Origin of the sequence: Mycoplasmopsis gallinarum DSM 19816, assembly GCF_000621085.1 — a bacterium.
Taxonomy (GTDB): domain Bacteria; phylum Bacillota_I; class Bacilli_A; order Mycoplasmatales; family Metamycoplasmataceae; genus Mycoplasmopsis; species Mycoplasmopsis gallinarum.
This window is the reverse complement of record NZ_KK211211.1, coordinates 126,375-184,045: the sequence shown is the minus strand read 5'-3', so window position 1 is coordinate 184,045 and position 57,671 is coordinate 126,375. Positions and strand designations below refer to the sequence as shown.

General features: G+C 25.9%; 30 protein-coding genes (1 of these 30 only partly in view). 25 read left to right on the top strand and 5 right to left on the bottom strand.

The annotated features are described in order from the left end of the window. Window positions 1-131 precede the first annotated feature (131 nt). From Q346_RS0103590 to Q346_RS0103580, 3 genes are all read left to right on the top strand, one after another. The gene (locus Q346_RS0103590; protein ID WP_027333100.1) at window positions 132-1,535 is read left to right on the top strand and encodes a DUF2179 domain-containing protein; all 1,404 of its coding nucleotides are present in this window, start codon (window positions 132-134) and stop codon (window positions 1,533-1,535) included. 125 nt (window positions 1,536-1,660) lie between these two features. Then, window positions 1,661-3,580: a DNA topoisomerase (ATP-hydrolyzing) subunit B gene (gene gyrB / locus Q346_RS0103585; protein ID WP_027333099.1), complete on the top strand. Its 1,920-nt coding sequence runs from the start codon at window positions 1,661-1,663 to the stop codon at window positions 3,578-3,580. Between the two features lie 81 nt (window positions 3,581-3,661). Next, window positions 3,662-3,976, top strand: a complete 315-nt coding sequence (locus Q346_RS0103580) for a thioredoxin family protein (RefSeq protein ID WP_036438111.1) — start codon at window positions 3,662-3,664, stop codon at window positions 3,974-3,976. Window positions 3,977-4,216: 240 nt separating this feature from the next. Here Q346_RS0103580 and Q346_RS0103575 read toward each other — a convergent pair whose 3' ends face one another. Both Q346_RS0103575 and Q346_RS0103570 read right to left on the bottom strand, forming a co-directional pair. Next, window positions 4,217-5,584 carry a dihydrolipoyl dehydrogenase family protein gene (locus Q346_RS0103575; protein WP_027333097.1) on the bottom strand — a complete coding sequence of 456 codons (1,368 nt, stop codon included), beginning with the start codon at window positions 5,582-5,584 and terminating at the stop codon, window positions 4,217-4,219. 129 nt (window positions 5,585-5,713) lie between these two features. Further along, window positions 5,714-17,593 (bottom strand): lipoprotein 17-related variable surface protein, encoded by an 11,880-nt coding sequence (locus tag Q346_RS0103570; RefSeq protein ID WP_027333096.1) that lies wholly within the window; start codon window positions 17,591-17,593, stop codon window positions 5,714-5,716. Between the two features lie 293 nt (window positions 17,594-17,886). On the opposite strand from Q346_RS0103570, the gene Q346_RS0103565 reads away from it, so the two are divergent. Next, window positions 17,887-29,814, top strand: coding sequence for a lipoprotein 17-related variable surface protein (locus Q346_RS0103565; RefSeq protein ID WP_027333095.1), 11,928 nt, complete (start codon window positions 17,887-17,889; stop codon window positions 29,812-29,814). Between the two features lie 35 nt (window positions 29,815-29,849). Here the strand turns inward: Q346_RS0103565 and smpB are convergent, their stop codons facing one another. Beyond that, window positions 29,850-30,293 (bottom strand): SsrA-binding protein, encoded by a 444-nt coding sequence (gene smpB, locus Q346_RS0103560; protein WP_027333094.1) that lies wholly within the window; start codon window positions 30,291-30,293, stop codon window positions 29,850-29,852. Window positions 30,294-30,404: 111 nt separating this feature from the next. Here smpB and Q346_RS0103555 point away from each other — a divergent pair, with 111 nt between their 5' ends. From Q346_RS0103555 to Q346_RS0103460, 19 genes are all read left to right on the top strand, one after another. Continuing rightward, window positions 30,405-31,394, top strand: coding sequence for an Eco57I restriction-modification methylase domain-containing protein (locus tag Q346_RS0103555; RefSeq protein WP_027333093.1), 990 nt, complete (start codon window positions 30,405-30,407; stop codon window positions 31,392-31,394). Further along, entirely contained in the window at window positions 31,395-31,721 is a 327-nt protein-coding gene (locus Q346_RS0103550; RefSeq protein ID WP_027333092.1) for a hypothetical protein, read from the top strand. It abuts the gene before it with no gap. Then, window positions 31,708-32,466, top strand: coding sequence for an MAGa4850 family ICE element protein (locus tag Q346_RS0103545; RefSeq protein WP_027333091.1), 759 nt, complete (start codon window positions 31,708-31,710; stop codon window positions 32,464-32,466). The genes Q346_RS0103550 and Q346_RS0103545 overlap by 14 nt, the downstream gene beginning before the upstream one ends. A 698-nt stretch (window positions 32,467-33,164) precedes the next feature. After that, window positions 33,165-33,881, top strand: coding sequence for a hypothetical protein (locus tag Q346_RS0103540; RefSeq protein ID WP_027333090.1), 717 nt, complete (start codon window positions 33,165-33,167; stop codon window positions 33,879-33,881). A 17-nt stretch (window positions 33,882-33,898) separates the two neighbouring features. Further along, entirely contained in the window at window positions 33,899-34,549 is a 651-nt protein-coding gene (locus tag Q346_RS0103535; RefSeq protein WP_027333089.1) for a hypothetical protein, read from the top strand. Window positions 34,550-34,558: 9 nt separating this feature from the next. Beyond that, the gene (locus Q346_RS0103530; protein ID WP_027333088.1) at window positions 34,559-35,128 is read left to right on the top strand and encodes a hypothetical protein; all 570 of its coding nucleotides are present in this window, start codon (window positions 34,559-34,561) and stop codon (window positions 35,126-35,128) included. A 78-nt stretch (window positions 35,129-35,206) separates the two neighbouring features. Beyond that, complete coding sequence (locus Q346_RS03985) at window positions 35,207-35,932, top strand: hypothetical protein (RefSeq protein ID WP_036438108.1); 726 nt, start codon at window positions 35,207-35,209, stop codon at window positions 35,930-35,932. Then, on the top strand, window positions 35,916-37,166 hold the full coding sequence (locus Q346_RS0103520) for a hypothetical protein (RefSeq protein ID WP_027333087.1): 1,251 nt from the start codon (window positions 35,916-35,918) through the stop codon (window positions 37,164-37,166). Before Q346_RS03985 ends, Q346_RS0103520 begins: the two co-directional genes overlap by 17 nt. Before the next feature lie 7 nt (window positions 37,167-37,173). Beyond that, window positions 37,174-38,796, top strand: coding sequence for a hypothetical protein (locus Q346_RS0103515; RefSeq protein ID WP_027333086.1), 1,623 nt, complete (start codon window positions 37,174-37,176; stop codon window positions 38,794-38,796). Further along, window positions 38,765-39,397: a hypothetical protein gene (locus tag Q346_RS03980; protein ID WP_051521814.1), complete on the top strand. Its 633-nt coding sequence runs from the start codon at window positions 38,765-38,767 to the stop codon at window positions 39,395-39,397. The genes Q346_RS0103515 and Q346_RS03980 overlap by 32 nt, the downstream gene beginning before the upstream one ends. Beyond that, window positions 39,381-39,758: a DUF6037 family protein gene (locus tag Q346_RS0103505; RefSeq protein ID WP_027333085.1), complete on the top strand. Its 378-nt coding sequence runs from the start codon at window positions 39,381-39,383 to the stop codon at window positions 39,756-39,758. The genes Q346_RS03980 and Q346_RS0103505 overlap by 17 nt, the downstream gene beginning before the upstream one ends. 2 nt (window positions 39,759-39,760) lie before the next feature. Continuing rightward, the gene (locus tag Q346_RS03975) at window positions 39,761-41,872 is read left to right on the top strand and encodes a type IV secretory system conjugative DNA transfer family protein (protein WP_051521813.1); all 2,112 of its coding nucleotides are present in this window, start codon (window positions 39,761-39,763) and stop codon (window positions 41,870-41,872) included. Window positions 41,873-42,460: 588 nt separating this feature from the next. Further along, the gene (locus Q346_RS0103490; RefSeq protein WP_027333083.1) at window positions 42,461-44,125 is read left to right on the top strand and encodes a CDS14 family ICE transfer lipoprotein; all 1,665 of its coding nucleotides are present in this window, start codon (window positions 42,461-42,463) and stop codon (window positions 44,123-44,125) included. Window positions 44,126-44,162: 37 nt separating this feature from the next. Next, window positions 44,163-44,444: an Mbov_0395 family pilin-like conjugal transfer protein gene (locus Q346_RS0103485; protein WP_027333082.1), complete on the top strand. Its 282-nt coding sequence runs from the start codon at window positions 44,163-44,165 to the stop codon at window positions 44,442-44,444. A gap of 10 nt (window positions 44,445-44,454) precedes the next feature. Beyond that, window positions 44,455-45,786 carry an Mbov_0396 family ICE element transmembrane protein gene (locus Q346_RS0103480; protein ID WP_027333081.1) on the top strand — a complete coding sequence of 444 codons (1,332 nt, stop codon included), beginning with the start codon at window positions 44,455-44,457 and terminating at the stop codon, window positions 45,784-45,786. Window positions 45,787-45,798: 12 nt separating this feature from the next. Next, the gene (locus tag Q346_RS0103475) at window positions 45,799-48,564 is read left to right on the top strand and encodes an Mbov_0397 family ICE element conjugal transfer ATPase (protein ID WP_027333080.1); all 2,766 of its coding nucleotides are present in this window, start codon (window positions 45,799-45,801) and stop codon (window positions 48,562-48,564) included. 2 nt (window positions 48,565-48,566) lie between these two features. Further along, the gene (locus tag Q346_RS0103470; RefSeq protein ID WP_027333079.1) at window positions 48,567-49,205 is read left to right on the top strand and encodes an Mbov_0398 family ICE element protein; all 639 of its coding nucleotides are present in this window, start codon (window positions 48,567-48,569) and stop codon (window positions 49,203-49,205) included. Further along, a complete protein-coding gene (locus Q346_RS03970; RefSeq protein ID WP_036438105.1) occupies window positions 49,205-49,609 on the top strand; it encodes a single-stranded DNA-binding protein in 405 nt (134 codons plus the stop codon). Before Q346_RS0103470 ends, Q346_RS03970 begins: the two co-directional genes overlap by 1 nt. A 21-nt stretch (window positions 49,610-49,630) precedes the next feature. Then, complete coding sequence (locus Q346_RS0103460; protein WP_027333078.1) at window positions 49,631-53,887, top strand: Mbov_0399 family ICE element protein; 4,257 nt, start codon at window positions 49,631-49,633, stop codon at window positions 53,885-53,887. A gap of 22 nt (window positions 53,888-53,909) precedes the next feature. Here the strand turns inward: Q346_RS0103460 and Q346_RS0103455 are convergent, their stop codons facing one another. Continuing rightward, a complete protein-coding gene (locus Q346_RS0103455) occupies window positions 53,910-54,776 on the bottom strand; it encodes an Mbov_0400 family ICE element protein (RefSeq protein WP_027333077.1) in 867 nt (288 codons plus the stop codon). A gap of 335 nt (window positions 54,777-55,111) precedes the next feature. Between Q346_RS0103455 and Q346_RS0103450 the strand changes: the two genes are divergently transcribed. Together Q346_RS0103450 and Q346_RS0103445 are read left to right on the top strand one after the other, a co-directional pair. Further along, a complete protein-coding gene (locus Q346_RS0103450) occupies window positions 55,112-56,290 on the top strand; it encodes an Mbov_0401 family ICE element transposase-like protein (protein WP_027333076.1) in 1,179 nt (392 codons plus the stop codon). 585 nt (window positions 56,291-56,875) lie between these two features. Further along, window positions 56,876-57,478 carry a hypothetical protein gene (locus Q346_RS0103445; RefSeq protein ID WP_027333075.1) on the top strand — a complete coding sequence of 201 codons (603 nt, stop codon included), beginning with the start codon at window positions 56,876-56,878 and terminating at the stop codon, window positions 57,476-57,478. Between the two features lie 37 nt (window positions 57,479-57,515). On the opposite strand, the gene Q346_RS0103440 is transcribed toward Q346_RS0103445, so the two are convergent. Next, window positions 57,516-57,671, bottom strand: the 3' portion of a protein-coding gene (locus Q346_RS0103440) for a hypothetical protein (RefSeq protein WP_027333074.1). Its footprint extends 1,581 nt past the window's final position; only the last 156 of its 1,737 coding nucleotides appear in the window; its start codon lies beyond the right edge, outside the window; the stop codon is at window positions 57,516-57,518.

Sequence of the window (57,671 nt, the reverse complement as noted above, 5' to 3'; positions counted from 1 at the left end):
AAAATTAAGTAATAATATATTATATAAATAATTAATTTTTATTTTCATTTTTTAATAATAATCATTTAATAAAAACCATTTCACTACTTTGAAATGTTTTTTATTTTGATTTATTAAAAGAAGGAGGTTCAATGAAAAACGAAGATTTAGAAACAAAAGTTTCAAATCAAAAAGAAGAAAAACCAAAAACTTCCAAAAAAGAAGAATATTATGATGCTTCAATTGATATTTTTACCAAAGAAAACGATCAACCTTTTCAAGAAATAGTTACTAAAAAAAATACTCATTACAAGTACACAAAATTATCTAATTTTGTTTTAAAATTTTCAAGATTTTATGCACCAATGGAATTATGAAAAATTGTAACTATTACAGGAGGTTTAGCTGTAATCTTTGGTGTAATAGGTGTCTTTTTTGTTAAAAATCCTGGGATTTATAATTTTGGTTTAGCTGCATTAGGACAAGCCATTTCAAAATTAACAAACACTTTATTAAGACACAATGAGGCAATTACGCCTGCAATTTATAATGCGATTGACCATGCTTTATTCTGAATTGCTTATTTGATTTTGTCAATTCCAATTTTTATTTTAGGTTGAAAAAAAGTTGGAAAACAATTTACTTTATTAACTTTAGAATTTTTAGTTATTAGTAGTTTGGTTTCATTCTTAATTGGACAAATTCCAGCTGCTAACCAAATTTATATTATTGGTAATTTTGATCATGCTAACATTAGTGAAAATACAAGAAATGCAATAGCTGAAACTCTTTGATATAGCAAAAGAGATATTTGAAACTTAATTCCAATTCAATGAAATGATGGTGGTAACATTATTGCCCAAATTATTTTCTCTTGTGCTTATGGATGAATGCTTGCTTTCTTTTTTGCTGTAATTGCAATTATTGGTGGTTCAGCGGGAGTTACAGGAATTATTGGCGAGTATTATTCAACAGTTAAACACAAAAACTTTGGAACAATTAACGGTTATATTAATTTAATTATTATTGTGTTTTCAGTGGTAATTGGAACTTATTTAGCCGGAAGTTTATTATTAACTGACATTAATAATTTATTAAATAATCCATCTAATTTGAAATTAAATAATATGCCTTATGAATTACCAGCAGAAGATGTGGCAGTTTTAAGTCAATTAATTAAAATTAGATGAAATACCGCGCTTTATTTTTCACCTAACTTAATTTCAACTTTTATTTGTAATTTTGTCTTTATTATTGTGCTTAATCAACTATTTCCTAAATATAAAATTGTGCAATGTAAAATTCACTCTCCACATATGTCAGAAATTAAAAAAGCAATTATTAAAGATAAAAAAACCATTAATAGTTTTACCATTACCGAAGGAATCGGTGGTTATTCAGGAGCAAAAACCAAAGTTTTATCATCAATTACTTTGTATAAACAAGTGCCACGTTTAATTAAAAAAGTTAGAGAAGTGGACAAAAATGCTCTAATTACAATTAGTAGTGTTGATTCAATTGATGGTAATCTATATTTACCTGAAAACAAATTCTAATTTAAATCACGTGCAAGCGTGATTTTTATTATCTCGAGAAGTGTCACAAGGACTAAAAAACAAATTTTGCTGTATAATTAGTATATTTATATACTAATTATAAGTTTATTAAATAAGGAGGCAAAATGTCAAATTATAATGCTTCAAATATTAGAGTTTTAGAAGGATTAGAAGCGGTTAGAGTTAGACCTGGTATGTATATTGGAACTACCGGTATTAAGGGTCTTCATCACTTAATTTGAGAAATTGTTGATAATTCAGTTGATGAGGCAATGGCTGGTTATGCTAATAAAGTTGAAATTGAAATAACAAAAGACAATTACATTGTAATTTCTGATAATGGTCGTGGTATTCCAACTGACATTCACCCACAAACAGGTTTATCAACAGTAGAAACAGTTTTCACAGTTTTACATGCTGGAGGAAAATTCGATTCAGAAAGCTATAAAGTTTCTGGTGGATTACACGGAGTTGGAGCTAGTGTTGTAAATGCTTTGAGTGATGATTTAGAAGTTTGAGTTAAAAGAAATAATAAGCTTTACTACACACATTTCCAAAATGGAGGTAATGTAGTAAGCAAGCTCGAAGTGATAGAAAATTTAACTTCTAATGAAACTGGTACAAAAGTTAAATTTCATCCTGATTTCAGTGTAATGGAAAAAAATGATTTTGACAAAGATGTAATTGTTGATCATGCTAAACAAATTGCCTACTTAAATAAAGGTTTAAGAATTAGTGTTAAAGATGAAAGAGACAATTCATTCAATGAATTTTATTTTGAAGGTGGAATTGTTGATTACGTCGCTGAATTAAATAAAGGTCAAAAAATAATTAATCACGATATTATTTATGCTGATGGTGAATATTCTTATCATGATGAACCTGCGGTTCAAGTTGAAGTTGCCGTTCAATATAATGAAAAAATTACCGGTAATGTTGTTTCTTATGCAAACAACATTATTACAATTGAAGGTGGAACTCACGAAAGTGGCTTTTATGATGCATTGGTAAGATTAATTAATAATTATGCTTTAGAAGCTAATTTAATTAAAACTGATGATGATAAAGTAACAAGAGAAGATGTCAAAGAAGGTATTGTTGCAATTATCTCAGTTAAACATACGAACCCTATTTTTGAAGGACAAACCAAAGGTAAATTAGGAAACAAAGATGCAAGAATTGCAGTGAATAAAGTCTTTTCAGAAGCTTTAGAAAGATATTTACAAGAAAATCCTAATGAAGCCAAATTGATTGTACAAAAAGCTTTAGCTGCTAAACGTTCAAGATTAGCAGGTTTAGCTGCAAGAGATGCAGCTAGAAGAAAAACAGTTTTTGATACAGGATCTATGCCAGGAAAATTGGCAGATTGTACTTCAAAAAATGCTGAAATTAGTGAATTATATATTGTCGAAGGTAATTCAGCTGGTGGATCAGCAAAAATGGGGCGGGACAGAGTTACTCAAGCAATTTTGCCTTTGAGAGGTAAAGTAATTAATGTGGAAAAAAATCAAGCAAAGAAAATTTTTGCTAATGCTGAAATTCAATCATTGATTACAGCTTTAGGTACAGGAGTTGGCGAAGATTTTAATATTAATAAGTTAAGATATCATAAAGTTATTATTATGACTGATGCGGATGTTGACGGAGCGCATATTAGAACTTTATTATTAACTTTCTTCTACCGTTATTTTAGGCCTTTAATTGAATATGGTTTCATTTTTATTGCTCAACCTCCATTATATAAAATACAACAAAATAAAGTTGTGCACTATGCATATAATGACGAGCAAAAAGAAGAGATTATGCAATCTCTAAATCCAAATATCAAAATTAATATTCAACGTTATAAAGGACTAGGGGAAATGGATCCAGAACAATTGTGAGAAACCACAATGGATCCAAATTCAAGACAAATGTTGCAAGTTCAAGTGGAAGATGCAGCGCAAGCAGATTGAATTTTTACTACTTTAATGGGAGAAGATGTTTTACCAAGAAGAGAATTTATTGAAGCAAACGCTAAATATGTAAAAAATATCGATATTTAATAAAAAAGTGCAATTTTTAATTAATTTTTATTAAAAATTGCACTTTTTAGTTTTATAATTAGAAAAATAAAGGAGAGAAAAATGCTTCATGAAATTAATGCAACAGAATATTTAGAAACTGTCGTGCCAAAAAAAGATGACCATGTTTTAGTATTTCATGCAACTTGATGTGGTCCATGTAAAATGTTTAAACACACTTTGGATGAATTAAGTGAAAAAGATAATGTTAATGTTTATAGAATTGACATTGATAAAAATATTGAATTAGCAAAAGAATATAAAGTTAATTCAATTCCACACTGATTTATCATTAAAAACGGAGAAATTGTTAAACAAGGTTTAGGATATGAACCATACCCTGTTTTCAGCCAAAAATTTAAAGAATATTTAAAATAAAACATGAAAAATTTTCATGTTTTTTTATTAATTTCCGAGTTTGCAATTTTAACATTCAAAAGAGCGTTAAATTTGCGAACACGGGTAAAAAAATTTGAGATTAATTAAAGAAATATTTATAAGAAAATATAAAAATAAACTTGGTTACAAAAAATTGATTTACCAATTTTTCGCAACCAAGTTTAAATTTGAAGATTTTCAATTTCTTAAATTTTGTTTGTTTTTTTCAGTTTTAAATATTTACAAAATTTCATTTAGTGACTCTGTCATTGTTGGATGAGTGTAAATAAAATTTTTTAATTCTTTAGATTTAATTTTATTTTTGATTGCGACCGCAATTAAATTAATTACTTCTTCTGCATTAGGCATAAATAAAGAAGCCCCTATAATATAATCATTTTCATCGATTAAAATCTTAACAAAACCTTCAGTTTCTCTAATTACTCTTGCTTTTGGAATCGAAGCAACATTAGAAAATTTCTTTTTGTAAGGAATGTTTTTATTTATTATTTCCTTTTCAGTTAATCCAACTCTTGCATAAGTTGGCGAAATAAAAGTAGCTATAGGGATTAAATTTCTTTCTTTCAAAGAATAAGATAAATCATTATTTAAATGATTAAAAACAATTCTACTATCATCAAGTGAAATATAAGTAAATTGTGGGCCACCTTTAACATCTCCAATTGCATAAATATTTGGATTAGAAGTTTGTAAGTAGTCATTAACTTTAATTTCTTTTCTTTCATTGAGTTCAACATTGGCAGCTGCTAAATTTAAATCTTCAACATTAGCAATTCTTCCAATTGAAATTAAAATTTTGTCAAAAATCTCAGTGATAACTTCATCACCATTTGTGTAAGTGACTTTAGTTTGTTCATTAAATTCACTTAAATCTAAAATTTGTGAATTAAAATTAATTGAAATATTTTGATCGCTTAAAGTTTTTAAAATTTCATGTGCATTGTCTTCATCTTCTGATGGTAAAAATAAATTATTATTTTGCAAAATAGCTACTTCAGAACCGAAATTAGCATAAAAAGAAGCAAATTCAAGGCCAATGAATCCAGCTCCTACAATTAATAACTTTTTAGGTAATTCATTTAAATTAAGCGCTTCTTCACTATAAATAATGTTTCTGGTGTCTCAACTTGAATCAAAATTTAGTTTTCTGGTTTTTGCTCCTGTATTAATAATAATTTTAGACGCAAAAATATTTAAAATCTTTCCGCTTAATTCTTTAATTTGAATTTGATTTTCATTTATAAAGGAAGCATTTCCAACGTAGATATCAACATTACTTTTAAAAGCAAGTTTTTCATAATTTTTTTGATTTAGAAACGAAACCAAATCATTTTTATGTTGAATTGCTTGTTTAAAAAAATTATTGTTGATTTCATAATTTCTTTCAATATGAAAATCATTCATTTTTGCAATTAAATGTGCGTCATTCACTAAACTTTTTGAAGGTAAACAACCAATGTTAATACATGTTCCTCCGAACATTTTTGGATCTTTTTCAATTAAAGCAATTTTTCAAGTTTCTGGCAATTGAGAAGCTAAAGTTTTACCGCCTTTTCCTCAACCAATAATAATTAAATCATAATTCATTATTTCACCTCTTTTACAAAAAGTTAATTTTTTAGTGTTTTTTTAGCCAAAAATCAACTTTTTAGAAGTATATAGCATAATTTAATTTTAAAAACAAAAAAGTATGAACTAAATTCATACTTTTAATTTTTATTTTTTGTTTCTTTTGATTAAAATGCTGAGCATTAAGGCTGAACCTATAACTCCAGTTGCTAAAATTAATCATCATAATCATTTTAGATTATCTTGTACATTAGTTTGATTTTTAATAATTTCTTTAAATGTACTTTGGTCAATTTTATCAATGTTAACTAATGGAATATTTAATAATGACTTAGCATTTTCAATATTAACTTTGTTATCTTTATCACGCTCAAAGAATTTAGCATTAACTAAATTATTTAAGAAGTTTTGATATTGACTTAAACCATAATTAACCAATTTATTTGCTGATTGTTCAGCTTGTTCTAAATTATTTGCTTCTAAAGCTAAAGTAAAACTAAGTTTAGATTTAATAAAATCGAGATTATTGATAGTTTTATTTTTTAATTCATTAATAGCATTTTTTAAAACTTCATTTTGCACATTATTTAAATATTGTTCAAGAATATTTTCAACTTGATTAATGTTTTGATTTAAATCATCATATGCTTTTTGAGTATTTTGTTTGTCAATTTGACTGCTTTGTCTTCACTGATCGCTTAATCATTTGAGAAGATTATTTAGTGTAACCATTTTGGTTGCTAATTCACTATCATGAGTATCTATATCAAGATCATTTAATTCATTAATAATTTTGTTAATTTCTTCATTCAATGATGGATTTGGATTTTGATCTAATTCTTTAAGTTTTTGAGCTAATTCTTCTTGTAAATCAGTTACTTTTTGAACTTTTTCACCTGCAATTTCATTTTCAGCAAATTTAAGTTTATCAATTAATTTTTGCACTTCTGCTTCATTAAGATTTGCGGTGTCATAAGTTTCAGGATTTTCATTATTAACTAATTTTTTAGCATCATTTAAAGCATTTTCGTAGTTATTACGTTTTTCTTCTGACGCTTTATTATAGTAGCTTAAACCTTTAATTTTGTTTTCTTTTGCAATTTCATCTTTTAACTCTTTCATCTTATTATCAAGATTTTGAGCTTCGTCTAAAATTGCTGGATTATCAACCAAGTCATTATTTTTAATTCTGTTAATTAAATCATCTTTTTGACTTTGATTTAGATTTTCAAGATTTTGAATAGTTTGAATATTATTGTTTTTATCAGCAATTAATTTATTAAGTTTATCTTGCAATGTAGCTACTTGACCTGCTTCATCATTATGTTTATCAATGTTATTTACTTCAGTTATTAAAGTAGCTTTTTCATTTGGTGATAAAACTTCTGAATTATTGATTTGTTCAATTAAATCATTTTCTAAACCATTTAACTCTTCATATGAGTGTTGTAATGATTTGTCATTATTTGATAATAAATCTTCCAATAATTTATTATCAACACCATTATCTGAATCTGATGTTAATAATTTTTTAGCTTCAGCTAATTTATTATCAAATTGTTCTTTATTATCAGCTTTATTGTATTTTGTGTTGTTTGGATTAGCGATTGATTTTTCATAGTTTTTGACTAATTCATCTAAAGCTGCCATTTTTTTACTTAATTTAATTGCATCATCATAAGCTTTTTGTGCTTCTGCTAAATCAGTCGCATTATTAATTGCTTCTTTAGCTTCGGCTAATTGTTTTGGATTAAGAATATTTGGTAAATTAGGTTGATTTACATTATTTTCTAATTTATTAATTAAACCTTCTTTTTGCGCATCAAAAACAATTTTGCTAAAGTCTTCTGGATTAGTAATTACATTATTTTCATCCAATGTCATTGGTTTATTAATGATTTGATTAATGTATTTATCCTTATCACTTTGATCTAAATCATTATTGTCAATTGCTTTAATTTGATCTACATAAACTTTTTTAGCATCATTAATAATTTGTGCTTGCTCTTTTAATTTAGCAATAGTTTCATCTGTGATTGGATTTTTGTTAAGTTGTTCTTTGAATTTTGCTTTTTCCTCTGCACTTAAATATGGCGCATTATCAACATATTTAAGAGCTTCATCACGATTAATATTGGTATTAGCTAATTTAAGATCATCAATTGCTTTTTGTACTTCACCTAAGTTTGCATTGTAATTAAATGTATCACTTGGATCAGTGTTTTCTTTACCATTTTTAATTTTGTTTGCAACATTTAATGCGTTATCAAAAGCAACTTTATTGTTTTGATCTGCATTTTGATATGCGTTTGAATTAGGTACATCTTTAACATTTTCAATTGCTTGTTTTAACTCAAGCATTTTGTTATCTAAAGCAATTGCATTATTCTCAATGGTTTCTAATTGATCATTGTCGCTTGATTTAATTTGATTAATATATGCATCTTTTTGTTGTGGATTAAAGTTTTCATATGCTTTAATCCGATTAATTGCTTCTTTTTTAAGAGCTTCAATTTTAGCAATTTCATCTTTAATATCATTTAAAGTTAATTTAGTACCATCATCATTAGTTTTATCTAAAGTATTAGAATCTAATGAATTAAGTTTATTAATTAAATCTGCTTTTTGTTTTGGAGATAAGTATTCATTATTAGTTACTTCTTGAATAGCTTTTTGAATATCACCATCTAAGGCTTCATATTTAGTTTGAATTTCACCTTTAGTATTAGTTTCTTCAATACCAATTCAATTATCTAAATTATCTGCACCTAAATCGGTAGCATTAGTTTTATCTAATAATTTTTTAGCATCTTCAATTACTTTATCAAAAGCATTTTTAGGTGTTTCTGAAGCATAGGTATATTTATCTAATGATTTTTTAGCTTCATAGTTTTTAACTATTTCATCTAATTTAGCCATTTTATCATCTAATGTTTGACCATTGTTTTTAGCTTCATTTGCCTTATCTAAGTTTTCAGCAGTTTTAATATTATTAATTACATCAGTTAATTGTGCTTTGTTTAAGTGAGTAAATTCTTTTTCAGCTTCATTAACTAAAACTTGTTTATCTGCTTCTAATTCGATTTTGTTAACTTTATCAATAGAATCAGTATCTGTACTATCAATTTTATCTTTAAGTGCTTGTGCTTGTTCGCTAGTTAATTTATTATTTTGTACTAATTCATCAATTTTAGCTTTTAAATTATTTTTAGCTTCTTGTAAATTAGTCAAGAAACCAGAAATTGCAATTGTGCCTTGAGTAGATGAATCAATATTATTTAATCCATCTTTGGTTGACTGCAATACATATGTAACAGTTAATTGACCTGTTTCATCATCAGCAGTAATATCTTTAATAATAATTTTCGCTTTTGAAGTAGCTGGATTTTGAATTAAGGTTGTAAAGTATGAATTATCATTATTTGCAAGTACTTCGTCTTTTTTAGCAACTAATGAACTTGCTTTAATTTCGGCTTTATCATTTGGTACATAATTAATTGTTTTAGTTACTTGATTATTCTCAACTAAAGCATTTAATCTTTGTAATTCAGTTTGTAAACCAGTTATTTGTGCAGTTTTATTAACTACATGAATATCAGTTAAATCAGTACGTTTTGAATAGATATTGTATTGAATATCCAATGTACCATTTCTATCATCAGAACCAGTAATTGTTATCTCTTTTGCTTGATCGTTATCAGTTGCATAAGGTGTGATGTTATTTAAAATAACATCAGATGGACTAATATTAGCTTTATTTGCAATTGTATTTGCTCAATCATAATTTAAAGCTTGTAATCTTTGTAATTCAGTTTTAAAGCCTTTAATAGTATTAGCATTTTTACTTCTGGTTTGATTAATTACAATTTCAACATTGTTTCTTGATTGAGATACTAAAGTATAGCTAACAGTGATTTCACCTTTTCTATCATCACGACTAAGGATTTGCATTGAACCAGATTTAAGTTCTATTTGGGCTTCATTTAATTCACGATTATCGCTTAATTTGACTTGAACATTGTTTGCTATAACATCACTTATATTAAAATCAGGTAAATAATTTTGCTTGTTTGGATAATCAATTACCAAGTTTGGAATTAATCTTTCAATTCTATTTTCTTCTTCCTCATCATTAGTTACATAACCTGTAAAACTTAATAATGGATTTGAAGTGTTAGATTTAATTACAGGTGCTTTTGATGGTGCATCATCTCAAGTTCCTGAAATTAAACCATTTGTACCAGTTAATGGACGAGTTGAAATTAATTTATATCCTAATTCAATTGTTCCGGTTTCATCATTAGCATTTTGTGTATCCAAAATAGTTTCTACTTGTACATTTTGCCCTTGACCATATTGAGTTAATTCAACATTAAAGTCATCTGAAGTTAATTGTGAAGCTTTTTTCTCGTTAGTTCCTTCATTTTTTCTATCTTCTTTGGCAGCAATTGAAACTGGTTGATTTTGTTGAGCTACTAAATCGTTTAATCTATCTAATTCAGTTTTAAAACCTGTTAAAGTTACATATTTGTAATCAGATTTAACATCTGTTAAACCTTCTTTATTTGATTGCAATTTATATCTAACTCTTAATTTACCAGTAATATCATCATAAGCAATGATTTCTTGGTTGCTAAAAGTATGATCAGTAGCCGGAGAAATTTCTCAAGTTCAATTAGAATCATTAATTTTAACTTTTGAAGCTAAAATTTGATCTTTATCAGAATAATTTATTGTATGAGTATAACCATCATTTTTATCATCAGGATTGATATTATTTAATCTTTCTTTTTCAGCTTGTGCTAAAGTTTTGAAACCTGTTAATGAGCCTGTTTTAGTTTCTGTTGATGTAACGTTATTTAAATTATGACCACTAACCACTCCTCTAGTTGAAACTAAACGATATGTATAATCAATGCTATTAGTTTGATTATTGGCCACTTTAGAAACAATTTCTACTCTGGCATTTTCTAAGTTATTCAATGTTAAAGTTAAATGTTCTAATGCTTCTTGTGGTAAATATTTAGAATAATCAGTGCTATCAATTCCAGTTAATGAAGCAGATGCTTGATTATTAGCAAATAAAGCATCCAATCTTTGTTGCTCAGTTTTAAAGTTGTTTAAAACAACAGTTTGTGCATCAGTGTTTACATTTTCGTAAATTCCACCTTTAGTACTATGAATTACATAAGCTACTGTAATTGCGCCATTTAAATCATTTTGATCAGTAATGTTTTGAATAATAATTTCTGCGTTATTATCTGTTGAATTGATTACAGCATTAATTCCTGAAATTTCTGAACTTGAAGCTAAAATTTGATCACTATCTGGATAAGTAATTTGTGCATTAGCAATTAACTTAGTTAATCTTGCTTTTTCAGCAGCTTGATCAATTTTGTTTTGTTCAGCTTGTGTTCTGAAACCAGTGATTACTAAATCTTTGTTTTGGCTTTCTGGGGCTTCATAATTAGTTACATTTCAATTTGAAATTAATTGATCTTGAGTTTTAGTTGTCACTAATTTTAAGTTTAAAGTATTTTGACCAGTTGAATTATCAGGTGTAATTGAATTAATAAATGCACTAGCTTTATTTGTAGTTTGTTTAGTTGCATCATATGAATAATTAGATTTATCATTAGCCGGACTAACTGAAGGTAATTGATTATTTTTAGTTCCGTTAAAAGTAATATCACCTTCAACTAAGTTATTTAAAAGTGCATTTAATCTTTGTGCTTCAGTTTTAAGTCCAGTAATAATAATTTCTTTTGGTTCAGAATAAACATCTTGCCCATTTTTATTACTTTTTAGTTTATAAGTAAGTTTAATTGCTCCAATTACATCGTTGTAACCTGTAATTGTTTTATTAACAACACTTATAGTGTCATCTTTAGGATTTAATTGAATTTGATCTGGACTGAAACTTGAAGCCATTTTAGTTTTATCAATAACTACATCTAAATCAGCATCAGTTTTGGCATCTAAATCAGCTTTTTCACAGCTTATATTGCTTTGGAAACCACTCATTGAAGCACTTAAAGTTTTAGAAACCACAGTATTATTGGCAATATCAGTTCTAGTTGATTTTAAGTGATAAGTAAATTTAACGCTACCATCAGGGTTTGTTTCTGAAATTGAATCAATTACTAATTCAACATTGTTTTGATTATTAATATTAGTTAATTGCCCATTTAATTGTTCTGCTAAATATCCTGAAATATTTTCTTTAGCTACTTCATTAACTGTTGTTTTATCTTTAGTTTTTGTTCCACTAAAGTTAAATTCTTTTTGTTTATTATCAATTAAATTATTTAATCTCTGTTCTTCAGTTAAATAACCAGTAATAGTAATTTCTTTATCTGTAGAAGTTAAGACTTCACCGTGTTTATTGCTTTTAACTACAAAAACAGCAGTTAATGAACCATTAACATCATCTCATGTTTTAATTGATTTAATTTCGATTGTTTCATTTGTGTGATTTGCATTATCATTATCTGCAAAAGTAATATTTACTTTTTTTGGTGTCTGTCCAAATGATGAAGCTAATTTTGTGCTATCTGGTGTACCTACAAAATTAGCATCATCATAGCCATTAATGGTATTTTGTTCTTTTTCTTTATTGCTCATAAAGCCAGTTATTTTAGTTTGAGCAGTTTTTGAAACAATAGTTTGATTGCCTAAATTATCTTTAGTTGATTGTAATTTGTAAGTTACAATTACAGCATGCTCATCAGTTGGATCAGGTGCAATAGAATCAATTACGATTTGAGCTTTATTGTTTTCACTATTAGCTAATGTACCATTAAATTGTGCTTTAGTTAAGTCTTCAATAGCATTTTGATTTTTAGTTCCATTAAAATCAATAGTTTTTGCAATATTATTATCATCTATTAATTGATTCAATCTTGCTTCTTCTGTTAAAGTACTTAAAGCATTATTTCCGCTTAATGTATAAGTGGTATTAGATTGAAGAGTTTCCAGATTTTCTTTAGTTGATTGATATTTATAGCTTAAGTCTAATTTACCTGTTACTTCATTTTGATTTGAAATATCTAAATTAACTGGTTTTACATCTGTAGGAATTGTAGATTTGTCAAATTCAATATCGTCTTTAGTAATTTCGCTGGCAGTTTTAGAATTTTTAGAAGCATCTTTAACTTTAGCCGTTGCAGCTTGTAATGAATTTAATCTAGTTAATTCATCATTATACCTTTGTTCACCGTTTAAATTATTAATTGCTTTTTGAATTTCAGTATTTATTGAATCAACATTAGTTTTATTCATTAAATTATCATTATTGTCAGTATTTAAAGCAGCTAATAAATCTTCTGCTTTTTTAATTGCTCCACCTTTTTGGTTACCATCTTTAGTTGGATTACCATCATAGGCTTCTCTTAAAGCATTAGTAGTATAAGTATAATTATTGCCTGCTGTTACAGTATTTTGATTTGTAATGAAATCACGCAAGGTTTTCATTGATGAATTTAATGCATTATTAGATTCATCTTGAGTAGTAACATCCGTAATGGTATTTTTAGCATTAATTAAATCAATTGCTTTTTCTTTTTGTTTGTCAGTTAATGATGAATAATCAGACTTAATTTTTTTTATTGCGTCATCTTTAGCTTTTTGTAATCTTTCTTCACCGTTCAAATCAGTAATTGCATCTTGAATTGTTTTAGTTCTATTTTTTACTTCGGTTAATGATAAATTAGAGCCTTGAGTCTTATTAACATCAGTTTTTTGTTGAGTTACCGCATCATCTAATCCACTTTGATTATCTGCTTGAGTGTAATCAATTCCCTGTTTAATTGTTTCAATATTATTAGTTGCCTCAATGTAAGTTTTCATTGCATTATTTAAATTATTTGCATCAGCAACTTTTTGGCCTAATTGATCAATTGGAGAATTTTGAATACTATTTTTTATAGCTTCTTTTTGTGCATTATTTAAATATTGATAATTATCAATTTCTCTTTTTTTAGCATCTCTTTGATTTTGTTCATATTGTGCTTGGGTTAAGAAACCAGTTCTAGTTTGAGAAGCTGAAGCATTACTTTTAATATCTACAGATGAAGGAATTTCATCAGCAATAGTAACTAAATCATTTGCTTCCCTTGTAGTTTTTAATTTGTAAGTATATGAAATTGATCCATTAGTGTCATTATTTGTGGGATTAGATAAATCAGTTAATGCGACATTATTATCATTACCAAAATTATTAATAAGTGAAATTGTATAGTCAGTATTCAAAGTTGAATCTGAAGCACGTTTGATTGGATTAGCTGTAATCTTAAGAATTGTTTTTTGAGTATCATTAGTATCTTGAGTAATTAGACCATTTAATCTATCTTCTTCAGTTTGGAATCCAGTAATTTCAGCGGTTTTTTCAGCTGAAATAGCAGTATTATCAATAGTTGATTGCAATTTATATGCAACTTTGATTTTACCTGTAATGTCATTGTAACCAAGATATCTAACGCTACCAGGGTAAATTTGAGTATTAGCAGGTAAAGTTCATTTAATATCATTACTGTTATTATTTGCTATTACAACGGTTGAAGCCTGAATTGTTGATTTTTCAGCAACATTTTTATATTCTGGTGTTGCACTAGCATTATTGATTCTGTTTCTTTCATCACTAAAACCAGTAATTGTATAAGTTTTGTTTTGTGTATAAACATTATCTTTATCAGTGCTTTTAACAATTTTATAAGTGATTGTTAAAGTTCCTTGACTATCATCAGCACTGACATTAACAATTTCGGCTTCCACATCATTTGAATTAGGACTAATGCTATCTGTTGTAATTGAATCTCTATTATATGTAGAAGGTTTAATGTTTTTGTCTGGATAACCAAAAGTTGCAGTATAGTCTTTAATTTTTTCTCTTTCAGTATTAATATCAGTTCATTTTTGAACAATTGTTTGAATATTTTTATCTGAACCAATTAATACTTTATTTGAGTAGTCTTGATTTGCTACATATGTATCTTTATATAGTTCTGCTTGATCAATTAAACTTTTAACACTGGTTTTTTCAGACTGGCTTAAATATGTAAGATTATCAATTTTGCTTTTAGCATTGGTTTTAGCAGTAGAAAAAGCTGAATTCATTGCTTTATTAATTTCACTGTAATAAGTTTCATTGATTGCTAACGTTTTGGTTTTAGTGTCATAAGTAAATGGCCCATTTCAACCTAAATTGGCTAATAAATTATTAACAATTTCAAATTTTTCACCTGATGTTTCAGTACCACTTAAGTTTTGAAAATTATTAATTTCTTTTTTAAACTCTACATAAGCTCCATCAATTTCCGCACCAGTTAATTTATTAATTCAATTTTGTTGTAAAGTAGTTTTACCATTATTGTAAAAACTTGTCAACGTGCTAGTTGATTCAAAAATGTTTGGAATTGTCTTATTATTTGCATCTTTTAAATTTGCATCAAAAGTATCAAAAGAATTTAAATCAATAGAATTGGTTGATTTTGTAAAAACAGCATAATTTTTAAAATCATTTTGAGGTTTTTGTTGCTCTAAAATTTGAGTTTTTAAATTATTTTTTTCTGTTACAAGAGAATTTAAATTTGCAATAGTATCTAAAACATTCTTAATATTAGATTCGTACGGAATTGATGTTGTTGAGTCAAAAGTTTTAACTTCTTCTGCAGTTGTTAACTTATTAATAACATTTTGAATAAGATTATTAGTTAACAAATTAGTTGCTCTTGTATTATTGGTTGAATAAGTTTGAGAATTAGCTTTTGTAATTTCATAATCATTCAATTTACTATATAGAGAATTTAAATTATTTTTACCTGAAGTTAGAATTGCATCAAATCTATCAGTTACAGTTTTTTTAACTACTTGAAGAAGTTCATTTAAATCATCATAACCTGGAGTCCTGTTATACTGAGTAGAAGTATTTCTATCTTGTGCACCTGCATCATCATTATATTCAGTAGATTTAAGTTTAATAACGCTAGAATTGTCGTTAATATACTTTTCTAAACTATTTTTAACTGAGATATCAGCTAAAGCATAAAGCATTTTATTGGTAGCAACTGTATTTCAATTACTATCATAAATTTGAGTATTAAGTGGAAATTCACGGACTTCCTTATATTTTTCTTCAATACTTTTTTGTAACTCATCAATTGTATCAATTTTGGTTTCTCATCTATTTTTAGCATTTGTATCTGTAAATTGGTTATCTATGTTAAAAGAAGTATCATTTTCTATAAATCTAGTCAAAGCATCTTTTTCACCTTTAGTTAGTCATTTTTTAGATTGAATATATCTTTTAAGATATTCCAAGTCAGTAAAAGTGTATTCAATTGGTGCAAAATCTAGATATTCTCTTCCAAAAATTGTTGAGGCAGAAGCAGTCGAGGTTTTAGTAATCATTCTTCATTTTTTAACATCTGTACCTGAAGCGAAAGAAGCAGTAAGACGTAAATTATCCAAGTTATTGTATTTTTTATAATCTTGATAAATATTTCTGGTTCTAATGCTATTTTTATTGCTGTTTGAAATACCATTTTTGTCAACATTGTATGTAAAAGCACTATTTCCGATTTCAGAAATAATTAAATTAGCTTGTGGAATTCCATCAGTTGCTTGATTGTAAAATTTAAGGTTATCTTGAATTTTTTCTTCAGTATTAAATTTCTTTAAATATGACTGTTTCCGATCAGCCATTTTAATAAATCCACCAATAACCTTGTAATCATCTCTGCTATTTAAATTTCTATATTCTGAAACTCCAAAATATGTTTTACTTCCAGCGGTAGAACCAGCATTACCAGCATATAATTGATTAAAAGGTTCAGTTGAATTATTAAATGGTTTCATTTCTAATTCAACTACAGCCCCTGCAACAATTTCATTATGTGATGTACTTGTATTAACTCTAAAAACGAATAATCCCCCTTGATTTTGAGTTATATTATCTTTAGTAATAACAGGAGTACCACTTCTAATTATTGAGTGTTGAAATAAACCAAAAGCAACTTGATTAAATTTATTGGTTGTGAAAGTAAAATTAGAATTTCTTACTGCTTGTGGAGTATAACCTCTAATTAAAACATCATAAAGTTCATTACTTCCATTTCGTCTAGTGTTTTGTCATCAGTTTCTTTGATTTCTATTTGCTTCTGACATATTATTTTCGTACTCATCAGGAATATGGTCATAATATGGTAAATAGGCATAGTCACTAATGTAAGCCATTTTTGACTTACCGTTTATAGTTGTGTTAACTGATTTACCTGTTCCAGTTACTTGTTGCGTTTTACCTATTCATGGGCTTATTTCCATTGTGTCAATATTAGCTTTTGGATCATCATTGATATTTATAGTATATGTAGTTAATTTACCCTCACTTTGATCAATGTTAACACTGCTACTATCTTGTTTAACAAATAAGTGAATTTTGATATCACCAACTAACCTAATATCGTCTGAAAAATAAATTCCAGCAGTAAAAAAGTCATTATTTGTGTCAGCATTAGTTAAGTTAATACCAACTTTAATTTTTTTACTATTAGTTAATGGATTAAATCCATTTCCATTTCATCAAGAACCAGTGTTAGCAGGTAATGAAGATGAGGCACCATCTCTTTCTCAAGAATACATATTACCAATTTCATTAGCAAAACCTTCACCATTTCAATTGGTTTGATTAATATTTGTTGGTAAACCTGGGGTTGAAGCATCGAATAATCTATATCATGCATCACCAGTTGCACTTCATTTAAGCTTATTATTTCCAGTTTGACTTAAATTAGTTACTCCTTTTGAATCTAAAGAGTTGTATCACCTATGAAGTGTGCCATTACCATAATTATCATAACCAGTTCAAATATCATCTGAAATATTAGAATTAACTTTATCAAACACATAATTCACATCATTAATTGCAATATTCACATTCTGTTTTGAATAATTTGCTGAAATAGGCAAAATTAAACTTGAAACAGATAATGAAGACGCTAAAAGCAAAATCAATTTTTTATTTTTCTTCATATTTATATCTCCAAATTGAAAAATTTATAAGTAAATTTTGCTTTATTATATATATATATATATATGCGAGAACTTTTTTGTAAAAAAGTTCAATTAAAATATGAAAAAATAGCATCTAAAAACTACAAGTTCTTATTTTGAAATGAAATTTATTCTAAATTTGGCTAAATAAGGCAAAAAATTTAAATAAATTTCATTTTTTCGTTATTTTTATTTCTTTTTTCTATTCTTTATCTTAAAATTAAAAATGTTTATTTTAATATATATATATATATATAGAATAGGAGAGATGTATGAAAAATAAAGCATTAAAAAGGAGTCTTTTAATTGTACCCGCATCAGTACCATTAATAGGACTCGTTTTGCCTCTTTCATTAACTACGAGTTCAAACAATGTGTCAAGTAAAACTACTTCAGGTGCTAGTTGAACTTTTGATCAAGTTAATACTAATGTGCAAGATAATCTTTGAAAGAACTATAATTCACTTCCAACTTCAAATCATAATAATAGATATGCACCATATAGATATATAAATGTTTTTAATTCATCAGGTAATCGAAATTTTTATGACATGTCAGCGGAAGGAATAAGTGATGGAAATGATAAATGACAATATGATTATGTCGGTGATTCATGATTTAGATTGTTTGATGCCTCAAATCCAGGTTTTCCAAACAATGTAAATGTTTCCGATTGAACAGGTAGTAATTATAGAACAGAAAGCGGAACACTTTATTCTTGACAAGTAGATGGTTTTAGTAATAAAGGTGTAGATTATGGACCGTGATGAAATGGAAATGGATATAATCCAGGAACAGGTACTAAAAGATTTAAAATAGGTTACAACTTAATTAACAAACCCGTTAAGAATCCTACATATCAATGAGCGCAATCAACGTTCTATACAGGAGCATTTTATTTTTCAAATGATATGAAATTAGCAAGTGATATTAAAATTCACTTGTATATTAAAGTTGATGATAGAAATGATTCAACTGTTTTAAAACAAAAAACTTATACTATCAAATTAAAAGAAGACAAAAAAGCTACTTTATCTGACTATGATATTTCACCTTGAATTGGAAAAGTGCAAAGAGTAAATAAAGATTCTCTTCAAGCTTCTAAAAGTGGAGATACTTTAGAAGCATGATTAACTAATTATGCATACTTACCTTATTACCAAAATATTCCAACAGCATATACAAATGGATTAAGTACTGATTTACAAAATAAAAAAAGAGCTTGAGATAATTACAAAACATCAGACAAACGTAATGGAATGTATGATATTTTGGTATCTACTCCAACCAATATGTCAAGTGTTAGGTCAAATGGTTTTCAATTATCAAATAACAGTGGTTCATGAGTAAATTTTGGTTTATATCAAAAAAACCTTATTGATACTGCGAGACCAGCAGAGATTATATATAACAATCAAGGTGGTTTATTTGTTTTCAATATTGAAATGAATAAAAAGCTTGATTATTTAGTTGCCGGAGCAGTAGTAGAAGCAGAATTTGAACCATATAATGATGTGGCTAATCCAAGCAATACAACATTTTTTGGTAATACTGGTTCATCAACAGCTAAAAAATCTTTCTTCGGATCAGCAGAATATCGTGAAAAAAATAATGATACTAATCAAAGAATTGTTTCTGGATTTTGAAAAATAGCTGATAGATCTCAATCTGAACTCAAGAAGTTTTACACTTTAGAATCAATAGATACAACTTTAGGCAATCTTTATGACCCTAATACTGATTTATTTCCAGTCACAACATTAAGAGTTACTGAAGATAGTAATTCAAACATTAGCTATGACATAGTAAAAGATCGTGTAGAAATAAGTAGAAATAAAAAAGTTATTAGTACTAAGAACATTTTCCAAGACACCAAAGCGGTAAAAAATGTAAGTAATTTAAGATTAACTAGCACAATTTCAACAGCAGATGAGAAAAAATGAAAAATCAAAAATGCGAATTCTTATGTAAGACCTACTTCTAGCAAAATTTTTGATAACACTGGAATTGAATTTGAAAAATTTATTTATACATATACCGATTTAGAAAAAGCAAAAAGATATGTTGATACAAAACAATGATTAAATAAAGGTCAAAAAGATTTTTTAAAATTAGCAATTGATAGTGATTCTAGATTTACTCAAGCAGAAAAATATTCTAACAAAGGAATTTATGATGATTGAATTGCCAAAATTGATGCGCTTGATACTAAGCAAAAAGATATTGAAGCAAAATACAAAACAATTCGTGAATTTCCACTAAGCAACAGCATTTATGATTCAAATTTTGATGCAAACATAACCAATAAAATCATTTATGCATTAGCTTCACAAACTTCTAAAAAATCATTAGATGATTTTATTAATAGAAATATTAATAAAATTAATTTCCGTTCAAATGACTACAATACTGAATCTGGAACTATTGATAGAACAACTTCAAATGAATATGCACCTTCTAGTACATCATATGCTTCATATAATAGTTTAAAAGGTTCAATGGATGCAATTTATGATGGATTCACTACTTATTTAAATGGTGTAATTAACAGTGGTAAAGCAGAACTAGAAAAATATTTTGCAAAATTAAATCAATATGCTATTACTACTGCTAATTCAAGTACTTATCCTCAAAATTACGATAAGGCCAAAGAACTAATGATTAATACCATTAAGGCTCAAGTTCAAGACCTTAATTCAAAAAGTCAATTAAATCCATTTGTTAATTTATCAACTACAGATAGTCAAATTCAAGGAATTGTTGATTTAATTGCCAAAATTAATAAATTAAACAATGATAAAAATTCAGTTAAAACTCAAATTGAAACTTACAAACAACCTCAAAATGATTTTAATAATTTAGGTTCTTTTGAATTTGCTACTCAAGCAAATAAAATTGATTTAAATGCTCTTGATACTTTTGATAAAAACTTGACTAATGCTACAGATAAGACCATTCAAAATATTTTTGTGTCAACAACTATTCTTACTAACTTCTACAACAGTAACAATGACATTTTTGCTCAGCAATGAATTGAAAAAGCTAAAGCTCTTGATGGTGCAACAAATGAATTTAATACAGAAATAGATAAATTTACTTATTTAAGTTTAGAACAAAAAGCAGCTGCTAAAAATGCTTTACAAACAGCTTTAAGCCGAAATAATATTTTTACTTATACTGAAAAAACAGCAACTTTAAGTGTAGATAGTGAATACCTTAAAATAATTAATGATCAAATGGCTAGCGCTTTTGCTACTGCAAAAACAACAGCTAAAAATCAAATTTCAGGTTTGAATGAATTAACCGACGCAGAAAAAACTCAAGTTAAACAACAAGTAGATAGTGCTGCTCTTTACAAAGATAGTTATGATGAAACTCAACCATTTACTGACAAAATTTTAATTGGTTCAGATAAAAATATTAAAACAATTGTTGATAAATGAACTGATATCAATAATGAAAGAGCAAGAATTAAAGACTATACCGCTACTTTTGATTATCCAGATAAAAATATTGAACCTACAGCTGCTCAACAAAAATTAGTTTCTCAAGAAAGCATTTCTCCTGATGCAAACGGTTTAGAAACTGAAATTATTTTTATTAAGGGTAATAATGACACTGGAACTTTAACTGTTACTTATAGAGTAGTAAAATCAAGCGATAAAACTAATGTTTATACTCAGAATAAAACCTATGATATCACTGTTTTTGCTAATGAACAAAATATAGTTAATAATCTAAATGCTACTCCAGATTATAAAGATGCGAGTCAAAAACCAAATATTCAAGCGTCAACTGTTGTAAAAAGAAATGATAATGCTGAAGATATTACTTGAGTATTGCCAGAAAGAACACAAATTTATCAAGGTAGTGTTAGATATCTCGGTTATAACGATATAACTGGCAAAATTAAAATTGCATATAAATTGCAATCAACTACTGATGCAAGTGCTATTTCTAATGAAAAAACCGCAGAAATTACTGGTTTTCAAACAGAATCAACTAGATTAAATAATTTGGTCAAACAAGATACAGATACTAACCAAAATACAATTCTTAACATCTCTGCAAATCCTATTAAACGTGCTTCAGATTCAACTTTAAATACTGATTACACAATCACTTTAGCAAATAATTATGGAACTACTAATCAAGTTGAATTAACTGATTTATCCTCTCCTACAGCTAATGATACTGATGGTTCAGTTTCATATACATATAAATTAAAAACTACAAGAACTAAAGAAGATTTAGTAACAATTACTGATGAAGCAGTCGATAACAATAATATTTATAGTAATGTTTCAGCATCACAAACTAGAACTGGCTTTTTAACTCAAGCCCAATATGAGAAAAATCAAAAAGATGCAGCGGAAAAAGCGATTGATGATTATAAATATTTAAATGATGCACAAAAAACAGCGCTTAAAAATCAAGTTGATCAAGTTAATCTAGATGAATTAGATCAAATTGCACAAAATGCAAGTGATTTAAATGATGCAATGAAAGCTTATAATGATGCAACTAATAATATTGAAACAATTAAACAAAGTACAGATTATACTCAAGCAAATAATCAAAGTGCATTAGATGATGCTGTAACTCAACAAAAAACTGATGTTAATAAAACTCAAGGAACTAATTTATCATTAGAAGAGGTTAAAAATAGAACCAAAGCAATTCAAGATGCAATTAATGATTTAAACGGTGATGAAAGATTACAAAAAGCTAAAGAAGACGCAATAGCAAAAATTAATTCTGATTACTCATCATTAACTCCAAAACAAAAAGAAAAAGCAATTGCTTTAATCAATGAACAAACAACAATTGCTGGCGTTACTAGTCAAGATGCAACTAATAGTGCATTAAATTCATCAATGAAAACCTTGCGCGATTATATAACAAATCAAAATACTGTAACAGCAGGCAATAATTATACTTATACTACTAACGCTTTAAGAGAAGCCTATGATGGTAATCCAACTAAAGATGGAAACCAAAAAGGCGGAGTAATTAAAGAAGCTGAAGATTTATTAGATGCTTTAAATACTGACAATAATGATGATTTAATGAATAAATCTAATGTTGATTCATTAAATAACAAAATTCAAACTGCAATTAATAATTTAAATGGTCAACAACGTTATGATGAAGAATTAGCAAGATTAAATGCTTTATCTCTTGCTTTAGCTAAAGTTAAAGATGCAAAACAAGCGACAGATACAGCAAGTGAAGTTGACACTAATGAAGTTGAATTCAATTCTTCAACTATGCCTGAAAATGTAACTCCTGTTGATTTAGTTATTTCAAATCCAAATGAAGTAACAGGTAAATTAGATTTAAGTTATAAATATCAATCAACTAAAGAAAATCTTGAAACTGTTAAATCAACTAAAGTTTATACATTAGATAACAATAATGCTTTAAGCACTTTAACAGAGGAACAAAGATTAAATAATTTAATCGATAATGATAGTGTTGCAAAAACTATTGCATTTAATGGTAATAATCAAAATCAAGTGGCCGTTGAAGAAGTAAATACTTCTAGTTTTACAGGAACAATCGATGCTGCAAATAAAGCACAAATTATTATTGAATCTGTTACACCAGATCCAAATGATGAACATGCTGTACTTGTAACTTACAAATTACAATCAACTAAAGATAATTTAGGTAATCAAACAGTTGTGTCAAAAACTAAACAAGTTAAAATTGACGGCTTTATGAGCAACAAAGAAAAAGAACAACAAACAATTAATGCTTATACAACTGCTAACTTTGTAGGAACTCCAGATAGTACTAAATTAGCTTCTTCATTTGTTGCATCACCACGTAATGTTAATATTACTTTTGCAACAAATGATAATGCAAATCATGCAAATGAAACTATTGAAATTAAATCAGTTAAATCATGAGATGATGTTAATGGTACATTAACTGCTGTTTTTGTAGTTAAAAGCAATAAACATGGTGAAGTATTAACTTCAACAGAAAAAGAAATTACTATTGCTGGTTATTTAACAGAAGAACAAAGATTAAATAATTTAATTGACAATAAAGACAAAGAATTTAACTTTAGTGGCACAAAAGCTAAAGATAAAACTACTGTTGATGAAGTTACTAAAGATAACCTTTCAGGTTATTTAGCAGAACAATTAAATGGTCAATTAACTAATATTAATAATCAAAATAATGTTGAATTAGTAATTGATGAAATTACTAATAGAAATCCGGATGGAACTATTACTTTTAACTATCACTTAAAATCAACTAGAAGTGATATTCAAAACAACACTGTAGTTTCTAAAACTTTAAGTTCTTCAATGAATGGATTCCAAAGTAATTTAGATCGTGAAAAACAAGAATTAGATGCCAAAACTAATGATGATCTTAATGTAGTTATTGATAAAACTAAAATGGCTTCGAGTTTCAATCCAGATCAAATTCAATTAAATCCTAAAGATAATACTATTAGTGTTGTTGAAAAAACAATTACAGGTTACAATGATGTAATTGGAGCAATTAAACTTACTTATAAACTAAAAAGTAATAAAAATGGCCAAGATGTTTATTCTGAACCAAAAGAAATTATTATTACTGGACTTAAAACTGAAGCACAAAGATTAAATACACTTTTAAATAACTTGGTTGAAGCTGATATTACTTTCAACGGAACTAAAAATAATCAATTACCTTCAGTTAGTCCGGCTAATGATACAGCTAACTATTCATATGATGCAACTAAACAAACTGCAAATAAAGCTAGTGCATTTATTAACTCAATTACACCAGATGATTCAAATGGTCAAAATACTTTAAACTTAAAATTAGTGACAACTAAAACTCAAGATGAATTAATTTCAAATTGAAATGTAACTAATTATGAAGCACCAGAAAGCCAAAATAAAGATTTAGTAATTACTGGTTTCAGAACACAAGCTGAACAAAACAAAATTGATCAAGATGCTGAAAAAGCAAGATTAACTGATTTGATTGCTAATGCACAAATTACTTATCCAGATAGTGATCAAATTTTAGCTTCAAGTTCACAAATTTCAGGAATTAATGCTGTAATCAATTCAACCGATAATAATGCAGAAATTATTATTCAAAATATTACTGATAAAAATGATTTAAATGGTTCAATTACAGTAGCTTATGTAATTCATAGTACTAAAGGTGGAATTTACGAAAATGTAAACACTGATGTACAAACTGTTGTTTTAAACAACTTTAAAACTGAACAACAAAGATTGGATGATTTATTCTTAAATAAAGTTGCTACAGCTTCATTAACTGGTATTGATAGTACAAACTACAGACAATATTTACCTGAAGAAGTTTTAGATCATTTAACTTTAGCTGTTGCTGATTTAGAAAATGCTAGGGTAGAAATTGTTTCAAAAACACCAAATAATCAAACTAATAGCATTGATTATAAATATCGTTTAGTTTCAACTAGAGGAGTGGTTAGTGGCCACGATCTAAATACTGTTACATCAACAGCAACTAAATTAGGATCATTAGCTGGCTTCAAAACTGTGGCAGAAGCCGAAAAAGAAAGATTAGACAATCTTAATCCAAATGCAACTGATAATGGTTATACTCACACAATTGATTACTCAAATAGAAATCAAATTCTTGCTTCAAAAGTGCAAATTAGCGATCAAAATTGAACTTGAAGTGTAGAACCAAATACCGATCATACTTTTAGCGACCAAGAAATCATTGCTTATGATGATATTACTGGTAAATTAAGAGTAAGATATAAATTACAGTCAACTAAAACAGGTTTAAGCGATGTTAAATCAGAATATAAATATGCAACCTTAACAGGTTATAAAACTGAATTAGGCAGATTGAATGATTTAGTAAAACAAGCTAATCAACCAGTTGCTATAACTGCTAAAGATGAAGCTAAAAAAGATGGAACAAATCAGAAAAAAGCTTCACAATTAACTTCTAATGACTTTAATGCAGCTTTAACAGAATACGGGCAAAATGAAAATGTTAAAATTGAAACAATTTTAGACACTCAAAATGCTAATAATGAAACAGGAACAATTCAATTAGGATATAAATTAATTTCTACACGTCCATTAACTGGTACAGATGGATTAATTTCAGGTACTTGAGATGATGCGCCTGAACAAGCACCTACAATTAAATCTGAAACTTCAAATCCATTATTAAGTTTTGATGGTTATGTAACTAATGATGACGAAGAAGAGAATAGAATTGAAAGATTAATTGCTGATTTAGTAATTGATTATCCTGGTAAAGAACAATACTTACCTCTTTATAATGAAACCAATGTTATTCCTTCTGGAGTACAAGTAAAATTAAGTGATAATCGTGAATTAAGTGCCGAAAATATTTCAATCAAAGAAAATTCAATGAAAATTGTTACTCGTGATGATAGAAAAGGTGAAATTACTGTTAGCTATACTTTAGTTTCAAATTCAAGACAAGCTGTTGAAGTTGAAATTAATCAAACTAGAAGTAAAAATGCTAATACTATTACAGGTTTCAAAACCGAGTTACAAAGATTGGATGAATTAACTTATAGTTGAGAAAATGCAATTCAAAATAAATCAACTATAAGCCCATCTGATGTTATTTTAAGTAATATTACTCCAGTTTCAACTAATGATGATCAAGCAAAAGATGTTGTAATTACAACTTTTGATGATAGAACAGGAACTTTAAACGTTCAATACAACATTTATTCAAAACGTGCTGATTTAACTGATATTCATGTAGTTAATAAAACTGCACAAATAACTGGTTTACAAACTGAATTACAAAGATTAAATGCTTTAATTGTTAATGATCAAGTATCTAAAACAATTAATTATGTTCCAAACGATAAAGCTGAAATCAAAGCAAGTTCATTAGTTGCCAAAAAAGACGAAGTACTTGCAAATAATGGCGATTCATACTTTACAACCTTAATTCAAAATCCGGCCACTTCAAAAGCAAAAATTATTATTAAAGATATTAGTGCCGATGATGAAAAAGGTCAATTAAGTGTTAAATATGTATTGCAATCAACCAAAGATAATTTAACTGATATTAATTCAGATACTGAAAATACAGTGGTAATTTCTGGTTTCTTAACTAATTTACAAGAAGCTAAAAATAATTTAAAAGCTAAAATTGATGAATTAGTACAAAATAATAAATTAACTAGCGAACAAGCACAAGCACTAAAAAATAAAATTGATAGTAATGAAACTGATTCTATCGATAAAGTTAGCAAAATCGGATTAGAAGCAGATAAACAAGTTTTAGTTAATGAAGCAGAAAAAGAATTTACTCACTTAAACAAAGCACAGTTAACTGATGTAATTAATAATATTAAAACTGCTGAAAACTTAGATAAGGCAAATGAAGCTAAAAACAATGGTCAAACCTTAGATTATAAAATGGCAAAATTAGATGAAATAGTTAAAAACTATGAAGCTAAAAAACCATTAGATAAATATACTTATGCTTCAGAAGAACCTAAAAATGCTTTTGATAAAGTAATTGAAGATGCTAAAAAATTATTAGATAAAACTAATGCTACCGATTTAGGTACAGATAATTTAGATAATTGAATTGGTGATGAAGAAACTAATACTAAAGGTGAAATTCAAACTAAATATGAAGCCTTAGATGGCGATATTCAAAAAGCTATTCAAGAAGTAACTAATAATGAATACTTATCTCCAAAACAAAAAGCAGATTTAATTAAAAAACTTAATTCATTAGATCCTAATACTTTAGATAAAACTAATGATGATGGTACCAAATTAACTTTAAATGATATTAAAGATGAAATTGCGCAAATTGAAGCTCTTAAAAAAGAAGCAATTAATCGGATTAAAGCATATGAAAACTTGAATCCACAACAAAAAGATGAATATATTAATCAAATTAAATCAAGCGACAATGATCAATTAGAAACCATTGAAAATAATGCGACTACTTTAGATAACAAAATGCTTGAGTTAAAACAAGCAATTGAAAATGTTAAAGATGTACCTAATTCAAGTGCCTATCAAAATGCAGATCAAAATAATAAAGATGCTTTTGATAATGCATTAAATGTTGCAAACAAAATTAAAAATGGTAAAGAAAACACTGATCCAAGTGATACATTTAATTACAATGCAAACTTAGATGAAGTACAAAAAGCAATTGATGATCTTAAATTAGCTAATACTAATATTAATCGTGATGAAGCCCTTAAATATGTTGATAATGCACCATATTTAAGTGCAGATGAAAAAACAAAATTCAAAGAACAACTTAATAAAAATCCAATCACAGATGAAACTATTGCTAAATTAAAAGAGCAAGCACAAATTATTAATGATGCTAAAAAAGTTTATGTAGATCAAATTAAAGCAATTGACAATAATGATTTAGATCAAAGTAATAAAGATAAATACATTAATCAAATCATTAATAAACCAATGTCATTAGATGAAAATAATGTAATCACTAATCCAGAGGAATTTAGCAAAATTGTTTTTGATGCCCAAAAAGAAGCTCTAATTAATAAATTAGAAAATAATGTAAATCAACCTGATTTACCAAATATTCTTAATCCAAAACAGTTAGCTGAAGCTAAAGAAGCAATTAATAATGCCACTGATTTAGCAGAAGCACAAAAAGCTTATGATGATGCTATTAATTTAAGTAAAAAAATGGCAGCTTTAGATGAATTAGTCAAAAACTATGAAAAATCAATTGCTGATCCAAATAACACAAAATACAATAAAGCTGATAATAAAGAACAATTTGATAATAAATTAGCTGAAGCTAAAAAATTGTTAACATCAGATTCAGATAATGGCGTTGATAATAAATTATTAGAAGATTTATTATCAAATAATGACAAATCATTACAACACTCATATGAAGAGTTAAATGGTTTAGAAAATGATTTAATTGAACAAATTAATAATTCAGAAGTTTTATCACCAAATGAAAAATCTACTTTAATTGCTGAAGTAAATAACATTGATAAACACAATGATGAAGCAGGTCAAGTAGAAACATTGCAAGATAAACTTAATAAATTAATTGCTGATAAAAACAATAATATTAAAGCTATTCAAAATCTTGAAAATCTGAACCAAAGTCAAAAAGATGATTTAATTAACAGAATTAAGAATAATGACTTGGTCGATAATCCAGCAATTTTAGACGAAGCTCAAAATCTTGATAATAAGATGAAAGAGTTAAAAGATGAAATTGCAAAAGAAAACAAAATTAAAGGTTTAAGTTACTATAATAAAGCGTCTGAAGAAAAACGTAATAACTATGAAAATGCTTTAAATGGTGCTAAAAAATTAGTTAATAATGAAAATCCTGAAACTTATGACACCGCAAATCTTACTGAAGCAGAAGTGCAAAAATTAATTGATAAACTTAAATTTGCTGAAAATGAAATTGCAGGTGAAAAAGTTCAAAAAGTAACTGATTTACAAGAAGAATTAGCTCAAAAACTTAAAGAATTAGATCAAAATCCAAATCCATCATTGAATGAAGAAATTAACAAAATTATTAATGAATTGAATGATCTTGATACAAATACACATGATGCTAAATTAGCTCAAAAAATCATTGAATTAGATAACTTATTAAAATGATTAGTCGATCAATGAAGATCAAGTGAAAAATTAAACAAAGTTAATACTCAAAATTCAAATGAAGATTTAGCTAATAACATTAATAATATTGAAAATCAATTAAATGAATATTTAAATAATGTTCCAAATGCGATTTTACAAGATACTATTAATCAACTTAAAAATAAAACTCTTGAACAAATTAATTTTGCACGTACTAAATTAGACTTTACTATTGCGTTAGAAACAGGTAATTTAGAACAAGCTCAAGAAGCAGCATCAAAATTAGTTGACTATGGTTTAAATCAATATCAAAACTTCTTAAATAATTTAACTAATGCTAAATTCTTTGAACGTGATAAAAATAACAAAGTTAATATTCAAAATGCTAAAGCATTATTAAATATTCCATTAACTAACATTGATAAAATTGATCAAAGTGTCTTCAAGGAAATTATTAGAAAACAAACTAATGTCCAAGATAATCTAAAATGATTATGATGATTAATTTTAGCAACCGGAGTTGTAGGCTCAACCTTAATGCTTGGTATATTGATCAAAAGAAATAAAAAATAGACAAAAAAACATGAAAAGTTAAATTTTCATGTTTTTTAATACATTTTTAAGGTTTTTTTAATATAAGCCTCATTCTCTTTTCTTTTAATTTCTTCTCTTTTATCAGCTTTATTCATACCTTGCACAAGAGCAATCTCTAATTTAATTTTACTTTTATTATTAAAGTAAATTTTTAAAGGAATTAAAGTTGAACTGGTAGTTTTTTCTAATTTATTATTTAGTCTGATAATTTCTTTCTTATGCATTAAAAGTTTTCTATCGCGTTCTTCATTATTTTTTTGTAACATATAACTTTTAAAATTGGCACCATATAAATAAATTTCATTCTTTTTATTAATATAACAATAACTATTGGTTAAATTAACATTATTGGCACGCGCACTTTTGACCTCTCAGCCAAATAAAACCATTCCAGCTTCATATGTATCAATAATTTTATAACCATGTCTTCCACGTCTATTATCGCTAATAATTTTCATATTTAATAATTATATACGTACAAAAGATAAATAAATCTATTTAATAGAAAATGAAAATTTAAATCTTAATTAAGTTTTAATAAATATAATAATTAAATAAAAGGAAGAAATATGGAAAATAAGAAAATCAAATTAGGACAATTTTTTACAGTGAAAAAATTATGATTAAAGCCGCAAATTATTGATTTTATAAAAAAGCAAAATAAAGAAATTGCTTATGATCCTTTTGCTGGCAACGGAGATTTATTAAATTTAGCCAAGGAAGATTTAAATTTTAAAAAAATTAAAGGTTTAGATATAGATCCAGCATTAAGTTGAGAAATAAACGATTCTTTAAAAAATATTCCACTTGTCGCTAATTCTTTAATTATTACTAATCCACCTTATTTATCTAAACAATCAGCTAAAAGAAAAAAAATTAATATGGATGATTATTTTAAATTGTCAACTTATGATGATATTTATTTAATTGCTCTGGAAAAAATGCTTCAAACTAATTTACCTGTGGTGGCCATAATTCCAGAATCATTCATTAATTCTAATTTCAAATTGAAAAATTATCTATCTTCAATCACAATCATCGAAGATGAAATTTTTTCTGATACTGAAAATCCAGTAATTGTTGCTTGTTTTGATAATAAAGATAAAACAAATAACGAAATCTTAGTTTATAAAAATGACATTTTTATAGACAATTTAGCAAACATTTTAAAAATTAGATTAAAACCAAAAAATAATATTGAAATTAAATTTAATGATTTAAATGGTTGACTCGGAATAAAAGCGGTGGATGGAATTAAAGAAAATAAAGACATTAAATTTGATTTTCCATCAAATATTAATTATGATTGAAAAAATAAAATAACTATTTCTTCAAGACATTACTCATTAATTGCAATAGAAATTAAAGAACACCTAAAATTAAAACTTATTAATCAAGCTAATAAAATTTTGAAAGATTTAAGAGAAAAAAGTTCAGATATTATTTTAACTCCATTTAAAGGTAATAATAAGTTTGGTAATAGACGCAGAAGACTTGATTTTAATTTATGTAGAGCTATTTTAGAGGAAGCTTATATGCAAATAAAGGAAGAAAAATAAATGAAAAATATCGATTTATTTAATTATTCCATAGCAAAATCTAATAACAATTTTGATTTTGATTTTACAAGTGAATTAATAGTTTTACCAAAAAATAAAGATGAATTGAATGAGTTGACTATTAAAAACAACGAATTAATTGAATTAATTGCTGCTTATAAAATTATTAATAATGTTACTGATAATAAAAAATTAAAAGAAGAAATTATATTTAAAATTATTGATATTTTAGATAATACTAAAGGAAGCGTTGGAAGATATGGGGACGGCCCGGTTCGTAAGAGCCGGGTTTTTATTTTAACAGGAAGGCATTATGAGTACATTTAGCAATTTGAAATATTTAAGTGAGATTGAAAATAAGGAAGAATGAAAAGATTTTTTACTTAGTCAAAATTTTCAAAAAATTATTGAAGCTAAAAAATATAAAAAAATTAATCCTGTTGTTTTAAGTCAATTTGCTAATTTCAAAATTAAAGTGAGTGATTCATATGCTGAAAAATTTAAATTTCATAATTTAGCATTTTTAATTTTTGTTTATTTGAAAAATAAAATTGGAAAGAAAAAAATTATGGAAGTTGCAGAATTAAATTCTGTTTTTGAATTACATAAAAACACATTGAGGAGAAATTTAAAATTTTTGGTCGATTTAAATTTAATTGAGATTCAAAATCAAAAAATCAAAGTTTCTAAATTAAATTTAAAAGACAAAAAAGAAAATTTTGTGATGCTTAATGGAGCTGAAATTTGAAAATTAATTTTTATAAGTTCTGTTAAAAATGCTATTGCTTTAAGAAGAATTAAATTCTTAATTTCTAAACACAAAATTAGCAAAAAATCAAAAAATAAAAAATGTCTTGTGTCTAATAAATATTTAAATTTGACTAGAACTGGATTTTTGAAATTTAAACAAATTATCGAAAAAATGTTTTTAGTTAATTTTAAAAAGATGTTTGAGATTGTTCGTGAAAGAGCAGTCAATGTTAAAAAAATTGATACAGAAACAGGTATTAGTTTTTTTAAAAAAGCGTTTGAATTCAAATCAAATCGTTATTTATGTTTTGCGGAATTTTAATCTTTCATTTATAAAAGTCAAAATTATAGTAATGAAAGTGGAAGTATAAAAAATTATTTCTAGTTTCATTACTATAAAGGAGAGATTATGAAAAAACTGCTGAAATAAAAATTATTTACTGGTATTTAGCATAAATACTTATTTTGCTATTGCTTTGTTTGAGAAAGAAATAAGATTCTTTTGTTTTTTAAAAAATGAGAACCAAATTTCATACATAAATACTTATATAGTAATGAATAACTATATATAGAGTTCTTTTTTTAACTTATTTAATTATTAAAAATTAATATCAAAGTTATCTATTGTTGATTAAAAATAAAAAGACTAAATATATTTGATTGATATTAGATTGATTTATAAAACATCCTAATAATTCATAGTTAAGTTAAGGGTTCTAAAAAAATTAAACAAAAAGAAATTTCAATCAATTTTTTATTTTTTATCGATAACTACTTATTACTAAAACTACTTTTAGCGTTCAATACGAAATAAAGAAAATTAAATTTTACAAAGTAATTGATAGTTTCATATAGAGGGCTAATTAATGTTTGTTCTTAATAAATTTTTTGTTTGGTTCCTGCGAATAGCAGGCGCCGAAGGCAGATTGCGATGGCAATCGTTTAAATAATTTGCGATAGTGAATATAAATGGTTAGAAATTGATAATTAAATTGAAGATAGAAATAGATGGAGTTAGATATGAATAAAGAAATAAAAGCAGAAAAAAATATTTTTGATGGTTTAGATAAAAACGCTAAACTTAAAGACTTTAAAACACTTTTAAATATTTTTTATTACTGGGATGAAAAATTAGTTAATCGACAATTAAAAAATATTAGCCGTTTAAGCAATAAAGATTTAAATACACAATTTTATTATGACTTTAAAGATGTTGCGTTGAATTTTAATAAAGCAATTTATAGAGCAAAAGCACAATACAACTTTGATCTTTCTTTTTATACAGATATTAAAAACATTATTGACTTAACACCTGATAATGTTAAAACGTTAAAGTTTATGGTTTATGAAGGTGATTTAAGATGTCCTAAGGAAGAATGATTGCGTGAGGTTTATGATAATTTAACTAAAACTAAACAAAGAAAATCAAATGATATAAAAATTACAACATTAGGTGAATTTAAGAAAGAAATTAAAGATTATGAGGAGATGACTATTTTTGAAAAAACAAATTTATATTTCAATAATCGTTTATTAAATATTGTGACTTATGGAAGTTGAAATTCTTATTTATATAAGAAAGAAAAAGAATTAGAAAAAGAAAATATAGAAAAACAATCAATTAATAATGAGATTAATCATTATGAAAATTTAGATACCAAAAACAAAGTGCAATTTGAATTTCCAAAATTTGAGGACTTTGCTGATAAGGAAGAAGATTTCGGGTTGGGACTTTAAAATAAGTGGAGGTAATGATGGATTTTAAAAAGAATTATGAGTATGTTAAAGATTTATTAGAAACTAATTATGACACTTTGGAAATACAATTCGGCAAAGCATATGCAGAAAAACAATTAATGGGAATTGAAAAATTACCATTAGGTGCTTTTACTAATAAATATGTAGACAATTTAGACAATTTGTTTGAAGGTGAATATACAACATATGAGGGTGGTGATTTAATTGATTTATTTACTGATAGCGGTTATTTACTTTTAAAAATGGATTTAACTCCGGCTAATATTGAAAAATTAGTAGATTGATATAACAATACATTTGAATATATGGCTGAAGACGTGGAAGAAAGATTATATGAAGATGATATTTATGAGTGAGAACATTATCAACAATTAATATTTGATGATTTAAAAAATGAAAAAAGTATTAATGACTTATATGCAAATAGATTTAAATATGAAGCATTTTTTAAACAATTAGATAGGTTAAGTGATGATGTTTTAGTGAAAATTTCTCCTTATGGTGATATCGAACAATGTGAGGATGATATAAAAGAGCAATATAAACAACAAATGTGAGAAGAAAAGTTCAATTATTTTGTTAATTTAACTAAATTTAATACTTTTGAAGCATACATCAAAGAAGCAGAATTAGAGTTGGGATTATAAAAATAGAAAATGACAAATAATGAGAAAAATTTAAACAAAATCATTAAATTATTTAATGATTTAAAACAATCTAAATTAAATTTTGATAATGATTATTTAGATTTTCAATTGCACCACATTGAAAAATTACCATTAGATGCTTTTACTGATAGATATGTTGAAAACTTAAAGCATATTTTCGGATTTCAATTCAAATTAAAAAGCGATTTCTATAAAGATACGATTTATTGAGAATTACGAGAATTTAATAGGAAAAATGATTGATTGTTTGGAGAAGTAAATTTAAATCCTCAAAATGCAGAGTTAATAAGAGAGTTTGTAAGTAGTTCCAAAGAAAAAGAATTGGAATTTGAAAAATGAGTGATGCATTTTTACGGAGTTCAAAAATTAAATGATTTGCAAAAATTAAAAGCTAGTGGTTTATTTGCATATACAAACGATATAAGTGACGAATTATTAACAAAAATTATAAAACGAAGTCAAATCATTAATAAGAGCTATTATGAATTTAATAATGAGAATAAATTAGAAGAAGTTAATGAAAACAAATTAAAAAAAATGAAAATTAAATACTTATAAGAACAATTAACTGTTTTAATCTGAAATACATCTGTTAATAATTATTGATATGAAAACGAAAATGGATTAGCAAAATAAATGGTAATTTGAGCGTTATATGATGATGCATCGCGTTGTTATTATGAAGCACTAAAAGATAAGCATAAAGTAATTGGAATAGGAATTAATAGTCATCAAACAGATTATTTACAATTGGACTTATCAATTACAAATCATAATTTAATTAAAGAATTAGAAAAATTACCGCTACCTGATTTAATTATTGCTTCTCCCCCTTGTATGGCGTGAAGTATTGCAGATAGTGCATTTTGCTTGGTAAAAAGTGTTGATAGTGAAAGCGATAATAATTTTAGTTATTTTAAATTAAGAAAATTTAACTTTTATAATCAAAATAATTTAGATCCTACAAAAGGGAAAAGAGACCCTTTTAAAAGGATGCAATCATTTCTTAATGGATTAAGTTGCATTACTGGATTAATTAAAATAATTAATTATTTTAAGCCGAAGTATTATGTGATTGAGAATCCTGAAACATCGAAAATTTGGGACGTTATTAAATATTTAGACTTTTATGATAATAATTACATTAATAAAACTTATTACTCTAATTATGATTTAAATTTTTCTTTGAAACCAACGATTTTTTTAAGTAATTATGAGTTGAATTTAGAGCGTGATTATCAAAAGCGAACCAAATATAAGAGTGTGTTAGATTTAAATCGGCAAAAGAGAAGTGATATTCCATTAGAGTTAATTAGAGAAATTGTTAGTCAATCAGAAGTTAAAAATGATAGTGAAAGTTAATTTTATAACTCCAAAACGAGGTTATAAAACAGGATTAGGAAATTTACATACTTTAAAAGACTGAATTAATAATGGGAAAATGTTAGATTACATTACTCAAAAGAAAAAATGCGTTTCATTCTTTGATAATGAAAATATAAGGAATGATAATTTAAAAAGTCATAAAGCAAAAATTGATTGATATAGAAGTCATTTGAAATTAAATCAAAAAGAACCGCAAAGTGGTATTTATGATGTTTTTGATGGTAAGGTGCAAAATCTAAATATTGATTTTTTAAAAAATGATCTAAAAAATATCAATCAAAACGTGTGAGAAATGATTATTAATCCTGGTGATTTAGCAATTACACATAATGTCTTAAATAAAGAACAATGAGCGAATATTATTAGAGATAATTTAGCAATTTTATTAAATAAATCAAAGTTTGAAGCTGAAAATGTTAATGCGTATTTTGTAATACACGGGAACACTGATTACCCACACGTTCATTTATATTGATATGAAAAAGAGGCAAAGAAAAAGTTTAAGGATTCATTTTTAAAGAAAGAACATTTAGCAGATTTTAGAAACAATTTATTAATGTCAATGACTGATGGTGACATCTTAAAAAGATTTAGAGAAGTCAAAAAAGAACAATGAGAAATTAATAGCAATCAAAAAGTGAAAAACTTAATTCAAAATTTACATAGTCAAAGCTGAAAAATTGCATTTAAAGAAAAACAAAGACAATTTAAAAAGTTTCTTAATGCATCATTTGTGATAGCGAAAGAAATTAAAGGATTAAGAAATATTTCATATAAAAGACAAAATGAAAAAGTTAAAGAAGCAGTTAATGAAATTAAAGAGTTTTTATTAAGTTATGAAAATGATTACAGTGAAAGTGTAAGAAAACATCAAAAGTTAATTAATGAAATTATGTTAATGGACTTTAATAGTCAAAAAAGCAAAATGATAATGCTAAAAGAATTAGAAAAAGAATTAGTTAAGTTTGAGTATGAAACAAATAATAAAATCATTAAAAGCATTAGAAAATCGATGTATTCATTGGAAAGATTAGAAAAAGCGCTTGATAAGAAAAAAGAAATTAATAATTACTTTAAAGATTTTAACAACAATTTAGTCATTAAAAGTATTCATAAGAAGCTAATGTATATTGCGTATAAACAATATCACGCAAAAGATTTAAAAGAATTAGAAGATATTGATAAATATTTAAAAGTCAAAATTTTTTAGGAGGCAAATGAAAAGAAAATATAGACTTTTATCATTAGTTCCCGCAATAGGACTAAGTCCTGCTTGTGTCGTGACATTAAGTGCAAATACAGAAAATAGAGAAAATGAAAAAGAAATAGATATTAATAGTGAAGCAGTTAATAATGAAAATGATAATAAAGAAATAATTGACTTAAATTTAAGCAGTGAGTGGTTTGATATTTATTATAGGAAAATACAGTTAATGGAATTTTTGAGAGATTTGAGCCCTTATTATAGATATTCACCTGAAAAAAGCAATGAGTTAATTCAAAAAATATTTCCATTAAATGAAAAAATGAATTATGTAAATATCATAAGTATCGAACAGTTTAAAGGATTAAGTTTAGATGAAATGGGTATTCCTTTTGCTTATGAATATAAAATCAATTTTGAATTAAAAGATGAATATAAAAACAATTACAGACTTTTAAATAATAGCATTATTTTTAGCGGAAAACACGATCCCCTTTTAGAATTAACAAAAACAGGGGACTTCCCCTTTTTAAGTAGAATACATAATAAAACTGGTGTAAATTTTAATTCTAATTTTGAATATATAAACAATGAAGAAACAAAAAGAGTAGGCAATGATATAAAAAATAAACTCATTAATTATTATGAAATACCTTCTAAATATCAATCATTAATTACTATTGAATATGAAACAATTGGTGAAAAAATTAATCGTTGAAAAGAAAATGAAATACAAAATAAAAGTGAAGAAGAAATTAAGGAAATCGAAAAATTAATTGAAAGCAAAAATTATGATTTCGAACAAATCCATCACGTTTATTTATTCATTAATGGTGCACAATATATTACATTACAATTTGAAAAAGATTGAAATTCACCTTTCATTTACCCTGATAACAAATTAATTGTTGTAGATAGTTTCAATGGTCCAAATGATTCAACAGATAATGATTTTTTTAAAATGTCTAATGAAGATTGACAAAAATGATTTGATGATAATTGATTTTTACTTAATAACATTCAAAAAACTAATAATAAGTATTGATTGTCAATTAATGATATGGCTGAAGTTATATATGAAGACAGACGTGTATCATATTATTTAAGTGATAGAAGATGAAGCAATAAAAGTTTTCAAATCTTTTTTACAATTAAAGATAATAGAGAACTTAACTATGAAAATTTTCCGAAAGATAGTGATATTGAATTCAAATTAAATGTAAAAACGTTCCCTTATATATCGTGAGGTGAAATGGATGATAAAAATGTTTATTTATATAAATCTTGATTACAACTTAAAGAACCCGAAGATATAAATAATTGATTGCCTGATGAAAGAGGTGAAAGTTTTATAAAAACATTTACTATTAAAAGTCCTTTTAAAAATAAAAATATTGAGAAAGTCGAAAAATTAGCAAACGGGAATTATTTAGTTTATCAAAATCAAAATAATAATAATAATTCATCATCAACTAATGTTGAAGTACAAACTGAAAATGCACCTGTTAAGAAAAATATTAATTGATGAAGTGTGGGATTAGGAGTTAGTACAATTACTTTACTTGTCTTGCTTTTAGTGTTAATTGGACTAAAAAATAGAAAAGATGAAAAAGAAAAAAATTCAACTCAAAGTTAATAATGATGATGAGTGATACACATTAAAAGAAGACATACAGTTTTTCATTGATAATGCTAATATTTCCAAAGATAAGATCATATGATGTCCGTTTGATTGAGAAAATAGCAATTTTGTAACGCAATTTAGAAAAAATGGTTATACAGTGATTGCATCACATATTGAAGATGGGAAAGATTTTTATCAATATGAACCTGAAAAATGAGATATTTTAATTTCTAATCCGCCATATAGGAATAAATCAAAATTGATGAGAAGAATGTGAGATTTTGGGAAAGATCGTCCATTTGCGCTTTTAATGACTACGACTTGTTTGCAAAGCAAAAATTTTATTAATTGATGATTAGAATATTTCAATAATCCGCAAATTGTATTAATGGAGCATAATCGCATAAGATTTACCAAAGACCATTTAAATTATGATTTAGATAAAGTAAATCGTGGGATGTTTGGCGCAATATGAATATGCAATAATTTATTTGATAAAGACATTAATTGATGAAAAGGTAATGACTATAAATTATGAAAAGCAGAAAATTATGCAGTTGATGAATGACTGAAATTAAATCATAAGTGAGATCTAAATGAAAAAGCAAACTAAACATAAGAATTACAATTTAATTAATTTATTGTCATTATTAAGTTATCTAAAACGAAATGATATGAATTGTACGTTGTCTATATTTCGCTATAAGTGAAAACAATATTGATTGATAGTGCAAAAATTAAATAAAAATGATAGAAAACGAAATAAAAGTGCAATTGCGAAATTAATATTTATTGAAGTTGATGATAAATTAAAAACTCCATTAAGAGAAGCGTTAGAAATAGAAACGGATGGCAATAAATTATTTATGGACTGAAATACATTAAATAATTATTTTAAGATCGAGTTTAAACATCATATGAAGCGCTTTATAGAACAGTTAAATAATTCATTATCTTATAGTTGAGATACTTAATTATGAATAAAAATGTTAAAACTACTTTTAAGTGAATTTTAATTATTTCTGGTTATTTAACTTTAACGCTTTTATCATCATTCATAATTTATATCTTTTATTTAGGAATTTTTAAGCAGGGATTATATCTATTTAAATATGTAAAAGATGGAACTAGATTTAGTACAGAATGAAAAAATTTAATTATTAATAAGCAAAATCTAAATGTTTTAGCAGTTTGTTATGCACTTTGTTTAGTGTTTTGAATAGTTCTATTTAACTACCGCAAAGTAATTAAGTTTTTTGATAAGAAATTTAGTAAGAAAAAAGAAGCAAATAATGAAGGTTGATTGTGAAATGAAAAGTTAAATGAGGGTGATAAAAAAGTCTTTGATAAAGTATTTAAAGTTAATAAAAAAGATAATTTAAGAAATAATTGACTAATAAAATATGAGAAAAACTTAAAAACTTTTTATGTGAATAATAAAGATGAGAATGTATTAGTTAATGGAGCGGCAGGTTCTGGAAAAACGCAAAGGGTGTTAATTCCAAATTTACTTTATATGTCATTATTGAATAATGATATAAAGCCAAATTTAATTATTACTGATCCTAAAAAAGAAATTATTCAATATGTGGGTGAAAATTTAACAAATAATGGTTATGATCTCTACGTTTTAGACTTTGATAATCCTGAATTATCGATGGCGTGAAATCCTTTATCTTACGCTTATGATTTAGTTAATAAATATGATGTATTAAATAGTCATTTTGAAAATGAATTAGTTAATGCTTATGAGTCATTAAATAATATTGTTGCGTCGTTAAATTGAGCAAAGGGCGAAAACGACCAAATGTGGAGCAATCAAGCGAAAAAGTTATTAATTAGTCTATTAAAATTTTTCTTACTATTAGCAGTTGAGAAAGATGAGAAATTGAAGATTGAAAGAGACTATTTTAATTTTGAAACAGTGTTAAGTTTAGTTAATCTGGAGTCATTTAAAGGAAATAATACTTATAGCTATAAAAAGGAAGAAAATTTTAAGTTAAAATGATTAGATTTAATTAAATATAAAGCAGAAGATAAAAGTAACCCCTTACTTTATTATTGAGCGTCAATTTATAATGACTTAAAAGAATATCAAACAATGGCTGATGTGACATTAAGTGGTATTCTAACGAATATTAGTGCGGCGACTGCTCCATTTATCAATGATGAAAAAATCAAAAATTTATTGAGACACACGATTTCTTTTGATATTGATAAGATTGTAAATAGTCATAGTCCATATGCAGTCTTTATTCATTACCCCGACCATAAAGTGGCAAATCATTTCTTAATTTCATTAGTTATAGATCAAATTTATCAGGCACTCATTGAAAAAGCGAATAAGAATAGTGATTTAAGACTAGAAAGAAGAGTAAATTTCATATTGGAGGAGTTTGGGAATTTACCTAAAATTGCGAACTTTGATAATAAATTAAGTATTTGTCGGTCACGGAATGTATTCTTTATGTTGATATTGCAGGACTACGGTCAATTGAAAATTTATGATAGTCAAAATAAACAGGGAGCAAAAATCATTCGCTCAAACTGTCAAATTAATTATTTCTTATCATCGGGTGATGATGAAACATTAAAAGTGTTTAGTCAAAGTTTAGGAAAGAAAACAGTGCAAAAAATTTCTACTTCGACTTCAAAAAATGGAACATCAACAACGCAAAGTGATACAAACGAAGAATTAATGTCAATTGCAGATTTAAAAGCAAAAGAAAATGAGTATATTGTCTTAACTAAAAATGGATTTAAGCCGTCTTTAATTAAAGTCGATATTATTGCTAAATATGTTAAAAATGATAATTATTTCTTTAAGAATAGTGACAATTTAAAAATTTCTAACCGCGATAGAGAAGTGTTTAATATTGAAAATTTTGGTAAAAAAATTTATCCTGCAATTGTGCTTTATCAAAAGAAAGAAATTAATAATCAAAAAGAAAAATTAGATCAACAAAAAGACAATAATAAGTCAAAATGAAAAAATAAATCAAATAATAAAGAAAAGGAAGAAGTGGTAATTATCGATGATGATTTAGATGATGCATATACATTAATGCGGGAAAAAATCGATAATTAAATAAATTAACATTTTAAATGTTGATTTATAGATGCGTAAATAAGACTTTTTTAACAAAAACACATACACCATAATCATTAATTTAAAAATTTTCATAAGTTATTTTTCCTTTCTATTTTGTTGTCTTTAAAAAATTGTTTGCAAAAATGAACTCCTTTATAAAAAATTCATAGACTTAATTAATATTTACGCATCTATAAGTCAACATACAATTCTTGACTTAATGAAAGGAGCAGAAAAATAAAGAAAAAAAGAGATTGCTTTTTAGACTTACCGAAATATTTAAAATGAAAGTATTTCGGATGATATTTAGGATTCATAATTATTTTAATGCTATTCATAGGTATATATTGAATAGGACTTGATATAACAGTACAAAAAGCAGAAATTGATTTAGAAACTGCTAATAAAATCAAAATTGGGTTGGTGGTGATTTGTGGACTGGTGTGGATTTACCCGTTAATATTCTTTATACGCAGAAAAATAATTAAAAATAAGGCTAAAAAGTAAGGAAAACAAATAAATTTTTGAATGGTTTTTGTAAAATTTTATTAGTTAAAAAAAGTCGAAATAAAGGGATGAAAAAAGATGAGAAAAAGACTAAAATGAAATAAATTATTAGCAGTAAGTTCAATAGTTTTAGTACCATCAATAACGATGAGCTGTTTTGGACTAGGCCAAATTGGAATGCCACCGGTATTAATACCTCCAAAGAAAGATACAGGGGGGACGAGTTCTGGGGGGTCTGGAAGTCAAACGAAGCCTGAGAGTCCTGAAAGCGCAGAAATTCAACAATTAAAGAAAACTTTAAATTTAGTTGAGTATCAATCAAAGGGTGAAAGATTTTTAAAGCCGAATAATAGATATTTCTTCCAAAACTTCGATTACATAGATAGTCCAAATTTAAGTTATAAGAGAGTAAAAGAAAATTGAGGTAATGACAATTATCGATTTAGAGTGTTTTCATCTTATAGTGCGAGTCACGAAAAAAGCAGTGATGATATAGAAAATTGATTGAATAGTCATAGTGAATTTAAATGAAATGCGACAAATCCAAATAATAGATTTGAGTTTGATACAATTTCAACACAAAGTTATTTATGAAATATTATAAGAAATCTTTATTATGATATTGATAGTGATAATAGAGAGAATTTAGATGAAATTGAAGAGGCAATTGAATTCCTATTAGGAAAAATTCAAATTTTAGGTTTTGATAATAATGAATTGAAACTGCTTAATATCGGGAATAGTGATATTCTTTTTAGTCCAAATATAAATTTTGTTTTTAGAATGTTTTTAATTGATTCAATGGATGATAGTAAAAGTAAAGAAAAAAATAAATTAACGAATTATATTGAGTCAATGGAAACTAAATATAATAGTGAAAGTGCGAAGTTCTTTTTATTACCATTTAGTTTAGGAAGTAACAGTAATTTAAATAGTAAATATGGTGCAGTTAATTTCTATGACTACCGTGATAGTAATGATACGGATTATGTTGAAAGAGTAAGTAATACTGATATGACAGTATGAGGGACTTGATATCCATTACTTTTTGATATGTTCCATACTCCATTAAATTTATTTAAACAGAGAAAAAAAGAAATTGTCTTTTATGGTGTTTTATTGAATTGATTAGATAGTTTAATTAAGATTAATAAGCAAAAAAGAGATGGTGAAGAATTAAGATATGAAAATATCGATAGTTCATTAAAAACGAGATTTGAAAAATTAAGCAAAAAATTAATTGAGATTACTGCGGACTTTATCGACTTTAATAATCATTTATTGCACGAGTATGAGGCATATAATGATAGTAAGAATACAATAAGCAAAGTATTTGCTACACAAAAAGAGAGTGATGTAATGAATACTTGATTATTCGCTTATAATTTACTTTATGAAGGACTTTTACCTGTCTTTAAATTAACTAATCAAAGTGTGGATGAGTTAAATATGGAGACGCAATTATTTTTAACTAATAAAACAATGAAGGCTAATTTAGTTTATAGTTATATGTTGAAAGCAATTGAAATTGCGGCGAAAAATAATGTCAATTCTAAGACTAATCCTAAATGATATAGCGAGGTTGCAAAAGATAGCAATAATCATTTTGTGCTATATTTAGGTGAAATTGAAAACTTACGGAGTGATAGTGAGAGTGTAAGAAATGGTTATGTGATGAAATATAATCGACATATAAAAAACAAATTTAGTCCAAATTTAGATTTTACAGGAACTAATAGTTAGGTATTAGTTCCTTTTTTATACAAAAATAGGAGGAAGAATGATTACAAAAATTGATAATAATACATATAGTGCATTAGGAACTTTTGCAGAGACATTTGTGCGTTCTATATTTATTGCATTATCTGGGGTGATGGTTTTAGTTGCAATTATTCAAATTGTGGTGATTTCATTCCAAAATGGAAAATTAGAAGCACAGGACACACAGAAAAGAGCTGAAAATTGAAAACGGATGATTTGATGTGGAGTAACAATTATTTTAATTTTGTCGGCGTTTGCGATTTATGAAGTAATTAATGCGATGATGAAAATTAGTGGTTAGGTTGAAATAAATGTTTGGTTGAGTAATTAAGGCAATAGTTAATCCGATCATAAATGGATTTGGATTGCTTCTTGGTGGAGCAATTTGAACGGTTTGTGCTTGAATTGCTGCAATATTATTTTTATTAATGGTGTTATTTATAAATATCATTAAATTATTAGTGATTGATTTACCTGTTTTAGCACTATTTGGAATTAAAAGTGGGACTAGTGATATTTTTAATTCATTTATTACGATAAGACCATATATGCAGTTTTTAATTGTGTCAATTGTCATATGAGTATTATGTTTCTTTACATTGATTATTAAGACATCATTAGAAAGTGATTCGGGAAAAGTGAATGTAATGGTACGAGAAGCGGCAAAGGCGAGTGGGAAGTCTGTCTTACTATTATTAGTGTTTCAATTATTAATTCTTTTCTTTAATGTGATTTTAAGTCAATTATTAAATGCATTTTTGAAAAATAGTGATGGAACAATGTTGGGGTGAGATTTTGTGGCGAATTTTGCTGAAAGCACATTTCCTTTGAATTGACAGGGAAAATTAGATCCTGATCCTAATTCTGCTAGTTTTTGATTGGGTGGAGGTTTTACTGGAAATTTTGTAAAGAATGGGAGTTTTTTTAATGATAATGCGTTTGGAATTGGTTTGACATCTGGATTGTTATTATTAGCAGGAAGTATTTTATTATTTATTCCTTTGGTAAAAATTTTCTATTTAGTATTAGAGAAGATGTTTATTGTTTATATCTTGTTTATTATCTTTCCATTTATGCCAGCGTTCTCATTAATTGATGGCGGAAAACGGGTGCAAATATGAAAAGAAAAGTTTTTCAATAATTTAATTGTTGGACCGATCATTTTATTAGCATTTATTTTTGTAGGAATATTTGTAAGTTTAGTGACTAATAATTTATTTACTCCTTTTATGCAAAATGCGAGATCAAATGTCCCCCCTTTAACTTACACAATACTTTCTATTTTCGAAGGGTTAATTAATGCAATTCTATTAATTTTAGTATGAGTTGGTGTATTGAAATCATTAGATAAATTACCTGAATTGTTTGCTTCTTTTGTGGGTGTTGAGGTAAATTGAGGTAATAATAGTGTTGGTAATGTATATAGAAAAGGTAAAGAAGGAGTACAAAAAGGAAGAGAAATGACACAAAATTCAATAGATAAAAATCAACACAAAACTAAAAAAGCAGATGATGTGTTTGATAAAGCAATGGAAAAAGGCGATACTAAAACAGCACAGAAGATGTTAGATAATGTTGGTAGATATGATAAGAGAATAGGAAGAGCGCAAAAAGTAGCTAAATTCTTGGGTGTTAGAAAATAGGAGGAAGATAAAGTGAGTGAGTTGCAACCTGAAAGATTAACGAAAAAAGAAGTATTTATTACACGGTGACTAAAATTAAGAACGGCAGTTGAATTATTAGCAATTCTAATTTTGTCATTAATTATTGCAGTTTTAGTGATTAAAATTTTTCAAATTACAATTCCGTGACTTTTACCTGTAATTACCTTGGGATTAGCTGTAATTTTTAGTCCATTAATTCTTCCTAATTACCGTAATAATTGTAAAAATTATGTATTGATCTATCGGAAGTTTTTATATTTAACAATGCCGAAAAAGTGAAAAAGAAGTGATGTTAAAGGACGTATGACACAGAATTTAAATCCTTATTCACATTTAGCAAATGAAAGAGTGGTGGCACATAAGTTAAATAAATATTTAGCACTTCAAACTAACACGACACCAAATTATTTTAGTGTGATTAAAATTAAAGGACTTAATATCTATAATGAGGATGCAGAAACGAAAGAAAACTTTCTATATTTATTCGCAAATGTATTAAAACAGGCAAAAGCAAAAATTTCTTTTGTGAAATTAGATGAAAAAGCAGATTATAAAAAGAATATTGAGTTTTTAAAACAATATGAAAAGATTAAATATAAAGATGAAATATGAGAAAAATATTATCAAAGTGTGAAAAATGATCTTGAAATGTTAGATAATGACACAATCATTGAAAATTACTATCTAATTATTAATGGTTTAACTTTAAATAATTTATATGAAAATACAGATACATTATTAATGAGAATGGATGAAATTGGATTGGAATATGAAATTTTAGAAAGTGATAAATTATTAGAGTTTTTAGTAAGTTTAAATAACTTTAAATTAGACTGAGATAAGTATTTATGATTTATCGAACATTTAAGCCAAAACTTTAATAAAGCACATAGTTTAGATACAATTTTTGCTTATGATGAAGTAAGACTCAAAAAAGATCATTTAATAATTGATAATGATTATTATGCACTGAATTCAATTGCGAAATTACCATATGAACTAGATGAGGGATGATTAAGAGCATTTTTCAATATGCAGGGGACGATTATCTGGAATAGTTATCCATTAAGCAATGAATTAATTAATAAATATTTAGATAAGTCATTTGTCAATAGTTTAGATCGACAGGCGGCAACAAATTCATATAGTCAAAAAACAATTGGATCGGTGAATGAAGAGGCAATAAGTAATTTAATTTATCAAATTAATAAAGATAATCAAAAAGCATTTAATACAAATATTTATGTAATTAATAAAGCAAATGATTATAAAGAGTTATTGAATATAAAAAGATATAATCGCAATTTAGCATCAAAATACAAAATTAAATTGAATGATTTAAGATATCGTCAATTAATCGCAATGATGGAAGCTATGAATTGTCCGTTCGAGCAAATGAAAAAGGAAGCATACCAAATGACTTCTTTAAATTTAGGAATAGGTTATCCATTTATTTATGAAAATTATAATGATGACTCTGCTTTATTATTAGGTAAAAATAGTGCAGATGGAATGCCGGTAATCTTTAAACTCTTTAATTTAGCATATACAAATCGAACAAATTTCAATATGTTTATTTTAGGCACATCTGGGAAAGGAAAAACAACTTTTACTAAAAAATTATTAGTTAATCAATTATTAACAAATAATAAAGTGATTGTAATTGATCCACAGGCAGAATATATTGATTTGGCGCAAAAGTTAAACGGTCAAATTATCGATTTAGGAATAGGTTATCAAACAAATATTAATCCCTTGCAGGTAAGATATAGTGTAAAAGGTGACGTTAATCATATAACAGTTTTAATTAATAATCATTTAGCGTGATTAGAAACTTATTTTAAGATGTTGTTAAATTTAAATGACAGAGAGTGAATTTTGCTCCAACAAATTATTAAAGAGTTATATGAAAGTTTTGGAATTTACCGACTTAATAAATTAGATGATATTGAAAATGATAAATGACCGTTAATTAGCGACTTAATTGAATTTATTAAAAAATATGATGTATCACAATATAGTAATGGTGATGAAAAACAAAGTTTTTTAAATGAAATTAAAGAAGTATTAAGTTTTCTATTTACAAATAACGGGAAATATGAGGAGTTATTCAATAGACCGACGAATATTAACTTGAAAAATGATTTTGTGGTATTTAATACACAAAATTTAGTTAATGGTGCTGATGATTTAGCGTCTAAATTAGCGTCGATGTGTTTATTAAACTTTGTTAATGAAATTGTCTTCAATAATTATTTAGAAAATGAAAAACGCTTAAATGAATATAGACAAAAAACAAATAAATCATTATTAAGTAATGATGAAATTATGGAAAATGTAAAGTTCGCGGCAGTAATTGTAGATGAAGCACACTTATATATTGATCCTGATAATCCTGCAATTTTAAAATATATGATTGCAAATACCAAAACATATAGAAAATTCTATGCTGGGATGATTTTTACAACACAAAATCCGGGCGACTTTACTGTTAATCATAAGGTAAGTAGTGATGCAGAAAGAATTATTGAGAATAGTCAATATGCAGTATTTTTTGGACTTAAAAGTGGTGATTTAGATAAAATTCAAAATTTATTTAGGAATAATAATCAATTATTAAGAAGTGAAATTAGATTTCTAAATGATGCGAAAAAAGGTAAGTGTTTATTCGCACTGAATAGTAATCAAAGAATAAAACTTAATTTACACTATAACGATATAGAAAAAGAACTATTCTTTAAATATTATGGAGGTTAAAATTGGCTGAATTAAGAGCAGTTGAAAATAAAGAATTAGAAAAAGAAAGTAAGAGAAAAGCAATTAGTTTTACGGGGCGCTTTGTAGATGAAAGTGATATTTATTTATATGATAAATATATACAGAAATGAAAAAAAGAAGGTAAAAGTCCTTATCAAATGATAAATAAGATCGTGAAGGACTATATGGTAAATGAAGAGAAAAACGATTCATTGAAAATACTTAAAACTGACTTATTTTACGCATTAAGAAAAGCGAATTGAGCGTCACTAACTCCTTTTTCAATGCAAATTACCCGGAGATTTCAAAATTTAGAATTAGAAATTGTGATATTACATCAAAAGTTAAATATGGTATTAAATGCTTTATTGCCTGGGGTGAAATTTAATAAAGAAACATTAAACAATCCGGGGAGTGAATTGTTGAAGGAACCTGATTTCTTTGAAAAATATATGCGAAATGAATTAAGTAAAGAGAATAATAAGTGACTAAATAAGATGCAAAAGAAAGTTTTAAAAGATAAGCAAACATTCGAACAGTTCCTAGGTCAATTAGGAGAGAATGAGTGAGATGATTTAGTGAATGATATCAATATTTATGATGATAAATACTTTGAAGAAGATGCGGGAGGTGAGAATTAATGAATAAGATTGTTTTAACTGGAAGATTAGCGAGTGAAAAATTTAATGAAAGACTAACGAAAAAACATCCCTTAATTTTTGTTTTAGCAGTTAAAGAATATAAAAATAATCGAACTGACTTTATTAGGGTGTTTTGTTGAGATAAAATTGCTGATAATTTTATTCAATATGTTAAATTGGGGGATCTAATTGAAGTCGAAGGAAAAGTTCAAACGAGTATATATGAAAAAGATGGAAAAGTTGAATATGGAATGCAAATAGTCGCTGAAAAAATAGTTTATAGTGTCAAAAATAAGAAAGACCGAATGATTGAAGAAGCACTTTATGAAAAAGAAATGAATAAATTAAAAGAGCAGGAAGCAGAAATTCAAAGAATTATTGAAACATATAATATTGAAATGTAAAAAAATATGAGGGGGTGAAGTTTGAAAACAAAAAAACAACATAAACTTTCTAAAATGATATTAATAGTTGGTGGCGGTGGGTTAATTCCTGTCGCTTTTTTATCAATTACAAATAATAATAGTCAAAAATATTATGAAATTAATAATAGTTATAGTCGATATGCAGATAGTGATTATGTGAAACAATTAATAGGAAGTTCAAATTTTAGCTATACATTTAATATCAATAAACAATTCAATTATTTTTTAGATAGAAATGATATTTTTTGAGGGGTTAATGGAGTTGAAAATTTAATTGATATTAAAGATTATGATAATTATTTAGAAAAACATATTAATCAATTTATCTATAATGAAGATCAATTAAATAGTGGTTATTTCCCTTTTTCAATGCAAATAACGGGGAAAGCGAATATACCTAATATTGATAGTTCTTTTCAAGTTCCTTATCAATGAAATCAAACAAAAGGAAGTGATTTTCAAATTAATTTAGGTAAATATGACTATCGAAAACGGAATAGGGAACTAAATTGAAGACAAAAAATTATTATTGATAATAGTGATGTTAAAAATATAAGTAATCAAATTTTGTTATGACAAATGTATCAATATATGAAAGAAAACGAATTAATTGCTGATAGTATTAATTTAAAATTAAAAATTAATCCAAAGGTACAAATTAAAAATAAATTACCTGGTGATATTTATGTTAAAACTGCTTTTGCTGGTAGCCGGGATTGAGAAAGCAATCACCCAAATAGTAAAGATTATTTATTACCTTATTTCAAAAAAAATAAAACTTTAATTTTTAATATAGAAAGTCAAAATTTAAATTTTAATGCGAAAGTTAAAAAATGAAATGGATTAGAAATTAATAGTGCAATTAAATTAATTAGTTCATTAAATAATTTAAATGTTATTAATCATAAACAAAAATTATTTAATGCTTTTAATGTTAAAAATAATAGTCAAAAAATTATTTTAAAGAGTGATACAATGGGGACTTTGAATAGTTCAATTGATAAATCAATCTATATTAATGGTAAAAGCAATAAGGAAAAGTTATTAGAAATTATTCAAACAATGAATGGTGAAATGACAATCCCTAATAGTAATTTAAGACTGAAATATAGTTATGATATGAAAGTAAATAAAGCAGGAGATGCATTTGATTTAATTTTCAAAGTAAAGAATATTTTTAAGGGTGATAGTGACATATCAAATGATTTTTTAAGTCTAATTAATAAAGAAATTAATGGTGATTATGCTTTTAGTTCAATAGAGAATTTAAGTGCGAAAGAAAAACAATTTTTATTTGTAAATAGTCATAGTGATAATAGTCAAAAAGAAGATTTAAGAAGACTTTATTATTTGTTTCATAATTTATTAAGTGAAAATGGAATTGGTGTAATACAAAATATACCGGTTGCTTTAAGTCCGAGTGCAATTTATGACACTTATGGTGAAAATGGATTTGTGAGTCGGTTGAGTTTTAATTATGGAAAAGTTGTAAGAGATGTTTCTTTATGAGAGATCCAAAATGAAAATTGAAGTGTGGAACATCAATTTGCAGATGATGTACCTGTAAAACTTAAAAATAAAAGTGGAAATTATGGTGGGAAATGATTAGTTCATAGTCCCTTAAAAGTAATTTTCAATACAAATAAAAGTGAAAGTGAAATTCTATTCATTAATGGAAAGAAAATTGATGTTTTAAATCGAGTGTTTGAATATGACTTAAAAGATTTAAGAGATAGTGCAAATAATAGTGATGATGAAAATGATAGTGATAGTGAAACTGAACCAAAAGCAAAAAATCATTATGTAGTTGAGATTAAAAAATATAGAGCAGGTTCGAATAATAATGATGAGCCGGTAAGTACTTATAAGATAGAGTTTGTAATTGTGGAGCAGGCATTAAATCAAAATATTAAATATTTTGCGTGAGATCCTGAGAATAATCCAAAACAGAAAGAGTTAATTACTAAATATTTAAGTGATGAAAATGGAAATGAATTAAGAGATCAATATGGAAATAAGGTGTTAAATCCAAAATATGATCCCGAAATTAATGTAAAAACTGGGACTAAACAACAATTAGTGTGAATACCACAAAATGCATTAAGTGAAAAAATAACTAGAACACTAAAATTTTGATACCCGAATATGCAAAATTTGAATGATTATGGAATTTTTGCGAATGCGTCTGTATTAGGTAAGGGTGCATTAAGAAGTTTAACAATTGATGAAAACATTAAGAAAACAGGATTAGCTGAAACATCATATGCACGGATTAAGTTATATGATAAAGCACAAAATAAGTGATTAAGTGCCGAAGAGCAGGAATGAGAAACATTTGATGTAGAAAATGCAGAAGGTGAAAATGCTTATATATCAAATGAAGGAATATGACTAATTACTGCTGAAACTGAGCACACAATTTCAAATATGGAATTAGTTTTAATTGATAAAAATAATAGTCCTTATAATTATTTTTTAGATGAAATTGACAATAAAAAAGATAATGAAAATTTATCTTTAAGTTTGCACTTTACTAATTTTTGAGAAAGTAAGTTGGGGACTTATTTTGAAAATTGATTAAGATTAGCTAAATCATTTAATAGTGAAGTAATTAATAACTTAACTTATAATGAAATTTTACCTTTATATAATGAAATGGTAATAAGTAGTGCGAATGTGGAAAATTTAAGTCAAATTGATTATGCAAAAGATATTTTTAATGATTATGAATGAAGCGATTTTGATAATTTAAATGGATTAACCGATATTACAGAAATTGAAAATAAAGTTAACGAGTGATTAGACTTTAATTTAAAAAATAATTTACAAACAAAGAATTTGATTAGAAATGAAGATTATGTGGTTTTACCCCTTGATAGTTCGCTTTTAAATAAGCAAAGGTTTTATGAAAATTTAGCAAAGGTAAAATTGTATACTGACGAAGACTTTGCTGATTATAGGGGCGTTAAATTGCTTTTAAAAGGGAAAGGTAAGTATGCGAATAGTGAAAAAGAGATTTATTTAAAAAATACTGCTTGACACGAATATAATCCACCGATCGATTTAAGTACATTAGAGATAAATGATTATTTTGAATTTGAATTAAATAAAGCAGATTTTGTGGAAGAAGGGTTGTTTAGTTGAGAAATTGATAAAAGATATCGTGATGCAGTTGAGAATAAAGTGAGAGAGTTAATTGAAACTGAATTATTAAATTATCAAAATAAGACTAGAAATGAAGGTAAAGAAATTGAAATATGATTAGATAAAGATGTTTATATTGATAAGTTAGCATCACAAATCACATATCTTATGCGTGGAAAAGCATTAGATAAAACAATTGAAATTAGTTTAAAAGGACTTAATGCAAATTTAAAAAATGAAAAAGTTTTATACTTTAAAAATATAGGTGATGGTGGTAAATTTAATTTACAAAACTTGTCATATTTATTATTAGATGAAAAGTTAAGTTTGAAGACAATTAAAATTAAAGAAATTCAAAAGCAATTAGTCGAATTTATGAAAAGTAAGTTAGAGTCATTAAATTTAATTTTAGATAGTGACTTAAATATTTATATGATTAATTATGAACCATATTGACTAGATTTAATAATGGACTTAAATGATGAAAAATTAAATGATGATGAATATGCAGAAATTAGAAGTGCAATTGAAAAAAGAAAAGTTTATTTAGAAGCGCATAAAACTTATAGAAATATAGAAATACCTTTCAATACTTTAAATTTAGACTTAAATGCTAAATTGAGTCAACAAAAACAAAATATTTTAAGTTTAATGAGATATGAAAGTAATTTAGATTTAAATAAATTAAATAAATATTATCATTTTTGAAAACAATTTATTCTCTTACCAAATAGTGAAAATGTTGAGGATTTTGGTTATGGGAATATCTTTAATACTGTTAAAATAACTTTAAATAGTTCTGATGATGATAGAACAATTATTGATGTAATTAAAGATGATGAAGATAACAAAAAAGTCATAGACGAAATTAATAATAATGATAATAACGGTGATAGTGAAGAAGATAATAATAGTCATAAAATAGATGAGGAAATAGAAAATGAGAAAGCACAAAGAATTAAAAGGAATATATGAATTAGTGTTGGTGTATTCTTTGGAATTATTGCTTCATTTGGACTAGGACTGGGACTTTATATTTGATATAAAAGAAAAAATGGTTGAACTTTTGGGAAAGCAAACAAAAGAAAATTAGGATCAAAAAAGAAAAAATAGCCTGAAAAAGGCTATTTTTTAGTTAAAGTGATAAGGTTGGTTCTTCATAAGGAATTTCTTTTTGTTCTTCGTTTTCTTCTTCATTTTCATTTAGATAGTAATTGTGATGATTTATATAATTCTCTTCATCTTCTTTTTCATCAGTTATTCAATCATCTTCTTCTAAACTTTTAGCGTACTGAATTATGGGATCATCATCTATTCATTCATTATTTTTCTCATTTAGTGAATTTTCTAATTCTTTCAATTCTTGCTTAGTTAATTTTAATTCGTGATATGCTTTTCAAAAGTCGTCATCATTTGTTGATTTAATATATTGATTAGCCAATTCTTCTTTGAAAGTTAAATCATATAAATTTTGAATTTTAGCAATTAAATTTTTATTTTCTTGATAATTAAATTTAGATTTATTTTCTTTGGTAATTGTTGAAAATAACACATCACTAATAATATATTTGTTCTTATTAAGTTTAACGTCAACGAAAGTGTATTTTTGGTTTTGAATAATAGTATTATGTAATTTTTGAATAATTTTTTTAGAATTTTTAGATGATAAACACTTTAAATTCAATATTTCTTTTTCTTTATAAATTGAATTAAAAAGCATTTTATCCATTTTATGAATGACATTAGTTGTAATAAAACTGGTATTTGGTAAATTAGGATCTGCAATTTCAATTTCACTAATATATTTTTTTCTTCCTTCTTTTTTAGAACGACACGTTAAATAATAAACATCATCACCATATTCAAAAACAATAATTGGACGTATATTTTGATTACTATTTTTTCCATAAGGTTTAATTAGATTTCCATAAAGATCAAAGAAAATACTTCTATTTTGATTGGTAATTTTATTCTTTTTTCATCATTGAAAAACTGCGAACATAAGACCTCCTTATAATTTCATTATACAAAAAAAGAAGGTAATTAATACCTTCACTTATCACTCCGGCGTCTTTAAATCTCTTAACACTATACTAATTCCGGGAAAATTTGATATAGCCTGATTTAAAGGATACTGCGCCATATAAAGATATTTAACAGATAATATCACCTCGCAACCGACTTTATTATCCATTCTTTATATGTTTAGATTATTTACATAATAACTATATCATAAAAGAAAAAGTTTTATAAATTTTTATAATTTTTTATAAAAAAATTAAAAACTGAATATAGACAGATAGCAGGAATAATAGCATATTTTAATAAAATTTAATTATGGAAGGTGTATTTGTTAATGGAGTTAATTTTGATGATTTACCATCAAAGGGCGATTTAATTGTTGAAAAATTAAATGAGGAAGAAAAATATTTTAGATTAGTTGAAAGAAAAGTTAATCCTAAATATAAAAATTGAGTAGTTAAGCAAACAGTTAAAAGATTAATAATCATTGAAGGTAAAAAATATGAATACAATTTAACAATTTATAGAGATAAGAAAACAGGGAAATCTTTTGTCTATTATCATAATGAAATGCTAAAAATTAAAGGTAAGAAAAATTACTTATATGAAGATGTAATTCGTGCTTTAAGTACAAATAATTTGAGACGAAGAGGCAAAAATGATAATGAATTTGTAAAGCAAAAAGTCCCTTATGATGTCGTTTATTATTGAAAGAGAATAAGATATTTAGATATTTTTATTCCTAAAAAGAAAGATATTTTTCTTGCTGAAAAGAAAGTTCAAATTGACTTTGATGATACTTTTTTAAAAGTGAAATTAAATAGAAAAGTTGAAAAAATGATGATAAGAATGTTAGCATTGAGTGTGAAACATTGCGAAACAAAATATTTATTATTGAATTTTCAAAGTGAAAAATTAGTTGAAAAAGTTAATTATTTAGCTGAAAACATACGGCAATTTTTACCTGATTTTGATAAAAAGAGTTTTGGAATTAATGGTGATGGAGCACGAATAATTAATAAATTTGCTGAAAAAATTAATGGTGTGCGTTATTTTGATTTCTATCATTTTGCTAAATATGCATATGATGTTTTTGGATATTCAATGAAAAGAAATAAAGATAATTACAAACTTTGACAAAAAGAAAATGATAGAAATTGTCAAAAATATTATGAATTTATCAATTTAATTTTGATGCAGAAATGAGATTTAATATCTGAATTTTTAAATAAATCAAAGACTTTTATTTTGAAAAATGGCAGTCAAAAGCAAAAAATTAATATCAATAAACTAATCAAATTATGAAAGAATAACGAAAAAGCAATTCAAAACAATTTTCTTTCAAATGACTATTTAGGAAGTAAAACTGAATGCTTTGTCGGTCATTATATTAAATCAAAAGCAGTCAAAAAATTTGCTAATTTTAAAATTGATAATTTAATTTATAGAATTTATTTTCAATTACCAACAAATATCAAATTGCAGATTTTTTAAAGTTTTGACAAAAAGTTTGCTTTTAGTTTGCTAATTTAGATAAGTTTTACTATATATACATAGTATATATAGTAATTTTGCTATTGTTTGCTCTGGTGTATGCTAAAAAGTAAGCGCTTTTGGGAAATGGTAAATAGCAGAGCATACTATTTAGCATACTATTTTTAGAAACTTATTAATATTTACATAGTAAATATTAATACATTTTAAGAGTCTGCTAATGCGTAAGCATTTTTTAGCAGTCTTTATCTTGTCCTATACAAGGTGCGGGCGTACGCGCACGCGTAAGTTTAATGCTAAAGCATTAAACTTTAATTAGCAGAGAAAAGTAAGCAGTCAAAAAAATCAAAATTTTTCTTTTTGGTTTTATGAATTGGATTTAAAATGTAATTGTTAAGATAAATTCTTATGGACTGATAATCCACTCCCCACATATTCACACACTTCCATACTAAATTGATTAATTATTCACCCTTTTGTGCATATTTTCAAGTTTTAGGTTATTCTTATTCTTTATATAAAAGAATAAAAGATGATCAATTGGATGTCAAGAAAAATATAATAATAAAAATTGTCGAGGAATATTTGATAAATAGACATGAGCTATATTTAAATCATGGATATTCTAATATAGCCTTACAAACTGCAGCCGATCTTTCATCAAGTAGAAGAAAAGGCGAAAGAGGAATCAATCAAATATCAAAACAATTATTAAGTCTTAATTTTAAAAAAGTAAACACTTTTATAGATTTAGAGAATAACAATTTAGCATTTTTTAATCCTGATAGAGAAAATAGAATTCTTTTTGAAGAAACAATTAAAAAATTGAATTTTAAATATGATTTTAATAATATAAAAGATGCAAAACTACCAGATTCATTTATTAAAATTAACAAAAATTATTTTATTGTAGAACATAAGTTAATTAAAGATAGTGGCGGTTCTCAAAATATGTCAATCAATGAATTAATTTTATTAATCAAAGAAAAAACAAATTCTAATCAACTTCATTTTATTAGTTTATTAGACAGCGATTATTGATTTAATAAATTAAAATTAAATGAGTTAGAGCACAAAATATTTGCGCAATATGAAAATATAATCTTTAATTTAAAAGAGAATCCAAATAATTATTTTGTAAGTTCAAAAGGATTTGAAAAACTAATAAAAAACTTTTTAAAAAGTTAAAATATAAAAACCATACTTTAAAGTATGGTTTTTGTTATTAAGCATTTGGTGTAGTTTCATCTGATGTTGCAGGAGAAGTTTCAGCTTCGGTTGTTGAAGTTGTTGAATCTCCAGTAGCACTATCAGTATTGTTATTTGTTGATGAATCTGTTGAAGGTTCTGGATTATTTGTAGTTGTTGTATCGTTATCAGT